Origin of the sequence: Pseudofrankia coriaricola (assembly GCF_001854805.1) — a bacterium.
Lineage (GTDB): Bacteria > Actinomycetota > Actinomycetes > Frankiales > Frankiaceae > Pseudofrankia.
Map to the genome: position 1 here is coordinate 56,280 of NZ_MBLO01000266.1, position 57,174 is coordinate 113,453.

At 67.0% G+C, this 57,174-nt stretch carries 52 protein-coding genes and 4 pseudogenes (1 of these 56 cut by a window edge); 29 read left to right on the forward strand and 27 right to left on the reverse strand.

Going from position 1 to position 57,174, the window contains the following annotated elements; all coding sequences use genetic code 11:
• The first annotated feature begins 334 nt into the window (after positions 1-334).
• Positions 335-1,165 (forward strand): TauD/TfdA dioxygenase family protein, encoded by an 831-nt coding sequence (locus BCD48_RS41345; RefSeq protein ID WP_071053862.1) that lies wholly within the window; start codon positions 335-337, stop codon positions 1,163-1,165.
• A gap of 220 nt (positions 1,166-1,385) precedes the next feature.
• On the opposite strand, the gene BCD48_RS41350 is transcribed toward BCD48_RS41345, so the two are convergent.
• From BCD48_RS41350 to BCD48_RS41375, 6 genes are all read right to left on the reverse strand, one after another.
• On the reverse strand, positions 1,386-2,402 hold the full coding sequence (locus BCD48_RS41350) for a ferredoxin family protein (protein WP_071053863.1): 1,017 nt from the start codon (positions 2,400-2,402) through the stop codon (positions 1,386-1,388).
• Positions 2,403-2,586: 184 nt separating this feature from the next.
• The gene (locus BCD48_RS41355; RefSeq protein ID WP_071053864.1) at positions 2,587-3,813 is read right to left on the reverse strand and encodes an acyl-CoA dehydrogenase family protein; all 1,227 of its coding nucleotides are present in this window, start codon (positions 3,811-3,813) and stop codon (positions 2,587-2,589) included.
• Complete coding sequence (locus tag BCD48_RS52750; RefSeq protein WP_071053865.1) at positions 3,813-4,103, reverse strand: hypothetical protein; 291 nt, start codon at positions 4,101-4,103, stop codon at positions 3,813-3,815. Before BCD48_RS52750 ends, BCD48_RS41355 begins: the two co-directional genes overlap by 1 nt.
• A 2-nt stretch (positions 4,104-4,105) precedes the next feature.
• Positions 4,106-5,689 (reverse strand): class I adenylate-forming enzyme family protein, encoded by a 1,584-nt coding sequence (locus BCD48_RS41365; RefSeq protein ID WP_071053866.1) that lies wholly within the window; start codon positions 5,687-5,689, stop codon positions 4,106-4,108.
• 136 nt (positions 5,690-5,825) lie between these two features.
• The gene (locus BCD48_RS41370) at positions 5,826-6,167 is read right to left on the reverse strand and encodes a 2Fe-2S iron-sulfur cluster-binding protein (protein ID WP_083420007.1); all 342 of its coding nucleotides are present in this window, start codon (positions 6,165-6,167) and stop codon (positions 5,826-5,828) included.
• Between the two features lie 271 nt (positions 6,168-6,438).
• On the reverse strand, positions 6,439-7,821 hold the full coding sequence (locus BCD48_RS41375) for an aromatic ring-hydroxylating oxygenase subunit alpha (RefSeq protein WP_312624859.1): 1,383 nt from the start codon (positions 7,819-7,821) through the stop codon (positions 6,439-6,441).
• Between the two features lie 104 nt (positions 7,822-7,925).
• Between BCD48_RS41375 and BCD48_RS41380 the strand changes: the two genes are divergently transcribed.
• Positions 7,926-8,966, forward strand: coding sequence for a hypothetical protein (locus BCD48_RS41380; protein ID WP_131804222.1), 1,041 nt, complete (start codon positions 7,926-7,928; stop codon positions 8,964-8,966).
• A 294-nt stretch (positions 8,967-9,260) separates the two neighbouring features.
• Here BCD48_RS41380 and BCD48_RS41385 read toward each other — a convergent pair whose 3' ends face one another.
• Entirely contained in the window at positions 9,261-9,623 is a 363-nt protein-coding gene (locus BCD48_RS41385) for a cytochrome P450 (protein WP_071053869.1), read from the reverse strand.
• A 1,187-nt stretch (positions 9,624-10,810) separates the two neighbouring features.
• On the opposite strand from BCD48_RS41385, the pseudogene BCD48_RS41390 reads away from it, so the two are divergent.
• From BCD48_RS41390 to BCD48_RS41425, 8 genes and pseudogenes are all read left to right on the forward strand, one after another.
• Positions 10,811-11,573, forward strand: a pseudogene (locus tag BCD48_RS41390) (SDR family oxidoreductase).
• 220 nt (positions 11,574-11,793) lie between these two features.
• The gene (locus BCD48_RS41395; protein ID WP_071053870.1) at positions 11,794-12,933 is read left to right on the forward strand and encodes an acyl-CoA dehydrogenase family protein; all 1,140 of its coding nucleotides are present in this window, start codon (positions 11,794-11,796) and stop codon (positions 12,931-12,933) included.
• A 514-nt stretch (positions 12,934-13,447) separates the two neighbouring features.
• A complete protein-coding gene (locus BCD48_RS41400) occupies positions 13,448-14,698 on the forward strand; it encodes an amidohydrolase family protein (protein WP_071053871.1) in 1,251 nt (416 codons plus the stop codon).
• A gap of 59 nt (positions 14,699-14,757) precedes the next feature.
• Positions 14,758-15,948, forward strand: a complete 1,191-nt coding sequence (locus tag BCD48_RS41405; RefSeq protein WP_071053872.1) for an amidohydrolase family protein — start codon at positions 14,758-14,760, stop codon at positions 15,946-15,948.
• Positions 15,949-16,169: 221 nt separating this feature from the next.
• On the forward strand, positions 16,170-16,964 hold the full coding sequence (locus BCD48_RS41410; RefSeq protein ID WP_071053916.1) for an enoyl-CoA hydratase/isomerase family protein: 795 nt from the start codon (positions 16,170-16,172) through the stop codon (positions 16,962-16,964).
• A gap of 193 nt (positions 16,965-17,157) precedes the next feature.
• Positions 17,158-18,297 (forward strand): acyl-CoA dehydrogenase family protein, encoded by a 1,140-nt coding sequence (locus BCD48_RS41415; RefSeq protein ID WP_071053873.1) that lies wholly within the window; start codon positions 17,158-17,160, stop codon positions 18,295-18,297.
• Entirely contained in the window at positions 18,294-19,343 is a 1,050-nt protein-coding gene (locus BCD48_RS41420; RefSeq protein ID WP_083419997.1) for an acyl-CoA dehydrogenase family protein, read from the forward strand. Before BCD48_RS41415 ends, BCD48_RS41420 begins: the two co-directional genes overlap by 4 nt.
• The gene (locus BCD48_RS41425; RefSeq protein ID WP_071053874.1) at positions 19,340-21,406 is read left to right on the forward strand and encodes an acetate--CoA ligase family protein; all 2,067 of its coding nucleotides are present in this window, start codon (positions 19,340-19,342) and stop codon (positions 21,404-21,406) included. Before BCD48_RS41420 ends, BCD48_RS41425 begins: the two co-directional genes overlap by 4 nt.
• 36 nt (positions 21,407-21,442) lie before the next feature.
• Here the strand turns inward: BCD48_RS41425 and BCD48_RS41430 are convergent, their stop codons facing one another.
• Positions 21,443-22,357 carry an enoyl-CoA hydratase gene (locus BCD48_RS41430; RefSeq protein ID WP_071053875.1) on the reverse strand — a complete coding sequence of 305 codons (915 nt, stop codon included), beginning with the start codon at positions 22,355-22,357 and terminating at the stop codon, positions 21,443-21,445.
• A 685-nt stretch (positions 22,358-23,042) separates the two neighbouring features.
• Here BCD48_RS41430 and BCD48_RS41435 point away from each other — a divergent pair.
• The 3 genes from BCD48_RS41435 (at position 23,043) to BCD48_RS41440 (ending at position 26,048) form a co-directional block, all read left to right on the forward strand.
• Positions 23,043-24,032: an SDR family oxidoreductase gene (locus BCD48_RS41435; RefSeq protein ID WP_198543603.1), complete on the forward strand. Its 990-nt coding sequence runs from the start codon at positions 23,043-23,045 to the stop codon at positions 24,030-24,032.
• Positions 24,033-24,181: 149 nt separating this feature from the next.
• The gene (locus BCD48_RS51780) at positions 24,182-24,349 is read left to right on the forward strand and encodes a hypothetical protein (RefSeq protein WP_157910629.1); all 168 of its coding nucleotides are present in this window, start codon (positions 24,182-24,184) and stop codon (positions 24,347-24,349) included.
• A 361-nt stretch (positions 24,350-24,710) separates the two neighbouring features.
• Positions 24,711-26,048, forward strand: coding sequence for an amidohydrolase family protein (locus BCD48_RS41440; protein WP_071053877.1), 1,338 nt, complete (start codon positions 24,711-24,713; stop codon positions 26,046-26,048).
• Here BCD48_RS41440 and BCD48_RS54575 read toward each other — a convergent pair.
• Positions 26,000-26,383 (reverse strand): hypothetical protein, encoded by a 384-nt coding sequence (locus BCD48_RS54575; protein ID WP_071053878.1) that lies wholly within the window; start codon positions 26,381-26,383, stop codon positions 26,000-26,002. The genes BCD48_RS41440 and BCD48_RS54575 overlap by 49 nt on opposite strands.
• A gap of 139 nt (positions 26,384-26,522) precedes the next feature.
• Complete coding sequence (locus BCD48_RS41450; RefSeq protein WP_071053879.1) at positions 26,523-27,713, reverse strand: amidohydrolase family protein; 1,191 nt, start codon at positions 27,711-27,713, stop codon at positions 26,523-26,525.
• Between the two features lie 274 nt (positions 27,714-27,987).
• Here BCD48_RS41450 and BCD48_RS41455 point away from each other — a divergent pair, with 274 nt between their 5' ends.
• The 8 genes from BCD48_RS41455 (at position 27,988) to BCD48_RS41490 (ending at position 36,598) form a co-directional block, all read left to right on the forward strand.
• Positions 27,988-29,190 carry a cytochrome P450 gene (locus BCD48_RS41455; RefSeq protein ID WP_071053880.1) on the forward strand — a complete coding sequence of 401 codons (1,203 nt, stop codon included), beginning with the start codon at positions 27,988-27,990 and terminating at the stop codon, positions 29,188-29,190.
• A gap of 160 nt (positions 29,191-29,350) precedes the next feature.
• Positions 29,351-30,487 carry an acyl-CoA dehydrogenase family protein gene (locus tag BCD48_RS41460; protein ID WP_071053881.1) on the forward strand — a complete coding sequence of 379 codons (1,137 nt, stop codon included), beginning with the start codon at positions 29,351-29,353 and terminating at the stop codon, positions 30,485-30,487.
• Positions 30,484-31,758, forward strand: a complete 1,275-nt coding sequence (locus BCD48_RS41465; protein ID WP_071053882.1) for an acyl-CoA dehydrogenase family protein — start codon at positions 30,484-30,486, stop codon at positions 31,756-31,758. Before BCD48_RS41460 ends, BCD48_RS41465 begins: the two co-directional genes overlap by 4 nt.
• Positions 31,759-31,966: 208 nt before the next feature.
• Complete coding sequence (locus tag BCD48_RS41470) at positions 31,967-32,152, forward strand: hypothetical protein (protein ID WP_071053883.1); 186 nt, start codon at positions 31,967-31,969, stop codon at positions 32,150-32,152.
• Positions 32,153-32,162: 10 nt separating this feature from the next.
• A complete protein-coding gene (locus BCD48_RS41475; RefSeq protein WP_071053884.1) occupies positions 32,163-33,185 on the forward strand; it encodes a dihydrodipicolinate synthase family protein in 1,023 nt (340 codons plus the stop codon).
• Between the two features lie 484 nt (positions 33,186-33,669).
• Positions 33,670-34,563: an HpcH/HpaI aldolase/citrate lyase family protein gene (locus tag BCD48_RS41480; protein WP_071053885.1), complete on the forward strand. Its 894-nt coding sequence runs from the start codon at positions 33,670-33,672 to the stop codon at positions 34,561-34,563.
• Positions 34,560-35,831, forward strand: coding sequence for an acetyl-CoA hydrolase/transferase family protein (locus BCD48_RS41485; RefSeq protein WP_071053886.1), 1,272 nt, complete (start codon positions 34,560-34,562; stop codon positions 35,829-35,831). Before BCD48_RS41480 ends, BCD48_RS41485 begins: the two co-directional genes overlap by 4 nt.
• A complete protein-coding gene (locus tag BCD48_RS41490; protein WP_071053887.1) occupies positions 35,831-36,598 on the forward strand; it encodes an enoyl-CoA hydratase/isomerase family protein in 768 nt (255 codons plus the stop codon). Before BCD48_RS41485 ends, BCD48_RS41490 begins: the two co-directional genes overlap by 1 nt.
• Positions 36,599-36,893: 295 nt before the next feature.
• Here the strand turns inward: BCD48_RS41490 and BCD48_RS41495 are convergent, their stop codons facing one another.
• On the reverse strand, positions 36,894-37,517 hold the full coding sequence (locus BCD48_RS41495; protein WP_083419999.1) for a TetR/AcrR family transcriptional regulator: 624 nt from the start codon (positions 37,515-37,517) through the stop codon (positions 36,894-36,896).
• Between the two features lie 490 nt (positions 37,518-38,007).
• Here BCD48_RS41495 and BCD48_RS41500 point away from each other — a divergent pair, with 490 nt between their 5' ends.
• On the forward strand, positions 38,008-38,688 hold the full coding sequence (locus tag BCD48_RS41500) for an enoyl-CoA hydratase-related protein (RefSeq protein ID WP_071053918.1): 681 nt from the start codon (positions 38,008-38,010) through the stop codon (positions 38,686-38,688).
• 603 nt (positions 38,689-39,291) lie between these two features.
• Here the strand turns inward: BCD48_RS41500 and BCD48_RS41505 are convergent.
• The 4 genes from BCD48_RS41505 to BCD48_RS41520 form a co-directional block, all read right to left on the reverse strand.
• Positions 39,292-39,942: a hypothetical protein gene (locus tag BCD48_RS41505; RefSeq protein WP_071053889.1), complete on the reverse strand. Its 651-nt coding sequence runs from the start codon at positions 39,940-39,942 to the stop codon at positions 39,292-39,294.
• A 166-nt stretch (positions 39,943-40,108) separates the two neighbouring features.
• Positions 40,109-40,816, reverse strand: a complete 708-nt coding sequence (locus tag BCD48_RS41510; RefSeq protein WP_071053890.1) for a maleylpyruvate isomerase family mycothiol-dependent enzyme — start codon at positions 40,814-40,816, stop codon at positions 40,109-40,111.
• Positions 40,816-41,664: a fumarylacetoacetate hydrolase family protein gene (locus BCD48_RS41515; RefSeq protein WP_071053891.1), complete on the reverse strand. Its 849-nt coding sequence runs from the start codon at positions 41,662-41,664 to the stop codon at positions 40,816-40,818. Before BCD48_RS41515 ends, BCD48_RS41510 begins: the two co-directional genes overlap by 1 nt.
• Complete coding sequence (locus BCD48_RS41520) at positions 41,661-42,812, reverse strand: cupin domain-containing protein (RefSeq protein ID WP_071053919.1); 1,152 nt, start codon at positions 42,810-42,812, stop codon at positions 41,661-41,663. Before BCD48_RS41520 ends, BCD48_RS41515 begins: the two co-directional genes overlap by 4 nt.
• A gap of 69 nt (positions 42,813-42,881) precedes the next feature.
• Between BCD48_RS41520 and BCD48_RS41525 the strand changes: the two genes are divergently transcribed.
• Positions 42,882-43,661, forward strand: a complete 780-nt coding sequence (locus BCD48_RS41525) for an IclR family transcriptional regulator (RefSeq protein ID WP_198543605.1) — start codon at positions 42,882-42,884, stop codon at positions 43,659-43,661.
• 65 nt (positions 43,662-43,726) lie between these two features.
• Here the strand turns inward: BCD48_RS41525 and BCD48_RS41530 are convergent, their stop codons facing one another.
• Positions 43,727-44,308 carry a GPR1/FUN34/YaaH family transporter gene (locus BCD48_RS41530; RefSeq protein ID WP_071053892.1) on the reverse strand — a complete coding sequence of 194 codons (582 nt, stop codon included), beginning with the start codon at positions 44,306-44,308 and terminating at the stop codon, positions 43,727-43,729.
• A gap of 222 nt (positions 44,309-44,530) precedes the next feature.
• Here BCD48_RS41530 and BCD48_RS50245 point away from each other — a divergent pair, with 222 nt between their 5' ends.
• Together BCD48_RS50245 and BCD48_RS56165 are read left to right on the forward strand one after the other, a co-directional pair.
• The gene (locus tag BCD48_RS50245; protein ID WP_157910630.1) at positions 44,531-45,019 is read left to right on the forward strand and encodes an IclR family transcriptional regulator; all 489 of its coding nucleotides are present in this window, start codon (positions 44,531-44,533) and stop codon (positions 45,017-45,019) included.
• Between the two features lie 58 nt (positions 45,020-45,077).
• Positions 45,078-45,260 (forward strand): annotated as a pseudogene (locus tag BCD48_RS56165) (hypothetical protein); the annotation flags it as partial.
• A 19-nt stretch (positions 45,261-45,279) separates the two neighbouring features.
• Here the strand turns inward: BCD48_RS56165 and BCD48_RS48075 are convergent.
• A pseudogene (locus BCD48_RS48075) lies at positions 45,280-46,286 on the reverse strand (IS5 family transposase).
• 308 nt (positions 46,287-46,594) lie between these two features.
• Between BCD48_RS48075 and BCD48_RS56170 the strand changes: the two are divergent.
• The 4 genes and pseudogenes from BCD48_RS56170 to BCD48_RS55225 all read left to right on the forward strand — a co-directional run.
• Complete coding sequence (locus BCD48_RS56170) at positions 46,595-46,771, forward strand: flavin reductase family protein (protein ID WP_491677204.1); 177 nt, start codon at positions 46,595-46,597, stop codon at positions 46,769-46,771.
• Positions 46,761-47,420 carry an acyl-CoA dehydrogenase family protein gene (locus tag BCD48_RS52760; protein ID WP_198543607.1) on the forward strand — a complete coding sequence of 220 codons (660 nt, stop codon included), beginning with the start codon at positions 46,761-46,763 and terminating at the stop codon, positions 47,418-47,420. Before BCD48_RS56170 ends, BCD48_RS52760 begins: the two co-directional genes overlap by 11 nt.
• A gap of 10 nt (positions 47,421-47,430) precedes the next feature.
• Entirely contained in the window at positions 47,431-47,676 is a 246-nt protein-coding gene (locus BCD48_RS41555; protein WP_241842383.1) for an antibiotic biosynthesis monooxygenase family protein, read from the forward strand.
• A 357-nt stretch (positions 47,677-48,033) separates the two neighbouring features.
• Positions 48,034-48,138, forward strand: a pseudogene (locus tag BCD48_RS55225) (S1 domain-containing protein); the annotation flags it as partial.
• A 54-nt stretch (positions 48,139-48,192) separates the two neighbouring features.
• Here BCD48_RS55225 and BCD48_RS41560 read toward each other — a convergent pair.
• From BCD48_RS41560 to BCD48_RS41605, 10 genes are all read right to left on the reverse strand, one after another.
• Positions 48,193-48,819: an NADPH-dependent FMN reductase gene (locus BCD48_RS41560; protein WP_071053896.1), complete on the reverse strand. Its 627-nt coding sequence runs from the start codon at positions 48,817-48,819 to the stop codon at positions 48,193-48,195.
• Between the two features lie 293 nt (positions 48,820-49,112).
• Positions 49,113-49,883 carry a dienelactone hydrolase family protein gene (locus BCD48_RS41565; RefSeq protein ID WP_071053897.1) on the reverse strand — a complete coding sequence of 257 codons (771 nt, stop codon included), beginning with the start codon at positions 49,881-49,883 and terminating at the stop codon, positions 49,113-49,115.
• A 388-nt stretch (positions 49,884-50,271) separates the two neighbouring features.
• Entirely contained in the window at positions 50,272-50,694 is a 423-nt protein-coding gene (locus BCD48_RS54585) for a formyltransferase family protein (protein ID WP_349308083.1), read from the reverse strand.
• Between the two features lie 192 nt (positions 50,695-50,886).
• Positions 50,887-51,654, reverse strand: a complete 768-nt coding sequence (locus BCD48_RS41575; protein WP_071053899.1) for an SDR family NAD(P)-dependent oxidoreductase — start codon at positions 51,652-51,654, stop codon at positions 50,887-50,889.
• Positions 51,651-52,937, reverse strand: coding sequence for a histidinol dehydrogenase (hisD, locus tag BCD48_RS41580; RefSeq protein ID WP_071053900.1), 1,287 nt, complete (start codon positions 52,935-52,937; stop codon positions 51,651-51,653). Before hisD ends, BCD48_RS41575 begins: the two co-directional genes overlap by 4 nt.
• Positions 52,938-53,068: 131 nt before the next feature.
• A complete protein-coding gene (locus tag BCD48_RS41585) occupies positions 53,069-53,992 on the reverse strand; it encodes a fumarylacetoacetate hydrolase family protein (protein WP_083420003.1) in 924 nt (307 codons plus the stop codon).
• A gap of 55 nt (positions 53,993-54,047) precedes the next feature.
• On the reverse strand, positions 54,048-54,749 hold the full coding sequence (locus tag BCD48_RS41590; RefSeq protein WP_071053901.1) for a class II aldolase/adducin family protein: 702 nt from the start codon (positions 54,747-54,749) through the stop codon (positions 54,048-54,050).
• A gap of 3 nt (positions 54,750-54,752) precedes the next feature.
• Positions 54,753-55,964 (reverse strand): FAD-dependent monooxygenase, encoded by a 1,212-nt coding sequence (locus BCD48_RS41595; protein ID WP_071053902.1) that lies wholly within the window; start codon positions 55,962-55,964, stop codon positions 54,753-54,755.
• Positions 55,961-56,293, reverse strand: a complete 333-nt coding sequence (locus tag BCD48_RS41600) for a ferredoxin family protein (protein WP_071053903.1) — start codon at positions 56,291-56,293, stop codon at positions 55,961-55,963. Before BCD48_RS41600 ends, BCD48_RS41595 begins: the two co-directional genes overlap by 4 nt.
• Before the next feature lie 7 nt (positions 56,294-56,300).
• Positions 56,301-57,174, reverse strand: partial view of a TAXI family TRAP transporter solute-binding subunit gene (locus BCD48_RS41605; RefSeq protein WP_071053904.1) — the 3' portion only. 77 nt of this gene lie beyond the right edge of the window; the window shows 874 of its 951 coding nt (coding positions 78-951); its start codon lies beyond the right edge, outside the window; it ends in the stop codon at positions 56,301-56,303.

Sequence of the window (57,174 nt, forward strand, 5' to 3'; positions counted from 1 at the left end):
GTCGTTGTTCGAGGAGCTCGAAACGCAGGCCGTTCAGGACGTGGCAGCTGAACGTCTTCGGCATCTCCCCGGTCGGCACCGACCCCGACGATCTCAGTCGGGCATCGCCCCGCCAGCCGCCAGCAGTTTGTGGGCGTGCTCCAGATTCGGCACGACGATGCCGACATGGTCGAGGTCCGGATCGATCACCAGGGATTCGTCCGCCGGACCTGAGCCGAGATGACCATGTCCACCACGAAACCGTTCCCCCTTCCGAACCGGACGGCCTATGCTCCTGCGGGTGAGTGTATACACCCGTGGGGCCTGGCTGCAGCCGGGTCGCGGAGGAGGCGAGATGGCGACAACGACGATCGATGTGGAGCCGGTCACACCCGCGGTGGGCGCCCTGATCGGCGGTGTCGATCTGCGCGAGCCGCTCGCACCCGACGCGGTCCAGGCGATTCGCCAAGCGTTGCTCGACCACGGCGTCGTGTTCTTCCGCGGGCAGGACCTGACCCGCGAACAGATGCGCGCGTTCGTCGTGAACTTCGGCACGCCCATCCCCGAGCCGCTCGGTGGCGACAGGACGATGGACCCGATCGGCGAAGGGAACATGCAGGCCACCAAGCGCGGCACGGCGGTGTGGCACAGCGACACCACCTACGTCGAGCATCCGCCCGGGCTCACGGCGCTTCGGGCAATCAGCGTGCCGCCCACGGGCGGGGACACCTGCTGGGGAAGCATGCACGCCGCCTACGACGCTCTGTCGGCACCGCTGCGCGAGTTGCTCGACGGCCTCACTGCCGTGCACTCCGTCGAGCCGGTCATTGCGCGCATGGGTCTCGCCGCGATGGTGCGGGCCGAACGGTCGCCCGACAACGCCTTCGAGTTCACCCATCCCGTCGTCAGGGTGCATCCTGACACCGGGCGCACGGCCCTCTTCGTGAACGAGGGGTGGACTACCCGGATCGTCGAGCTCAGCCTGGCCGAGAGCGCAGCGATCCTGGCGCTGCTGTTCGAGCACGTGAAGTCGCCGGACTTCACGATGCGCTGGCACTGGACGGACAACGCCTTGGCGCTCTGGGATAACCGTTCCGTGCAGCACTACGCCGTGCCCGACTACGACGCGGCAAGGGTCATGCAGCGCGTGGTGCTCGCCGGCGAACGCCCCGTCGGTCCTCGCTGACAGCGCTCCCGCACCGAGCCCGCGGGCATCACGGTATGGCGCCGCCGTTGACGCCGTAGGTCTGGCCGATGATGAACGAGGCCTCTTCGGAGACGAGCTACCTGTAGGGCAGCGGCGATGTCGTCACCGGTGCCCTGCAGGCCGACGGGGACGCGGCTGGCGCCGGCGTCGCCGGTCGGTTCACCCCAGCGCGCGATGCCCTGGCAACAGATCGCCGGGCTTAGCTGGGTGCAGCTGTACCTCCGACGCTGAACGCCCCCAGTGCCAGTTCTGTTGCCGTCTTCGTGGCCAGCTCGGGAGGCTCGCCGCAGACCAGGACGGGGACGTCGCGTACGACGTCGATCCTTGCGGTCGCCGTCCCGGTACCGGTCGGCCCGTGCCAGGCCAGCTCCACGGTCGCCGATCGCCCGCCGGCCGCGATCTCGGTGCGTGCTGAAGTCAGGGCGTGGTCCAGCCAGGCCCAGCCGAACCGTTCGAACAGCTCCCGTTCGGCAACCTGCCCCCAGGAGTCCAGTGCGGTGTTGCCGCGATAGTGGCCACCCAGCGGTGGCCTCCCGTACCGGCGCACGATCGCATCGAGGGCTTCGGCGTCGAGGAAGCCCCAGGCCCGGCCGTCCGGCAGCGTGAACCCGGTCGGGGCGAAGCGGTGGCCGCCGGTGTGGCTGCACCGGCGAACGCGCACGCCAGTCCAGACCGCGGCCACGTCCAGCGCCAGCCGGGTCCCCAGGCGGGCGCAGCAGCGGTCCCGCGCACCGTGCCCGCACAGCAGCACCTCGGCGGGGGCGACCCGCCGCCCGGTATCCGCCCACGGCGCCTCGATCAGGCGGGCGACCGAGTCGGCGAGGTTCCCGGAGGCCACGACGTGGTCGGTGCCCACCAAGCGGCTGGAGTCCACCCGGCGCCAGATCGTCACGCGTACGCCGTGTCCGGCGCCTGGTCCCGGCTGATCACTGGCAATCGCGGCGTCCGCGGGGAAAGTGGGGACGGCCACCTCGCCGACCGGGCCGCCGGGGTCCAGGTCCGGTCTGACCGCGAGCAGCCTGGTGCGGCGAAGGCCACGTCGCTGGAGGTCGGCGAAGGCCGGTATCTCAATGACGTCCTTGGGCCAGGGCGGTGGTACCTCGATGAGGACGAGCGTGTCACAGGTAAGTGCGGACCCGACCGGGTCGACGTTCTGCGCGCGTGTCCACGGTGCGCAGCGGTAGGACAGCGCCGGGAACGTGGAACTGACATTCATAGCGGCACCTTCCGTTGTCCTCGATCTCTTCTCGAGGCGCTCCAGACCAGGCGATCCAGCGACGCCAGGTGTCGCATCGACGAGCACGTCGCTCATGGCCTGGCCGACGCCCGTGTCGGATCGCTCGGTAGCCGATCCCTGCTTCGTCGCGCAGGTGGAGGTAGCGGGTGCCTCGCGACGTGGGTCAGCGGGGGCGGATAGCCTGCCGGAACGGCCGGTTCTTGTCAGTCGAAGGTTCTCGGGGGAGACCGAGGATGCGCTCGCCGATGCCGTTCTTCATCACCTCGGTCGTGCCGCCCGCCACCGAGGCGGTGCGTCCCCTGAGGTAGTCGAAGACAGCGCGGCTGGCCGTCTCGTCACCGGTGCGCCAGGCCATGACCCCCTCGCCGCGTAAGATCAGTTCGATCTCCCGGCGGCGTTGCACGGTCTCGGCGCCGAACATCTTGGCCATCGTGCCGGCGGCGGGGTGGGCGTTCGGATCCTCGGCCACCCGCGTGGCGAGCAGACCGGACACAACATTCCCGACGACGGCTTCCGCGACGAGCTGGCGGACGGCAGGATCGCCGCCTCGGCCGGTGGCGTTGACGAGGTTGATGAGGTCGCGCGCCGGATCAGCCTCACCGCCTCGTTCTGCCTGAAAGACGGGCCCAGTACGCCCGGCGCCGGAGGTCATCGCGCGCGAGTGGTCGAACATCGACGTGGCGACTTTCCAGCCACCCCTGTCCTCACCGAGCAGCGCGTCGGCCGGAACGGTCACGTTGTCGAGGAAGACCTGGCAGAACTCGTCGTCGCCGGTGAGCTGCTTCAGTGGCAGCACCGTGATGCCCGGTGCGTTCAGTGGCACGATGAACGTGGCCAGGCCGGAGTGCTTCGCGACGTCCCAGTCGCTGCGCGCGAGGACTACGGCGTAGTCGGACCATTGGGCGTACGAGCTCCAGACCTTTTCGCCGTTGAGTATCCAGGTGCCGCCGTCGCGTTCGGCGCGGGTGCGAAGTGCGGCGAGGTCGGACCCGGCGCCTGGTTCGGAGAGGAGCTGTACCCAGAGTGCCTGGCCGCGCAACATCTCTGAGAGATAGTGCTGCTTCTGCTGTTCCGTGCCGTAGTCGAGCAGCGTCATCCCGAGGATGGCGAGAGTGATCTGGAAGCCGACCGAGGGCAGCTCGTAGGGGCCGGCTTCTTCGTTGAACACGGTCTGGTGGGCCGGCGTGAGGCCCTGGCCGCCGTACCGTTCGGGCCAGGTGATGCCCGCGAATCCGGCGGCATGCTGAAGTATCTGGAAACGTCGCGTCTCGGCCCAGTACTCGGGCTGGTCCTCGGTGCGGGTGAAGTGGTGTGGTGCGTGTTCGGCGAGCCAGGCGCGGGCACGGGCGCGGAAGTGGTCGAGGTCGGTGTCGTTCGGGTCGACGGGCATCAGGCTGCCACCCCCACGACGTCGCCGAGCCGGTCGCTGTGCCACTCGGGCGTGCCGTAAGGCATCCGGTTGGACTGGACGCGGCGTAGAAACAGGTGTGAGTCGTCTTCCCATACCCACCGTTTGACCGCGGAGACCAGGTAGCCGTCCTTGTGCGGTGTCGCGGTTGTGCGGACAGCGCTCTCGTCCCAGCAGCCGGGTCCATCGGCGATCGCCAAGGTAGCGACGGTGGACCCGCTGGTCAGCTGGGGGAGCAGGGCCTGTCGCTCGGGGGTGATGGCGTTGTCCATGGTCAGGCGTGACCTCTCCGTTCGCCACGGCGCTGGTCGAGCATCTGTGTGATCGCGCGCCGGTTGGGTTTACCGCTAGACAGGTAGGGGATCTCGTTCTGACCGAGCAGCTCGATCATGGTGGGTACCTTGTACGAGGACAGCGCCCGACGGCATGCGGTGAGCAACTCGACGAAATCGATGGTGTGCCCGTTCTCCGGGACGACGCCGGCGACGACCTCCTCGCCGTACTTCTCGTGGGGTACGCCGGCCACGAACGAGATACGGACGCCCGGCTGGCCGTTGAGGACGACCTCGACCTCGGCCGGTGCCACGTTGGCCCCCCTGGTTTTGATCATATCTTTAATTCGGGCGGAGAAGAAGTACCGATCGTGTTCCATGTAACCGAGGTCCCCGGTGGCATAGAACCCGTCGGGGGTGAACACCTCCTCACGTTCGCGTTTGTACAGGCCCTGCATGAGACCGTAGCCCCGGACGTGGAACTCGCCAATTTGACCGTCCGCCACCTGGGCACCGGTCTCGGGATTGACGATCCGGCACTCCATGCCGGTGACATTGCTCCACGGGCCGAACGTCTCGGTCATGCCGATTCCGGTCGCCATATGGCCCCGGCTGCTAGGGCCGCCCTGCCACGGGCGCATGGGCAACTCACGGATGGTCGGGATCACGCTGGCGACGTCGGCGTCCCCGAACAGTGACCGCATCGCCTGCGGGCTGCCCAGGATGCTCGATGCCCGTTCACGCTCGCCGAGTTCGAGTGCGGCCGCGGCGTTCAGCCGCTCGAGCGTCAGGATCGCCGCGCCGCTGTGCAGGGCGGAAAGCACCTCCTGCACGCCACCGATCCAGAAGAACGGCATCAGGCTGAGGACCCGCCCAGGGAATATCGCGTTCAACGCGGCGTTGGCCCGCGGAGAGGTTTTACGGACCACCGCGCCCTGGGAATGCACGACCGCCTTCGGATCGGCCGCGGTACCCGACGTGAAAACCACCACGGCGGGATCCGCCGGCGCCACCTCGTCCTCGACCGTGCCGAGCAGCGCGTCATCGATCCCGTCTACCACCTCGCCGGCGCCATCGGCCGACACGTCGAATCGTCCCGCCCACACCCGGGAACTACCACCCAGCAACCAGACAGCCCGCAGATACGGCGCCACTGGAATCCGCAGGCGACCAGCATCCGCTGAATCAAGCCCAGGCAGCGTTTCCTCCAGGAAATCCTCATGGTCCTTTCCGAGGATCGTCGGCGCGGAGAGCAGGAGCGAAACATCACCAATACGCATCGCCGTACGCAGCTCCACCGGCCGGTAGATCGTGCTGAACGGCATGGCCATTGCCCCGACCCGGGTGACAGCGGCGAACGCCACCACCCACTCTGGGCCCGACGGGAGATGAATCCCTACCCGACTACCCTTACCCACACCCGCGGCCAGAAGATGCTTCGCCAGTCGGCGTGACGCCCCTTCGAGCTGACGGAAAGACAATCGCCGGTCAGGTAACACCACATAGTCACCGTCACCGAACAACGACGCCGCGCGCCGGACGATCAGCGGGATCGTCGGCCGACAGGGCTGCTCGGGTGAGGTCATTACCGCCGGCCCTTCAGGTCCGCTCTCTGCCATTCATCCAAGTCCTTTGTGATCTGGGCGCGCCGCCGCTGGTGCCGTCGAGCGCGTGAAGCCGGGCCCATCGATGACGTCAGGCTCACGGAGAGGCGGGGCCAGCCTAGCTCCGCCGCACGCCCCGCTTCTCGACCACAGCGCCGCCGGTGACCTCGAGCCGACACGCCAACCGGATCTCCCCGAGGCGACCCGCTCGTGCTCCCAGAAGAGTGCGGATCGCGTCCCCTTCTTCGCTCTCCGGTGGAGCAAGATTCTCTACGCCATCCAGTACTCTGACATGGCACACGGCGCACTGTGCCTGCCCGTAGCACACCGTGGGCCAGTCGAAACCCTCGCGCCAGGCCGCTTCGATGAGGGTCTCGCCCGGGCTGACCTCGATGGTCACTCCGAGCGGCTCAACTCGCACGACTGGAACCGCACCGCCGACGCCACGCTGAGGATCCATCTCGGAGCCCCAGGTCAATCTTTGCCGGTGGTCCGCACCGTGCCGCGTGCCGTCAGAGGCGGCAGAACGCGCCTATTCGCCAACCTGGACCTCCACGAACTGGTCATCCGCTCCGACTGGCGGCGGATCGGACGAGCGGACACGGGTGATGACGAGCCTCGACCGCCATGTGTGACGTTTCTACAAAGGATCTACACGCGTCAGGCCATCGCGGTGGAACGGTCAACGTATTAAGGAGCCTGTCCCCTGGGTGCCGCGCTGGGGCTACTGCTCAGCGCGCAAGGTACCTGTCGAGCTGTATGTGGCTGTTGGCGATGCCGTCCTCCCACTTCCGCGCCAGACGGGTGGACTTGAGTCCAGGCATGTGCAGTCCGCGCTGCTGACGCTCGATATTGCCAAAGTCCTGCCGCGCGATTAGCGGCCATGCCTCGTCGTCGAACTCGAACACGCCGTCGAACTTCGGTTTGCCCGGATCGTGGCCCTCCGGCTGCAGCGTCAGGGACCACATCTCGAAGTAGCAGTACTCGGGATCGTCCCGGTCTGGCCGTGACCGATAGGTGATCGCGTTGCCAAAGAGAGGATGGATCTTGAAGCTCGGGAAGATAAACCACTGGCTACTCCAAAGGCCGAGCACAGCCGGGTCCGGATCGGGAAGCTTGATTCCAGCTCCGGCATTCCAGGCGTACATCGACTTCACGAAATTCTTCGAGAACTGCTCCGGCGGGCAGGTACGAAGAGACTCTGCGACGTGGAGATCCTTCGCCAGAACGCTGGTCTGCAGCTGCTCGTGGACCATGCGAAGGTAGGAGATAGTCTGCTCGGGGTCGGCCGTGCCGCCGAGGCCGAGACTGCTCTTTACCGTTCCCTGCGCCGCGCTGTTCGGATCCTTCTCCAGGCTGGCGTGCCCGTTCTCATAGGAGTGCTGAAGATCGTGCGGGTTGCGGAAGTCGTCGCCAGCACCCAGTGTCAGCTGCGTGTGAGTGCCCCTGACGTGCCAGCCCTCCATGAACGCTTCCAGCGCCAGTTTCCAGTTGGCTTTCAGGCGCACTGCCTTCCACCAGTCGACGCGCATGTCGGCGATCAGGAGCGGGTCCAAGAAGTCCGGCACCGGATGAAGAGCCTCCAGCAGTGGTGGCGCGTTGAGGTCCATGTTGATGAACACGCACCCCGCCCAGGTCCCGACCCGGCACTCGACCAGTCGCAGGTCGTCGGGCCTCATAACCCGATCCTCAAAACCCTCCGAGCCGTACATCGGCAGCGACGGGGAGCCATCCAGGTTCCAGCGCCAGGCATGGAACGGGCAAACGATCTGAGCGCCCCGGAAGCTCCCGCAGCCCTGGGCCAACTGGGTACCCCGATGCCGGCAGGCGTTCTGGTAGGCCTTGATCTCTGTCGGGCTCGATCGGACTACAATCACGGAGTAGCTCGCGACCCAGTACTCGACGTAGTCGCCGACGTTGGGAATCTCCTCCAGTCGGCAGGCCATCTGCCAGACGTGAGGCCACAGCTTCTCGTTCTCCAGCTCGAAGAACGTTCGGTTGAAATACCGCTGAGGTGGGATGTACGACCGGTCGGTGATCGCGAAGGGGGCCGCCGAGGTATTGGCCTCCGCCGAGCTGTCGCCGTACGTCACCGGGGGGATCACTTCTGTCACTGTGACCTCCGTGGTTCGATCTGGTCGACCTCGACCAGATCTTCTCGGGCCGACCCGGCAAAGTCCCTCTTTACAGGATCAAATCGTGTATCTACGATGCCGGCATGTCAAGATGCGATATCGAACAACTTCGTATCACTACGAGCGTTGAAGCCGACACCGCGCAGTTACTCCCAGATTCGCGCGTTATCAAGGCGGAGTCTGTCGCGTGTGACGATAACCGGATAATCGGCTCTGGACGCACATTCAGTACAACACTGCGACCCGAGACGGTCGTTCGGGAACTACTCGAAGCGGACTTAAACAGCTCCCAGGGCGTCGTTAATCTTCTTGCCACCGTGGGCCTGGATCTGGCCCAGCCGCTTGACCTGGCCGGCCTGGGGTTCATTGATGAGATCGGCGTTCCCGAGGGGCCATTCCCAGCCGCCCCATTTATGTTCGAGGGCTGTTACATGAATCCAAGGATGCTCATCGCCGTCGCAAGTCACGGCCCAGGCACGCGGAAGCTCGAAGGAACGATTCGTAGTGTCGATGACGCCTACGAGTTCGACGGCACGGTCTCCTGTGGACACTGGCGAATGGTCGCCCAGCGTCTCCGGTTGGTCAGAGCGGCGGTCAAGCATTATGTGGCGTTCCGGGAGGGCGCCGACCTGATCGCCTCCTGGCGGTCGGAGGGTTTCGACATACAGGTCGAACATGACTTCCTGGACGTGGCCACAGCTCAGCAGCCACCCGATCTCACCAAGCTCGTCGCAAGCGCCGAGGCGGATGCGTGGCGCGTCTTCGTCGCGGTCCACGCCCAGCTGCTTCGCGACCACCTTCCAAACCTCACGGTCTGGCTGGCGCACCGAGGCGCGTCGGTCAGGATCGCTGCCCTCCCAAGCAGCCTCGGCGCCGCGCTCATGGTGCAGCTGCACAACCTGGTCGTGGACGGTCTAGAGATCCGTCGGTGCGTCAACGAGACCTGCGGCCGCCCATTCACCCGGCAACGGGGACGCGCCCTGAAAGGTCAGTATCGAACGTCTGGCGTGACCTACTGTGATGCCGCGTGCGCCAAGGCCCAAATGCAACGTGAATATCGGCGGCGTAACCGGCAGCGGTCAGCCGCCCAAGCGTCGACCGGAAACCCCCCTCCCGGGGCGTAGCTGGTTGAGGAAACCAAAAGTACGCTGTCCGCCCGGCCTGAACAGTGGTCTGATCGAGTATGCACGGCGACAACCAGCGCCGACCGTCCCGCCGGGGCGCTCGCTCCGCCCGCCTTGACCGAGCGGCCACGTCCGGGCAAGGGTGCGGGCTCGAGGGGCGGGTTCCCGGCGCGGACCGCCCAGACACGCGCGATCGGCGAGCGTCCTCGCTCCCTGCCTGACCGATCTCGAAACGTTGACCACGACCTGCTGTCGTGGGTGCGGGCAGACCCGAGCCTGGTAAGGCCGCCCCTGTCAGGCGCTGACGGCGGTGAACTCGAGGTGAAGTGCCATCAGCCCTTGGAAGAGGCTGCTTGGACCGTACTCATAGCGGCGGGCGTCTGCCGGACCGTGGGTCTCAGAGATCGTGTTGGCGCTCGTGCGGTCAAGGATGCGCCCGAGCGCGACCCAGGCCTCGGCCCTGGCCAGCGGCTGACCCAGGCAGCTGTGTATGCCCCTCGCGAACGCGATCTGCTCGTGGGCGTTCGTTCTGCCGAGGCGAACCTCGTCCGGCTGCTCGAAGCGGTGCGGACAACGGTTGACGGCGCCAATCATGATCATTACGGTTGTTCTGGCCGGAATGGTCACGCCGCCGAGGATCGTTGTCCATCGGGTCATCTGGAAGTGATCCTTCTGCCGGCATCGCCACCACCGTGGTCACTGGAACAGGCAACCAGGGTCAGCAAGGTCGCAAGAAATCCCGCCAGAAGAACGTGGCGTCCACGGTGTCTCAAAGGTTTGGCACATAGACTTTCCGCCATGCTGTCCGCCTGTGCGGGTGACGCCTCTGTTGTTGAGGAAGCCCTAGGGTTAGTGATGATGACAGGTGAAGTTCCATGAGGTCAAGAGTCGGACACCAACAGCTTCGTACCACTGTTGGTCTGAGCGGACCGGCCTTGAACCGAAAGCCCGCCGCCGCGGGTATATATGGGTAACCGAACCACAAGAAGGCCTGCGCCGCCGGGTATCGGTGAGTAGACGGATCGACCGCAGGGTATCCGTACTCGCATCGAGGCGCGGTGGCATATCCGTCCGGGCGGTGACTCGGCGGCGGAGGCCGCGCGGCCGGGACCAGAGTCGTCGGCCGGTTCGTTGTCGGTCGCCAGCAGTCGGCGTGGCGATGGCTCCCGTGGTGTTGTCGGTCCGCGGAGCCGACCGGTGGGGCGTGGTACGTCAGCCACCCCAACGACACGGACAACTCCTGTTCGGCGCTAACCCCGTGATACGAAGCTGTTCGGTATCGAATGTTGACACGCGATTCAGCTCGGATGCACGATCGACCCAAACCACAGCGCATCCGGAAGATCGACGGCCGCCGGCAGCGCTCTTAGCTGAGAGGCTTTCAAGCCGTGGTCGTCGCCTCAATGCTCGGGCTGGCTGTAGCTACCTCCGCTCAATCCACTGGTGTCGCGACAGGAAATGGTTGCTGCTTTGACGCTCTGGCATAATTGCTGATCCTCGGCTTGGTCCGGGCCGCGTGCCGCTTCGACACGGTGCCGGACCGCAATTTCTGCTGGCTCACTGACCTGGGGCGCGGCCATTCTCGACAGCGATCCCGGCGGCCTGTCAGCGGCGGAGAATCCGGGGGCCGTCGACGGCATTCGTACCCAGGCGAAACGGCTCGGGTCCGCGTGGCGGCGAACCCGGTGCGCGGTTCCCGATAGCCACCGTCGAGAGGACGGACGCCGCCTCAGGCGCGCGGCGACGACGGCGGTGACGCGGGCGGGTGCCGGCCTCGCCGGCGGGCAGGTGTCCCCAATGTCATGTCATCTGTTTTGTTGCCCGCTGTGTGAGGAGTCGATCCCGTGTCCAAGTCACCTGCCAGAGTTGCGATCGTCACAGGTGCTGCCCGCGGCATCGGCGCGGCCACCGCGAAGCGCCTTGCCGCGGACGGTCTCGAGGTAGCCGTGCTTGACCTGGAGACGGCGGCGACCAAGAGCACCGTGGCGGCGGTCGAAGCGGCCGGTGGGCGGGCGCTGTCCGTCGGTGCGGACGTGACCAACGCCGAACTGGCCCAGGCCGCGGTTGAGCGGGTCGCGGCCGAGCTCGGCCCGCCGACAGTGCTCGTCAACAATGCCGGGATCACCCGCGACAACCTGCTGTTCAAGATGACCGAGAGCGACTGGGACGCCGTGCTGGGAGTCCACCTGCGGGGGGCGTTCCTGATGGCGCGCGCGACCCAGCAGTACATGGTCGAGGCAGGCTGGGGGGAGGATCGTCAACCTTTCGAGCACCTCGGCGCAGGGTAATCGCGGTCAGGCGAACTACTCCGCCGCGAAGGCAGGGCTGCAGGGATTCACCAAGACCCTGGCGGTCGAGCTCGGCAAGTTCGGCATCACGTCCAACTGCGTAGCACCCGGCTTCATTGCCACCGGCATGACGAAAGCGACCGCCGCCCGGCTCGGTCAGGACTGGGAAACGTACATCGTCGCCCGTGCCGCCGGGATTCCAGTGGGCCGGGTCGGCCAGGTCGAGGACATCGCGAACGCCGTGTCCTTCTTTGTGGGCGAGGCAGCCGGCTTCGTGTCCGGCCAGGTGATCTACGTAGCCGGCGGTCCCAAAGACTGATCGGGCAGGTCAGCCGACCACGCGCCGCGCCGCGCTCTGGATGGCGTCCAGCGCCCCCGCGGTCCGGTCGCGGTCGCGCCGGTGGTCGTCAGTGGCCACAGTCCGTCGATTCACGTTCGCGCGAGCCTCGCCTTGTCAGCGCCCCCGCGAGACTGGCCGACCAGCCCCATGCAAACGGCAGGATCGATAGGCCGGACACCCCGGCCGGAGGGGTGACCTAATGCGACGAATTGTGTACGGAGCTGAGCATGAGGCGTTCCGGATGGCAGTCCGCGCCTTTCTTGAGAAGGAGGTCGGCGCGCACTACTCCGAGTGGGAGGAAGCCGGCCGGCCGCCGCGCGACTTCTATTACCGGGCCGGCGAGATCGGCATTCTCGGGCTCGGCATACCGGAGTGCTACGGCGGCGGCGGCGCGGAATTCCTGTTCAACGCGGTTGTCACCGAGGAGGCGGCGAGGGCCGGTTATGCACTCGGCCCGCTGCGAATACACGCGGACATCTGTGTGCCGTATTTCGTACACCATGCTGCCGAGGAGCAGAAGGCACGGTGGCTGCCCAAGCTCGCCAGCGGCGAGTTGGTCGCGGCGCTGGCGCTGACCGAACCCGGCGCTGGTTCGGACCTGGCCGGCGTCGTCACCACCGCCCGTCGCGACGGCGACCGCTACGTCGTGAACGGCTCGAAGACGTTCATCACCGGCGGCCTGAACGCCGACCTGTTCGTCACCGCGGTCAAGACCGATCCAACCAAGCGGCATGCCGGACTGTCGCTGCTGGTCATTCCAGCGGAATCGGCCGGCGTCACCCGGGGCGCGCCGCTGCGAAAGCTTGGGTTGCACGGCCAGGATACTGCCGAGATCTTCTTCAACGACGTGATCGTGCCGGCGTCCGACCTGCTCGGCGGGGAGGGAGACGGCTTCACCTACCTGACCTCGAACCTCCCGCAGGAGCGGCTGTCGATCGCCATCAACTCGCAGAGCGCCGCGGCGTCGGTACTCGATCAGACGGTTGCGTATGTCAGCGGCCGGACCGCCTTCGGGAAGACTCTCAGCGCCTTCCAGAACACAAGGTTCGTGCTGGCCGGGTGCGCCACCGAAGTCGAGGCCGGACAGGTGCTGCTGGACCGGGCGCTGGCCGCGCACGCGGCCGGCGAGCTGACGCCGGTCGACGCGGCAAAGGTCAAGCTCTTCTGCACCGAGATGCAGGGCCGAGTGGTCGACGCCTGCCAGCAGCTGTTCGGCGGGTATGGCTACATGAGCGAGTACCCGGTCGCGCGAGCCTGGGCAGACGCCCGGGTCGGCCGGATCTACGGCGGCTCCAGCGAGATCATGAAAACGATCATTGCGAAGTCCCTCGGCCTGTGAGGTGGGTGCCTGCACGCGGTGCCCGCGGCGTGGCCGGGACGTCGCTGGTGCGGGCGAGGTCGTACGGGCGTCCGTCTCCGTTGCGAGACTGCCGGGCACCCTCGTCAAGGCTCGTCACCTGCCGTTTCATAGCGGTTGTTGACAGTGATCCGGAAGTCGGGCGAGCACGCCTTTGGGTTCGCCGTGATACGAAACTGTTGGACTTCGGATCTTGACGGGGCGGCGGGATCGATGGAGCATCGAGCCTGCCAGCAGGTGCCCGGAACGGTCGCGTGCTGATTCTTCCGCTGGGATCCCTTCGTGAACGTGTCCCAGGCCGAGGCAAAGGCCGACGCCCTGCGCGCGAAGGCCCAGGATGTCGACGTGACGATCTGGTCCCGTGCGGAGCGCGCAACGCTCAACACCAAGCGCCTGGCGGACCTTGAGGCAGCCAGGACCCACTGGAGGTGCTCGTTGCGACCGCGGCGACGGAGTATCTGACACAGCCACGAACGTGGTGAGCAGGAGGGGCGACGTGGCCGACGTCATCTTTACGAGGGCAAACCTGCTGGATGGTGTCAACCCCCTCCGGCCTGATACATCCGTCGTCGTGCGAGGCAACGAGATCGTGGTCGTCGCGGCTCGCGCCGTCGAACCCGGGCCAGAGGATCGAGTGATCGATCTCGACGGTCGTGTCCTGATGCCGGGCATGTTCCTCGGCCACACGCACGTCGACGGTGGTTACCAGCAGCCGCACCACTACATGGACATCTATGCCAGGGCGGAGCGGCCCGAGGGTGTCCTGATGGCTCGCGCCATGCACAACCTCAAGCCGATGCTCGCATCGGGCGTGACAAGTTACCTCGGCGCGAGCTGTGCCAACAACCTCGATGTCCAGTTACGCATGGTCATCGAGGACGGCCTGATCGATGGTCCACGTATCACTCCCTGCAGCAGGCATCTCAACACCACCGGCCATGACAACGACATGGCGAAGTGGTGGTACGACATGCGCTATCACCCCGTCGACGTCTTCGTCGACGGTCCCGACGAGTTCCTCAAGGCCACTCGAACCGAGATCCTCCGTGGGGCCGAGATCGTCAAGATCTTTCCGACGAGCGGTCACGGTGGCGGCGGCCGGGGACGGGGGATGACACACGGAGAGATTGCCGCAGTCGTCGAGGCCGCGCACCATCGCGGCAAGAAGGTCCGAGCCCACTGTGTCTGGCATGACGAGATCATCGAGTGTGTCCAGCTCGGCGTCGACATCATCGACCATGGTGACGAGATGGACGAGCGCTGCATCGAGCTGATGGTCCAGCGTGGGACGACCTGGGTGCCGAGCCTGAAGTTCCTCGCGTTCCTGCGCTCGCTGCCGCCAGGCACGCCTGGCGTTCCCAAGGGGGAAGCCGAGCGAGACTGGGACAACATATGCCGGATGCTTCCGCTTGCCAACGACACCGGGTTGCGTATCCTGCCCGGCGACGACTACGGCTCGCCGATGTTCCCGCACCGGCCCGGAATCTACGGTGAGGAACTCTCTCTCTATGTGAATGAGGTCGGCATCAAGCCGCTTGACGTGCTCCGCTGGGCGACCCGCAACGGCGCGGAGATCTCCGGCGACGCCGTCGGGCAGGTCGCCGAAGGAATGCTCGCCGACCTGGTGGTCGTCGAAGGTGATCCCAGCTCGGACATCGACGTGCTCGAGAACGCTGACAACATGAAGGCTGTGATGATAGGTGGGCGGTTCGTCAAGGACGAACTGGCTTCAGTCGCAGGCCGGTGACCGACACTGTACCCGGAAGATCCGCGGGACGGTCAAGTGGAGGATTTAGGGTGGAAGCGATGACCGCGGTCGCGGAAAGTCGGGTGTCGGAACTCGGCTACCGTCTGTTTGATGCGGACAACCATTACTACGAGCCGCCGGACGCCTTTCTGCGTCATATGAGCCCGCGTATCGCGCACAAAGCGCCACGGTGGGTCGAGGTGCCTGAGACGGGTGCCCGCCGGCTGGTGTTCGGTGACCGGATGAACCGATTCCTGGGGGCTGACCACACGTTCAGCGCGGTGGGGAGGCCAGGCGGCCTGCAGCAGGGGCAGGCCGGGGTCGCCACCCAGGAGAAGTCGAACCTGGAGCCGGCGCGTCCGGAGTATCGCAACCGTGATGCCCGGCTGGCGGTGATGGACCGTCAGGGTCTGGCGGCGACGCTGCTGTTCCCGACGCTGGCGGTGAGCGTCGAGTCCCTGATCGCCGACGACGTCGAGGCCACGTACGCGAACCTCCATGCCTTCAACCAGTGGCTGGACGACGACTGGGGGTTCAACTACCTGGACCGCATATACGGTGTCCCACTGCTGTCGTTGCTGGACCCGTTCCTCGCTGTCGAGGAGCTGGAGTTCGTTGTCTCCCGGGGCGCGACGGTGGTCCATCTTCGCCCGGGTCCAGTGGCCGGGAGGTCGCCGGCCGATCGTATCTACGACCGCTTCTGGGCCGCGGTCGCCGCGGCCGACGTCACAGTGGTGTTCCATGCCAGCGATGACTCGTACCGGTACGAGATGGCCAAGGTGTGGGGTTGGGGCAACATCAACGTGCCGGCCCGCAAGATCCCGCCGATCCAGCGGGTCATCGCCGGACTCGACCGGTCGATCCACGACACGATCGTGTCGCTGGTCTACAGCAAGCTCTTCGAGCGTTTTCCGACGCTACGTCTGGCCGTCATCGAGCTGGGTTGTGCGTGGGTGCCCGACCTGGTCGGTAACTTCGAGCGCTTCGGCCAGGGCGACCTCGCCGAGCACCCGGTCGAGACCTTCAAGAAGCACTTCTGGGTGACGCCGTTCGAGGATGAGGACATCACAGGGCTCGCCGCCCTCATCGGTGTCGACCGAATCATGTTCGGCTCGGACTTCCCGCACACCGACGGACTGGCCGAGCCCGTGAGCTATGCCGAAGCACTCACCGGCTTCGAGCAGGACGAGGTCCGCAAGATCATGCATGACAACGCCCGCGGGCTGTTCGGTCCTCGCGCCACCCGCTGAGCGCCGTGCGCCGGTGGATGGCCGGACCTGGATCGTCATGTGCCGTATCCGGGACTCCCAAAGGATCCACCCACCTGGACGGGGCAGGTCGTTCGTCGCGGTGCGGGCGTATCGACGTAGGTATCCGTCTACGCCTAGGCCCAGGCCCACCCTGGGTCTGGGCCGTCCTTCGCCAGGGAACGACCGGTCCAGCACATGCCATGCACGCGAAGAAGGGTTCGATGGACTACTCGCGGTACCAGTACCTGGAGATCACCCGGAATGGTCGGATCGTGACGGTCACGATCGACCGTCCAGAGACGAAGAACGCCATTCACAACGGGCTGCACGAGGAGTTCGGGACGATCTTCACCGATCTCGACCTCGACGACTCGTGCGACGTCATCGTCCTCACCGGCGCCGCCGGCGCCTTCTCCGGCGGGGGTGACCTGGCCTGGATCCGGTCGATGTGCGGCGACTTCGCCACGAACAACGCGGCGGTACGTACCGGCCGGCGCATCCAGCACAGCATGCTCGATCTCGAGAAGCCGATCATCGCGAAGGTGCGCGGCCCGGCCATCGGACTCGGCTGCTCCCTCTCGTTGTTCTGCGACTTCGTCTATGCGACGCCGGGCGCCGTGTTCGCGGACCCGCACGTCGCCGTCGGCCTGGTCGCAGGCGACGGCGGGGCAGTGATCTGGCCGCAGTTGGTCGGCTACGCTCGCGCCCGTCGCTACCTGCTGACCGGCGATCCGATCCGCGGCACGGAGGCAGCCGAGATGGGCCTCATCACCGAGGCCGTCCCGGACGACAGGCTCGACGAGGTCGTCGATGCGATGGCACAGCGCCTCACCTCCGGCGCTTCGCATGCGATCAGGTTCACGAAGGCCGCCATTAACGCCGGTCTCAAGGTGACCGCTGCCGCGATCATCGACCGGGCCTCGGCCTTCGAGAACCTCACTCAGTTCACCAACGACAATCGGATCGCTGCCGACGCATTGCTCGCCAAGGAGAAGCCGATCTTCACCGGGTCGTGAGCGTGAACACGCGAGGCAGGGGGAACGGACTACTCGTCTCAGGATGTCCAGGTGATCCGGCGAGCGAGTAGTCCACTCCTGCTGACCGCTCGCATTCGTATGAATCGAGCAGCCGAGCCCGTGATCGACCGCACCCAATGACATCTCGAGGATCTGGAACTGCTGATGACACGCCAAAGCGCCACGGTCGTCGATGGCTGATCTGCTGGAATTCCCCCTCGTCACGCTCGGGCCCCGGGAGGAGCGCCTCCGGTCGGAGGTGCGGCACTTCCTCAGCGAGTGGCTGCCGGCGGGCTTCCGCCCCGGCCTGGGTCTCGGCGGCGACTGGGACGCCGGGTTCAGCCGTGCACTGGCGGACCACGGATGGGTCGGCATGGCCATTCCGGAGGAGTACGGCGGTCACGGGCGGGGAGCGGTCGAGCGCTTCGTCGTCACCGAGGAGCTCCTCGCGGTTGGCGCGCCGATCGGTGCCCACTGGGTCGCGGACCGCCAGACCGGGCCAATGATCCTGCACCACGGCACGGAAGGTCAGCGGCTGCGGTTCTTACCCTCGATTTGCGCCGGGACCTGCTTCTTCTCGATCGGGATGTCGGAGTCTGAGGCCGGTTCAGATCTCGCAGCGGTCCGAACCACGGCGACGAAGGTCGACGGTGGTTGGCGGGTCACCGGCACGAAGATCTGGACAAGCTACGCCCATCGCAGCCACTACCTCGTCGCGCTGTGCCGGACCTCACCGGCTGGCACCGACCGGCACCGCGGCCTGAGCCAGCTGATCGTTGACCTGTCCTCGCCGGGAGTTACGGTCAGCCCGATCCGCTTCCTCGACGGATCGCACGACTTCAATGAGGTCGCGTTCGAGGACGTCTTCGTCGCCGACGACATGGTGCTGGGCGAACCCGGCGCCGGGTGGGCCCAGGTGACCTCGGAACTGGTGCTGGAGCGAGGCGGCCCCGACCGGTTCCTCAGCGCGTTCGTGCTCCTGCGTCACTACCTGTCCCGGCGGCGGAGCGGGAGCGACGATCTCGTCGCGCTGGGCCGCGCCACGGCCGAGCTCTGGACGATCCGGCAGTTGGGGCTTTCCGTGGCGTACATGCTTGACCGCGGCGGCGTGTCACCGGTCGCGGCATCAATGGTGAAGGACCTCGGCACGCAGTACGAGCAGCGAGTGGTGGACGTCATCGCGGAACTGGCCGCGATGGACGCCGATCCGTCGTCGACCGACGTGTTCGAGAGCCTGCTGGCCGAAGCGGTCGTGGTGGCTCCTTCGTTCACCATCAGGGGAGGGACGACCGAGGTGCTGCGGGTCGTCGCGGCGAGGGGCCTGAAGGCATGACGCGCTCGGAGGTAGCCGCACTGACCGCTCGTATCGTCGCCGACTGCTGGACGAACGGCGACGAGCGGCTCAAGGGTGCATGGCCCGAACGGACCTGGCTGGCGCTCGCCGACGCTGGCTTGCCATGGGTGGGCGTCGACGCCGAAGGCGGCGGTTCGGGTGGGACCGTCGCCGACGCGTGCGACGTGCTGTGGGAGCTGGGTGCGGGTGCCGTGCCTCTCCCAGTCGCCGAGACCGGACTGCTCGCCAGCTGGGTCCTGGCCGCCGTCGGTCTCGCGATTCCCCAAGGGCCGACGACCATCGCTGTCGCGTCGGGCAACCACCTGCTGCGGGCCGACGGCCGGCGTTGGCGGCTGGACGCGCCACTGACGCGGGTGCCCTTCGCCGAGCGCGCCTCGCTCATCGTCGCCGTGTGCGGGACCGACGACGGCGATCGGGTCGTCACCCTGCGACCGCGTGACGTGACGATCACGGCCGGCCGCAACCTGGCCGGCGAGGCACGCGACCGGGTCGCCGTCGACGTGCCGATCGATGACGACCAGGTCGTCCCGCTGCCGCCCGGCGTCGACCGGGAAGCGATCCGCCTGCGGGGTGCACTCGGCCGGGCCGCGCTCATGGCCGGAGCGCTGGAGCGCGTGGCTGAGCTCACGGTCGAGCACACCAACGACCGGGTCCAGTTCGGTAAGAAGATCATCACATTCCAGGCGGTGGCCGGCCTGGTCGTCCAGCTCGTCGAGCACACCGTGGCGGCCACGACGGCCACCCGGGCCGCGATCGTGGCGGGGGAGCGCGCGGCATTCGAGGTGGCGGTGGCCAAGCAGCAGACGAGCGCGGCCGCCGGCACCGTGGCCAGGCTCGCCCACCAGGCGCACGGTGCCATGGGCCTGACCGCCGAGTACGAGCTGGGCACCCTGACCCAAAGACTCTGGTGCTGGCGCAACGAATACGGCACGGAACGGGAGTGGGCGACGTGGCTGGGGGAGCAGGTGCTCGCGGGAGGCGCGGATCAGCTGTGGCCGCGGATAACCCGGCGGGACGAGGAGTGAGCGAGTCGCTGTGGCGAATGTTCTGGCCGTCGACGATCGCCGTCGTCGGCGCCTCGACCAATCTCGCGACCTACGGCGGGCAGACCGTCGACATGCTGGTCAGCCAGGGATTTACCGGCCGGATCGTGCCCGTCAATCCCAAGCACGAGTCAATCGCCGGCCTGCCGACCGCGCCGTCGGTGTTGGCGATCGGCGACGCGATAGACCTGGCGTTGATCATGGTGCCGGCACCGGCCGTGCTCGACGTGGTTCGCGAGTGCGCCGATGCCGGCGTGGCCTGCGTGGCCATCTTCAGCGCGGGCTTCGCCGAGCAGGACGCGGTGGGAGCCGTCCGCCAGGAAGAGGTGCTGGCGGTGGCCCGCGCCGCGGGCATGCGTGTGCTCGGTCCGAACTGCCAGGGGTTCTTCAACGTGCACGGGTCGGTCGCCGCTACGTTCAGCCCGGCGGCCGATCCTCGCCGCGGAGCGGAGCGGCCGACGCCGGGGAACGTCGCCGTCGTGTCGCAGAGCGGTGCGCTGGGGTTCGCGCTGTTCCATGCCGGAGTCGCGCTGGGGCTCGGTTTCAGCCATGTGGTCAGCTGTGGCAACAGCGCTGACGTCGACGTCCTCGACGTGATCGAGCTTCTCGTCGACGACGAGCACACCGATGTCGTGCTGGTGGTGCTGGAGGGCCTGCACGACGGGCCGCGGTTCCGCGAGCTCGCGGCCCGGGCCGCCCGTCGCGGTACGAGGCTTGTCGTCAGCAAACTCGGCCGGTCGGCGGCCGGCTCCCGTGCCGCCGCGTCGCACACCGCGCACCTCGCCGGCTCGAGCGCCGCCTACGACGCGGTCTTCCAACGGCACGGCGTGCTGAGCGCCACCGATCTGGAGGAACTCGTCGACGTGGGGATGGCCCTCGCCCGGTGCGCCGCCGCCGCCGGCCCCCGCGTCGGGATCGTCAGCACGTCCGGGGGCGCCGGGGTCTGGCTGGCAGACTCCTGCGACGACCTCGGTCTCGAGGTCCCGGCCCTGGCCGGGACGGCCAACCCCCTCGACCTGACCGGCCGGGTGATCAGCAACGCGAACGTCGCCGCGACGGTCCGAGGCTTCGTCGAGGATCCCGCCCTCGATGCGGTCGTCCTGTCGACCTCGCTGTCGGACCCCCTCGTCCTCGCCCGGGAGGCCGGTGAGTTCACCGCGCTCGTCAGCTCGACGGCGAAGCCGATCCTCGTGCTGACCTACACCCGCCCGTCCCCAGCGAGCGTTTCCCTGCTGGCTGAGCTCGGTCTCCCGTGGGCGACCAGCCCCGCCCGGGTGGCGCGCATGATCCACCATCTCGTCGCCGCCGGGCGCGTCATGCCCGAGGTGAGGGAACGGTCCCTCATCGCGGGGCCGCCGGCGTTGTCCTTTGCCGGCGGCGGCGAGAAGGTCCTCGACGAACCGACCACGAAGCGGTTGCTGCGCGCGTGGGGAGTGGCGGTGCCCGAGGGCGGGTATGCGACGAGCGCGGGTGGGGCCGCGCGGCTCGCGGCGTCGCTCGGCGGGCGGGTCGTCGTGAAGGTCGTCGCCGCCGACGTCGTGCACAAGAGCGAGATCGGCGGCGTCGCCCTCGATGTCGAATCGTCCGGGGTCGAGCGGGTCTTCGGTGATCTCGCCCGGCGGGCCGAGGCAGCCGCCGGCATCGCGATGGACGGCGTGCTCGTGGAACGCATGGCGAACGCCGGCCACGAGATCATCGTGGGCGGGTTGTACGACGAGACGTTCGGTCCCCTCGTCATGGTCGGATCGGGCGGGATCTACGCGGAGGTACTCCGCGACACGTGCTTCCTTCCCCTCCCGCTCGACCACGCCGAGGCGACACGCGCCGTCGAGCGGCTGCGGTGTGCCCCGGTGCTCGCCGGCGCCCGCGGCCGCCCCGCCGCCGACGTGCCGGCCCTGGCTGACCTGCTGGTCCGAGTCGGGGCGATCGTCGAACGCGGTGACGTCTCCGAGCTCGACCTGAATCCCGTCGTGGTGCACGACGCCGGAAAAGGTATCACTGTCCTCGACGCCTGGCTCGCGCTGCGCGGCCCGCGGGTCGGGTAGCGCGTGGGCCGCGCAGCGCGAGCCAGAGGCCGCCGGTCAGGCCGGGCCGTCGGCCCGAACCTTGTCCTTCACCGCTGGGACGATCGGGGGAGCCTGGCTCCAGTTCGGAATGCCGGCGTCCTCCTTGGCGATCGGCATCTTGTCCTCGTTCACCCCGGCCCAGTGCGCGTGGTTCAGCTGGTGGAGGGTGAAGCACGCGTTCAACGCGTTGTGGAATCCCATGTTGTCGACGGTCTGGTTCACCGCCTCCTTGACGAGCAGCGCCGTCATCGTGGGCAGCGCCGCGATGCGGCGGGCGAACTCGAGGGTCCGCTCGCCGAGTTCGTCGGTACCGAACACCTTGCTGACCATCCCGAGCGCGTGGGCCTCGTCCGCGTTGATGCAGTCGCCGGTGAGCATGAGCTCCTTGGTCTTGCGGGGCCCGAACTCCCAGGGATGCGCGAAGTATTCGACCCCGCACATCCCGAGACGGGTACCGACGACGTCTGCGAAGCGGGCGTTCTCGGCGGCCACGATCAGGTCGCACGCCCATATGAGCATCAGCCCGGCCGCATACACGTCACCCTGCACCTGGGCGATGGTGATCTTCCGCAGGTCCCGCCACCGCCGCGTGTTGTTGAAGAAGTAGTGCCATTCCTGCAGCAGCTGCCGTTCCGCGCCGAGGCGGGTACCGCCGTCGATCAGCCAGGTGGGGTGGAGATCCGGCCCGGGCGTCCGCTCAGCCAGCGAGACCTTCGAACCCATGTCATGGCCGGTCGAGAACATCGAGCCGGCGCCCCCCAGGATCACGACCCGCACCTGGTCGTCCGCCTCCGCCGCCCGGAGCGCCTCGTCGAGCTCGACGAGCAGCCCCCGGTTCTGTGCGTTCCTGGTCTCCGGCCGGTTGAGCATGATGCGGACGATCTGGCCGTCGTCGAACGACTCGACGGTGATGAACCTCGGATCAGGCATAGGCAGATTATACTTACTCTCGGCGAGCTTGGTAGTACCCAACATCGTATCTACCGAGGAGGTTGGACAGCGCACCGCTCGCGAGCTCGTCGTTGTGCGATGCGTTTGCCACCGGCTTCCCTCGGAAGGGCTTGGCGATCCGGTCCAGGCCAGGGGGTTGAACGCCCATTTGATGAGCAAGATGGTGCGAATGCCTCGGTTCAATCGACTCGTGGCTCAACCTCGTGACGTGACCTCTTTCGGGTAGGAACTTCGCGCTCTGCCGGGGTGCACTCCGTCCAGCGGTGACGTGACGAGGACCGGAGCCGTCAAGATCGATGGTTATACGAAGGTGTTCAACTTCGGACCTTGACCAGGTTGGCATCGTCGATGCAGGATTGGCCGCCACGACCATTTCACCAACATTTTACCCGGCGACAGCGCCTTGTAGGTCTCCGGAGAGTCCCTGCGATGCGCCAGGGAGGCGGGGCAACATTCGCGGATCATGAGTCGTCACGCTGCATCGGGTCTTCAAGGGGGTTATGGGTCTTAGCCGGCTCGAATGGAAGAAGGACCCAGAAAACTGCATGGAAATGTGCCCGGCGCTGCACGAGGTCGGCGAGCGCGTGAAGGACATGAACGCCGATGGTGTTCTCTCGTCGTTGGCTTTCCCTGCTCTTCCGGATTCTCACGGAACTCGGGCTCGATGTTCGCAAAGGTGGACGGCATCAACGGGACAGCCAATGCGATGACGAATATCACCGTACCGCCGGGGCGTGGAGGTGGTGAACGTCGAGAGGGGAGCGAGCCGATGTCGAATCCCGATCAGGTCAAGGTTCAACGCGATATCGTGGTCATCATCGGTGCCGGAGGGCTGGGCCTCGCCGCCGCCCGCAGGCTCGGAGTTGGCCGCCACCTCATGGTGGCCGACCTGCCCGGCGATCGCCTCGACCTCGCCGCGGAAGTACTGAGGTCGGCCGGGCACGAATTCACCGCCTGGCCAACCGACGCGTCTGATCCCATCGCGGTGTCCTCCCTGGCATCCGAGGCTGCCCGCCACGGCCCGATCCGTACGATCGTCCACACCGCGGGCATCTCACCGACTCAAGCGCGCGGTGGGGCCGCCGACGTATTCAGGGTCAACCTCTACGGCACCGCCCTCGTGCTTGACGCATTCCTCCCTACCGCACAGCATGGCACCGTCATCGCCTGCATCGCAAGTCAGGGTGGCTATCGTAACGCGGTATCCGCCGAGACCGAGCGGCTCCTCGCGCACACGCCTACCGAGCATCTTCTCGAACTCAAGGCCCTCGACCCCTCCAATTTCACGGCGGCTGAAGCGTATGCGGTCAGCAAGCGCGCTACCCATGTACGGGTTGCGGCGCAATCCATCCAATGGGCGGCTCGCGGCGCCCGAGCTGTGACTGTGAGCCCCGGATTCACCGTCACCCCCCAGTCAATGCTTGAACTCGATGGGCCAAATGGTGACCTCATCAGGAATACGCTGCTGGCGAGGCCGGGAGCCCGTCTGGGCACGCCCGACGACATCGCAGCAGTCATCGAGTTCGTCACTGGCCCGGCCGCATCCTTCATCAACGGGACCGACATCCTGGCCGACGGCGGAGCCATCGCCTACCAGCGATGGAGCGACCCGACGGGCGAAAGCTCCTACTTCTCCACGCGTAGACCTGTGTGACTGCCGAACTCGGACCGAGTGGCCTCCACAACTCGGTGACGTCGAAGTGCGGCCCGCGTAGGCCGGATCTTGTCCTCGACTGGAAAGGCTGGGGGACGACTCATCACGATTCATCGCGATCTCCTTGGGCTATGGGCCAACAAACCCCTGTGCCAAAGATCCTGACGCACAACACGTCTCTCCTGACCAACCTGGTCAAACACAGCATCGACGGGCCCGGCGCGCTCACCGCCAGCCGCCTCATGCGGATGCGGTACCGCTCACGGCTGCTCGCCGGGTGCATCGTCAGGACCGGCCTGGATCTCGTACCACCCTAACCTAAGCCTTTACAGGTCTCGAGCGGCCAGAGCATTTGTCGACGACGACCCTGCGCCCCCGAGCCCGCGCAGAGATGAGCATGTTCTGAAACAACTCTCCGATTCCAGGGCAGGAGGAGACGGCTTGTGCGGACCAGTCTCGGCGTTATACCAAACTGTTACGTCGCCGGATGTTGACCTGGCCACACTCGCGTGCCTAGATTGGGCAGGTCGGTATGGGTCCAGCGGGGTGATTCGGCAGCACGCGGCGGAGAGCTAGAAGAATTTATCATCGAGAATGACGGGCTCCTCTCCGTAGCCTCCAGCTATCTAGCAGACGTAATCGAGCCACGTCGCCGGCTAAAATCCCGGAGGAGTTTTCATGTCGAACACAACCTCGCCAGCCTCGTCAACCGATCGCGTCCTGATGATCTCGTCTGACGGTCATGCGACCGCCCGCATGCATGAGTATCGTCCGTATCTGTCGGCCGCACTTCGCGAGGAGTTCGACCGCTTCCTCGAGATCTATAAGGAGAAGGGCGCTCGCATCAACGAGGAAGCATCGATGTCGAAGAACTTCGACGCGGAGTTCGTTGAGCTGTGGAAGCGGAACGTGATCGAGCCGGGTCGCCTCGAGGGCACTTGGGACATCAAGGCACGCTTTACTGAGATGGAACGCGCCGGGCTAGCCGCCGAGGTGATCTTTCCCGACTTCGGCATTCCGTTCGAGCTCTACAACCCGCTCGTGCGGGCGCTCGTCGGGTACCGGTTGACTTACGAGCAGGTCGTCGGTTCCTATCAGGCATTCAACCGTTGGCTTTCGGAGTGGGTTTCTGAGGCACCCCACCGCTTCGCAGGCATGGCGCTTGTGTCGTTCGCCGATGTCGACGCCGCGATGGCCGAGATCCGTTGGGCCAAGGAGCACGGTCTCAAGGGCATTCTCCTCGGCAAGTTCAGCGCGGAGGTCCCGGTGTTCCACCCGAAGTACGAACCGATCTGGTCATTGCTGGAAGAACTGAATATGCCGGTCAATGTCCACACAGCTGTGTCCGGTACGTTCGACTCCGCCATGCTCCCGAGTAGCGACAGCGAACTGTTCCCGAAGCCGACGCCGCTCCCGCACCCCACGACGGCCGCCGCCCTCATGTCTAAGACGGTGTTCTACGCGGCGCACCAGTTGCTCATGCAGTTCATCTGGGGAGGCGTGCTGGAGAACCACCCCAAGCTCCAGATCGTCCTGACCGAGACCGGCTCGGCTTGGCTCGCCGGACTCCTTAAGAACATGGATTACACCTGGGACGGCGCCTTCACACCCCGCGCGGTGAAGGATTTCCTCCCGATTCCGCCATCTGAGTATGTGCGCCGCCAGGTCCACCTCGGTTCGTCGGTCTTCTCCCGTGCGGAGATGGAGAACCGCCACCAGATCGGCATCGAGCACATGACGCTCGGGATGGACTTTCCCCATCCGGAGGGCACTTGGGGCATGGGTCCGGGCCACATCGAGTACCTCAACGCCACCATTGGCGCTGCAGGCGTCACGCCTGACGAGGCCCGCGTGATTGTTGGAGCCAACGCGGTGGACCTCTGGGGCTTCGACGTCGCGAAGTTGCAGCCGTTCGTCGACGCTCATGGCCCGACCATGGAGCAGATCCTGAGGGTGCCCGAGGTTGATCACTTCCCGCGCGGCGACGTGCACAAGCCGTTCGGCGATCCGCGGTAGCGACCTCGATCGTCACCGGCCGGCTGTGCCTGCGGGCGCGGCCGGATCTCTGACCGAGGGGTGGCCTCGGCGGCGCGCAGGCGCCGTCGAGACCGCCGAGTCCAATCGCTTTCCAGGGCCTGAATTGCGCTGGACAGCTCCGCCTGGGAGACGTGAAGCCTGACTTCCGCCAAATTAGTCGTCCAGCGCCCGGGCTGGAAGTCGAGGAAGACCCGCCGGTCCTTGGCCGCCACCCTGTCCGACCTGATCTTGAAGACAACGAAGCCGCCGAGGTCCTCTTCCGTCACCTTGGCATCGGCGTACGCGCCGCTCATGTGGCCGGTCATGGCGATCACGGCCGCCTCACGCGCCGCGACCAGCTTCTTCCATCCTTTCCAGGGTGATGATCCCGATGGCGTCGTCGACCTCGAACTGGACATGTTCGAACTGCATGCGTTCCTCCGCTGAATTGAGGAGCTCGGCCGCGGTGCAACGTCAGGCGGCAGGGTCGAGACGCATGATCCGGGCGATGTTGCCACCCATGATCTTTTCAACGTCCGATTGCGGCAGCCCAGGCGGCAGGCGGTCGAGGTAGCTGAGGGGCTCGGCGAGGCCCTCGGCATGCGGGTAGTCCGATCCGAACATGACGTGGTCGATCCCGAGGACGTGAATAAGCTGCTCGACGTTGTCCTCGTGGAAGGGATTGACGTAGATGTTGCGCGTGAAGGCCTTGACGGGGTCCTCATCGAAGTCTCGCGGCATCTTCCGGTGGACGTCCTCGAGGTGTTCGAGGAAGGGTGTCACCCACTCGCCGCCGTTTTCGATGGAGGCGATGCGGAGCGTGGGGAAGCGGGTCAGGGCGCCGTGGCAGGTCAGTGCCGCCATGGTGTCCTCGATCGCCCGCTTCCCGGACGTGAGCCACCGGAACGGGTCGGGCTTGAAGGGCTGGAATTCCCGCAGGCCCGTCCAGTCTGCCTGGTACCTGGAGTAGCCACTGTCCGAGGCATGCATGCATACGAGGAGGTCGGCATCCACGACGGCACGCCAGAACGGGTCGAACTCCTCGAACCCGAACGACCGCGAGCCCCGGTACCCGGGCACGGGGGCCGGGCGGATCAGGACGGTCTTCGCGCCGCGCTCCAGCACCCACTCGAGCTCCTCGATCGCCTTGTCCACGATCGGCAGGGTGATCACTGGTGCCGGGAAGATTCGGTTTTCGTAGTTGAACGACCACTCCTCGTGCATCCACTCGTTAAGCGAGTGGATCACGGCATGGATGAGTTCGGGATCATCCCTCAGTCGATCTTCGAGGAGGCTCGCGAGCGTCGGGAAGATCAAGGCTCGGTCCACTCCCTGCTCGTCCATGAGCTTGAGGCGAGGTGCCGGCTCGTGGAAGGCCGGGATGCTCCGCATCGGCTTGCCCAGGATTTCCCGGTACGGCTTCCCCTCCGGGTTCCCGATGCGGAAGAAGTCCTCCTGTGCGCCGGGGCGGGCGACGACCTCGAAGGTGGGGTTCGGGATGAACTCGCTGATCAGGCCTCGGATCGCGATCTTGGTCCGGCCGCGCACGTCGACGTAGTCGACCGCGCTCCGATAGCGGTCGGGCAGGTGGCGGGTAAGGGCGTCCCGCGTCTCGTACATGTGGTTGTCGGCGTCGAAGACGGGGAACCTGCTCCTGCGTTCCATGCCCTTGACGCTAGCGTCATTCAACCCGATGGTAAACGGTACGGTACCGTACTATACGCTGGCCGGACGGAGGATCGATCATGGTCGCGGCCCACGGTGCGGCGAGGACCAACCTCGGCGTCGGGGCCACGGCTGGCCTTGGCGCGGCTGTCGGAGGTGGTGTGCTCCGGCCAGTGGGGCCGCGGTTCGCGCTCGGTGCGGCCGGGTCGTGCGGTATCTGATGCCTCCGGTCTTGCGCCTGGTCGCAGCGTCGATCATCGAGGAGCTGTGAAACGTGACCATCACCACCAGCGGCAGGGGCGTTTACTACGACCCGTACGACTTCGAGATCGACGCCGACCCGTACCCGGTGTGGAAGCGCATGCGGGACACCGCACCGCTCTACCGGAACGAGACGCACGACTTCTCCGCGCTCAGCCGCTTCGCTGACGTCGATCGGGCGCTGAGCGACTGGGAGACCTACCGCTCAGGGCGCGGCTCGATTCTCGAGCTCATCCAGGCCAACGTCGAGCTCCCAGCAGGCATCGTCTTGTTCGAGGACCCGCCGATCCATGACGTGCACCGCGGCCTGCTGGCGCGGGTGTTCACGCCGAGAAAGATGATGGCGCTCGAGCCCAAGATCCGCGAGTTCTGCGCCGCCACCCTCGACCCGCTCGTCGGTTCGGGCCGCTTCGACTTCATCGCCGACCTCGGCGGTGTGATGCCGATGCGGGTCATCGGCCTGCTGCTCGGCATCCCCGAACAGGACCAGGCCGCTATCAAGGAGCGGATCGACGGGCACCTTCGCCTGGAGGAGGGCAAGGAGAGCACCGTCGCCGACGATCCGGCTTCCTTTGCTGAGCTGTTCGGCGACTACATCGACTGGCGAGTGAAGAACCCGTCGGACGACCTGATGACGGTGCTGTTGACCATCGAGTTCGAGGACGAGACCGGTGCGACACGGACGCTCACCCGCGAGGAGGTCCTCACCTACGTCTCGATGCTCGCCGGCGCGGGCAATGAGACGACCGCCCGGCTTATCGGCTGGACCGGCAAGGTCCTGGCCGAGCACCCTGCCGCCCGGCGGGAGATCGCCTCGGACCGCTCGTTGGTGCCGAAAGCAATCGAGGAAATCCTCCGCTTCGAGCCGCCCTCGCCGGTCCAGGCGAGGTACGTCGCCCGCGAGGTCGAGCACTACGGCCAGAAGGTCCCAGAGGGCAGCGTCATGCTGCTGCTCAACGGCTCGGCCAACCGCGACGACCGCCGGTTCCCTGACGGTGACAGCTTCGACATTCACCGCCCGAACGGCCGTCACCTGAGTTTCGGCTACGGTCTCCACTTCTGTCTGGGCGCCGCGCTGGCCCGACTCGAAGGCCAGGTGGCCCTGGACGAGGTACTCAAGCGCTGGCCCGACTGGGAGATCGACTACGAGCACGCCGTCCAGGCGCGTACCTCGACGGTGCGCGGCTGGGAACAGCTGCCCGTCTTCACGTCGTGAGAGGGCCATCCATGCAGGCGGAATGGCGTAAGCGCAACGGGGCGACCGGCATCGGCACTGTTTGGTGCAGCACCACGACGTGTGCATTTCCTTGTCGCGGGCCGTACGGGCCCGACGTGGGTGCGTCGTCCCTGTCAGCGACGTCGGGAGTAGGTGAGCGGTGCGTCTGGTGTTGAGCTCCGATCAGGCGTTCTTCCGGGACACGACGGCGAAGTTCCTGACCGAGCAGGCGCCGGTCGGTGAGCTGCGGCGGCTTCGTCACGATCCGGCCGGGTTCGACGGTGAGTACTGGCGCCAGGGCGCGCAGCTGGGCTGGACGTCGCTGCTGGTCGGTGAGGAGCACGGTGGCGGCTCGATAAGCGGAGACGGCCTGGTTGACCTGACGTTGGTGGCCGACACGTTCGGGCGGCACGCCGCGCCGGGGCCGCTGGCCGCTGCCAACGTCGTCGCCGCGGCGCTGAGCCGGGCCGGCGACGCGCACGCGGACGTCGTGGCCGACCTGGTATCGGGGACGGCCCTGGCCTCATGGTGTGTCGCGGAACCCCGTCCCCACAACCGGCTCGGTTCGGTGAGACTGCGGGTGCGTGTAGAGGGCGGCGACGTCGTGGTGAACGGCGCCAAGCGGCCGGTCGAGTCCGCAGCGCAGGCATCGCACCTGCTGGTGACGGGACGCACCGGGGAGGGACTGACCCAGGTCCTGGTACCCGCGGTGGCCCCGGGGGTGTCGATCGTGCCCCTGCACACGGTGGATCTGACCCGCCGCTTCTTCGCGGTCACCTTCGACGACGTACGCGTCCCCGTTGAACGGGTCGTCGGTGAGATCGGCGGCGCGGACGCCGAGGTGGAGCACCAGCGTCAGCTCGCGGCGGTAGTGGGAACCGCCGAGGCGGTCGGGGCCATGCAGGCCGCCTTCGAACTGACCGTCCAGTGGGCCTTCGACCGCTACTCGTTCGGCCGCCCCCTCGCCTCCTACCAGGCCCTCAAGCACCGCTTCGCCGATATGAAGGCCTGGCTGGAGGCCAGCAACGCCGTCAGCGACGCCGCCGCCGCGGCCGTCGGCGCCGGATCCCCCGAGGCCGGCGCACTCGTGAGCGTCGCCAAGGCGTACATCGGTGACTACGGCAGCCGACTTCTCCAGGACTGCGTGCAGCTCCACGGCGGGATCGGCCTCACCTTCGAGCATGACCTGCACCTGTTCCTGCGCCGCCACACCGTCAACCGGGCGCTCGACGGCACCCCCGCCGACCACCGCCAACGCCTCGCCGACCTCGTCGAACAGCGAGAGGACGCCGCATGACTACCCAGGACACCGGCGAGGTAGAGGACCTCGACGGCTTCCGGCAGCGGGCCCGCGCCTTCGTCCGCGTCAACCTCCGCCCGGCGGACCCGGCCGTGGTGTCGGCCCGGCTCATGCTGCCCGAGGAGGAGACGCTCGCCGCCGTCGCCCGCGAACGCGAGCTGCAGCGCATGCTGTTCGACGCCGGCCTGGCTGGGATCTGCGTCCCTCGCGAGTACGGCGGCCAGGGCCTCACTCCCGACCACCAGCAGGTCCTCAACTCTGAGCTCGCCGGCTACGAGTACCCGATGCGCCTGCAGATCCCGACGTTCGTGCCCTGTGCCGCGGTGCTGTTCGACCGCGGCACCGAGGAGCAGAAGCAACGCCATCTCCCCGCCATCCTCAAGGGTGACGAGCTGTGGGTGCAGTTCCTGTCCGAGCCGAGCGGTGGCTCCGACATGGCCGGCGCGCTCACCAACGCCGTCCGCGACGGCGATGAATGGGTCCTGAACGGCTCCAAGCTGTGGACCACCAACGCCTCGTGGTCCGACTGGGCGCTGTGCCTGGCGCGCACGAACTGGGACGTCCCCAAACACCGTGGTCTGACCGTGTTCATGCTCCCCATCCGCCAGCCCGGCATTGAGATCCGCCCCATCGAGATGCTCAACGGCAGCAAGGAGTTCTGCCAGGAGTTCCTCACCGACGTCCGCGTCCCCGACAGCCACCGCGTCGGCGACGTCGACGACGGCTGGAGCGTCTGCATCCGCTGGATGTTCCACGAGCGGATGCTCTTCAACTCGCCCCTGCTCACCATCCCCGCCGGCGCTGCCCCCGGGAGTGTCGTCAGCCCGACGTCGATGCGCGACATCGCCCGCGACGCCGCCCGCCTCCAGGATCCGGCCGCCCGCGACCTGGTCGGCGAGGCCTACATGCTCACGGTCGCGAAGGGAGAGCTCGAACGGCGACTGCGTGAGGGCATCGCCGCCGGAGTACTGTCCGACCAGGCTGCCGCTATCGGCCGCGTGTTCGGAGCACTCGTCTCGACCCGCACCACCGACATCGCCTTCGAGCTCGCCGGTGACACCGGCGTGGCGTGGGCCAACGACGACGGCACGCTGGCGAACCGCGGCACCGACTTCCTCATGCGCCAGGCGGGCTGCATCGGCGGCGGCACCGCCGAGATGGCCCGCAACGTCATCAGCGAACGCGTCCTCGGCATGCCCCGGGAACCCGCCGCCGACCGCGGTATCGCTTTCCGCGACGCGCCCCGCAGCCACTCGGCCCGCACATGAGACATCCCGCGCCCCGATCGGCGTCCCTTCAGCCTCCACATTGCTACGATCCGGTTTCGCAACCGTGAGGGATGTCCGTGACGCCTTCCGAGGACCATTTCGAGCGCGCCTTGGAAGACCCCATCTTCCGTACCACCGTCGACGTCAACCACCTCAACCGTTCCGACATGGCCCCGCTTACCTGTCGTTCGCCACGTTCGATACCACGATGGGCGACCCGCTCGAAGCTGGATCCGGCCTCACGCATCCCGAGGACCTCGAGGTCCGGCCCTTCGTCGACCTGGTGACGTCGCTGCCCATCTGTCGGCGCGTCGTCGACCACCCGCCGGAGCGCGTGGATGTCGAGCCCGTCGTCGATGCCGTTTTCGCCGCATTCAACCGGGTCCCAACCTAAGGAGGAGACGTTGCCTTCTGCACGTGATGCGCGAGAGTGGGCCGCCCAGGGCGGGCTGCACGGGATCGGGAACTCGCTGTACACGCCGTTCAGCGGGCCCGACGGGGACGACATCGATTATGACGCGTATCGGGCGCTGGTGCGGTACTGCGTCGGAGACCTGGGCCACGCGATGCTCTGGCTGACCAGCGGCATTGCCGAGTGGTGGTCGTTAACATTGGACGAGCGTAAGAAACTCGTTGAGATCGCGATCGATGAGGCGCGGTCGGTGGCACCCGGCGCCGTTATCCAGGCGTGCACGACCGCGACCTCGGCGAAGGACAGTCTGGAGCTCACGCGGCATGCGCAGGAGCACGGCGCTGACATTTGCTACCTGCAGACACCTCCGATGGAGGTGCACGCGGGCGAAGGCGTCCTGCGGTTCTTCAAGTACATCGCGGATCGCACGGACATCGCGCTCGGGATGTTCAACTCGGGGTCGTCCGGCTGCGTGCTCTCCCCGGTCGAGATAGCACGAATCTACGACGAGGTTCCTGCCGTGTGTGCGATCAAGGAGGGGATGCTGCAGTACTGGCGAAGCAAGGCGATCCATGCGCTCGCTCCGAGTCTGGTCGTCTGGGAGTGCGACACGATCGTCTACCGGGCCGGTTGGCTGCAGGCGGGTATCGTCACTCCCGCCCAGCTCGGCACCGCCGGTTACCTGGTGGAAACCCCGGAATGGCCGCGCCTGACCGAGTACTGGACCCGTATCTGGGACGGGCGGATCGCCGAGGCCATCAGCTACGCCAAGGAAAGCGGGCTGGAGGAGCTCCAGTCGGCGGTCGGCAACTGGTACACGTGCTACCCCGGACGGCCCGAATACTTCACGCACTGGGCTGAGGCGTTCCGTTATGCGGCATCGATGATCGGTCTGCCCATGGGAGACTACCCCCACTCCCGACCCCCGCAGGCAATCCTGCCCCAGGCCGCCAAGACCCAGATCCGTACAGCGTACGAGAAGTTCGGACCCGTCAGGTCACCCGTCAGCGCATAGCTGCTGGCGCGGCCAGGTGACCGGCCGACCCCAGGTCTTGTCGCCGACGTGAATCCGGGAGGGGAGAAGCGCGTCGGCGACAGACCCGGCCGCCTTGGCCGGATCCTCGGCGACGCCCCGCGACACCCGACGATCGCGCTGGCCGAGCGACTGGCCGTCGGTCCGCCCCAATTTGAAGTCACCAACCCGCTGGCTATGAAAGCGGCGACGATGTCTGGCGAGGGCCTCAACTGTGGCGTTGAGACGAGTGTCGAAAAATAACCGGCCGGTGAGGCTGGATTTGAAATGTGTGCCGCAAAGTCGATTTGGGCGGTATAGGTTTCGCGCAGGAGTACCACGTCGGACGCTGCTTGCGGGGGTCCTCGTCCCACTCGCCCGCCGGTGCGCCCGCTTGTGATCCTGAACCCCCTGGCCGAAGCGGTGCTCGGTGTGCCCAAGTCCAAGTGACGTCAGAAAGACTCTGAACAGAAGAAATAGAGGAGAAATGGTCAGCGCTGGACAACTCTTCAGTGCACGGTCCTGGCTTTTTGCCCCAGGCGACAGCGAAAGGAAGATGGAAAAGGCCGCCGCCGGCGCGGCGGACATTGTTATCTTCGATCTTGAAGACGCGGTACATGAGGACGAAAAACCCAGGTCGCGAGCGATGATCTCAGCCTTTCTGGCGGCTAGGCCGAAGGAGGACAGAAGTCGACTATGGGTCAGAGTCAATCCGCTGGACGGCCCACATGCGTTGGCTGATCTGGCGGCGGTGATCCCGGCGCGGCCCGGAGGAATTATGCTTCCCAAGTCACGCGGCCGCGCGGACGTGGACCTCCTGGACCATTACCTCTCGGCGTTGGAGGTCTCCGCCGGTATCGAGCAGGGTTCGACAAAGGTCATCGTGCTGGTAACCGAAACGGCCGAAGGCATGTTCACGACCGACACATACCAGGGTGCATCGAGGCTTGTTGCCATGACCTGGGGCGCGGAAGATCTTGCTGATGCCGTCGGCGCCAGTGAGAATCGCAACCCTGATGGAAGCTATGGTTTCACCTATGAGCTGGCCAGAAGTCTGTGCCTATTGGGCGCGGCAGCCGCCAGGGTAGCGCCTATCGAAACTATCCATGGCGACTTCCGCGATGTGGAAGGCCTGCGCCGGCGGGCTGAGAGGGTACGCCGTGACGGCTATCGAGGTATGCTGGCCATTCACCCAGCCCAGGTCGATGTGATCAACCTCGCCTTTACGCCTACGGAGGCGGACCTGGCCGCGGCTCAGGAAGTCGTCGATCTGTTCGCCGCCAATCCCGGCGTCGGTGCCATCGGTCACAAGGGTGCCATGCTCGACCGTCCTCACCTGGCCCGTGCGCAGGCGCTGTTGGTATCGGGCAAACGCGCATGAAGGTCATCTCAGATGTCAGGGACGTGGACCTCAGCCAGTTCCTGCGCCCCGGTGACCGCATCGTCATCGGCCAGGCCTGCGGCGAGCCGACCACGCTGATCGAGGCGTTGATCGACCAAAGTGGCGGCATCGGTGGCCTCTCGGCCTTTATCGCGACAAGCTTCTCTGGTCTTTTCACCCCGGAGGCGACGGACGGCTTCTCCCTGTCGAGCATGGGGGCCATCGGCGCGTTACGCTCACTGACCAAGGCGCACAGACTCAGCGTGATCCCCTGTCACGTCAGCCAGGTCGGCCCGTTGATCGAGGCCGGGATCATCGGGTGCGATGTCGCTTTCGTCCAGGTCAGCACAGCCGACGCGAACGGAGACCATAGCTTTGGTCTCATCAGCGATTACGTACAGGCCGCCGTCGCGAAGGCGCGTGTCGTCGTAGCGGAGGTAAACGATCAGGTACCTTTCACTCACGGCGGACTGCTACCAGCGGCTAAGATCGACTACGCCGTGCAGGTCTCGCGGCGGCCCGTGGAGGTACCGCCGGCGAGAATCGGCCCAACCGATATTTCTATAGCGGAGTACGCCGCCACCTATATCGAGGACGGCTCGGTCGTCCAGACCGGGGTCGGCGCGGTGCCGGATGCCATACTCCGCCTGCTACATGACCGCAAAGACCTTGGCGTGCATTCTGGCATGTTGGGTGATGGTCTGGTTGAACTGGTCGAGGCAGGTGTCGTCACCAATGCACGCAAACGTATCGACGTCGGGGTCTCGATCAACGGCGCCCTGGTCGGTACGAAGCGTCTCTATGAATTTGCTCACCGTAACCCGCGGATTCGCATGTGCCCCACGTCCTACACCCATAACGCGGCCGTGCTCGCGCAGCTGGACAGGCTGGTGACCATCAACTCGGCGATGGAGGTCGACCTGACCGGCCAGGTGAACGCCGAACAGAGCGGCTCGGCGTACCTCGGGGGTACCGGTGGCCAGGTGGACTTCGTGCGTGCCGGCGCGCGCTCGCCGGGCGGTCACGCCATCATCGCCCTGCCCGCCACCGCCAAGGGTGGCACGATCAGCAGGATCACGGTCAACCTGTCCGGACCGGTCACCACCGCGCGCAGTGATGTGGATGTGATCGTCACCGAATTCGGCGCGGCCGAGCTCAAAGGCCGGACCCTTGCCGAGCGTGCCCGGCGTCTGATCGCCATCGCTCATCCTGATTTCCAGGAAGAGCTGGCGCGGGGGGCTCACACCATTCAACGGAGGGGGTTCTAGTGAGCGACGCGGTATTATTCGATGGCCGTGATGACGGCATCGCCGTCATCACGTTGAATCGACCCGAGAGCCGTAACTGCCTGACGCGAGACGTTCGCGACGGCCTGTACGCCGCCTGGGATCTTTTTGAGCGCGACCCTGTATTGCGCGTCGCCATTCTGACGGGCGCCGGCGAGAAGGCATTCTGCGCCGGCGGTGATCTCAAGGAGATGGTCGAGACCGGTATGCGGGTGCCGCCTCGCGATATGTTTCCCCTCCCGTACGACACCGTCGAGCTGTCGAAACCGACCATCGCGGCCGTCAACGGAGTCGCGTTCGGCGGCGGCTGGATGATCGCCCAGGCCTGTGACCTGTGTGTCGCCAGTACCAGCGCGAAGTTCGCGGTCACCGAGGTCAAGGTCGGCCGAAGCTCTCCGTGGGCCTCACCACTGATCCATATGATCCCGCAGCGGATCATGATGGAGATCCTGCTGACCGGCCGACCGATGAGCGCTCAGCGGGCATATGAGATCGGCCTGGTCAATCGCCTTGCCGATCCCGGAGCGCTGATGGACGTCGCGCTGGAACTGGCCGGCGAAATCCTTGGCGGTGCCCCCCTCTCGGTGAAGGCGGCGCGAGAAACGGTAATGCTCTCTACTGAGATGGGTCGTTCGGCGGCCCTCAAGGCCGCCCGGCACGCGTCTGAGTGCTGTTACAACAGCGAAGATGCCCAGGAAGGACCCAGGGCGTTCGCCGAAAAACGTCCGCCTCAGTGGAGGGGACACTAGTTTTCATGAATATGTTCGCTTCTCGTGCGACGGGCCTGAACACGCTGCAAGTCCTGCGGTCGTACCTGCCGAAAAGCATGTCTGGGCAGGTCAGGCGGCGTGTTCGTACTCGTGCAGGATGCCGGTGAAGCGGTCGTGTCGGTGGATGTTGAGGTGGGTGAGCCGGTCCGGGGCGGTGATCGTTTCGGGTAGCGGGTGGAGGGGGCCGGAGTTGGCGATGCCCTGGTGTGGTCGGTGTATGTTGTAGAACGCCTCGTAGTGGCGGGGGCGTACAGGAGGTGGCGCTGGTTGTAGATCAGGGTTCGGTTGAGGAGTTCCTGGCGGCAGGATCGTATTTTCCGTTCCATCTTTCTTTGGTCGGTGGACGGTTGAAACCGGAGAGCGCGACGTCGACTAGCGTCGCGATGTCCTCCGATCGGACCTTGGACTGCTCGATGACGCGCTGGTAGATGAACGGCGCCATCACGAAGTCGACAAAGAGTCGGACGTCAAGATCGTCGACTAGCTCGCCACGCTCGATGCCACGGAGGATGACTCGCTCGAAGGTCGACCGGGCCTCTCGCTCAGTCTTCCGGCGCAGCGCGTCCAGCTCCGGGTCGCGATTCGCGGCCTCCACGAAGGATGGAAAGGCGCGGCTGATGTCCTGTCTGTTGAGGTAGCTGACCAGCTGCCAGAGCAGCTGGATCAGGTCGTCGCGCAGGGATCCGGTGTCGGGCTCCACCGACGGACGCTGCACACACGAGAAAGCGGCGTGGATTAGCCCGGCGCGCGAGCCCCAATGACGGTAGATCGTTAGCTTGCTGACTCCCGCGCTCGCAGCCACCGCATCGACGGACAGACTGGCGACGCCGTTCTCGGCGATGAGGTCGATCGTGGCCCGAAGGATGACGTCCCGCGGCACCCCTGGGCGTGGCGACATCAGGCTCCACCTTCCGTCGTCGCGCGGCCACCGGCGACAGCAGGTTCCTGGACGCGCACTTCGATGCTGGTCCGTGGCAGCGTCTCCATCGGGGCAGCCAACGGCGAGTCCACGCGTACGAGCCGCGGATGCCGGGTAAACACGAAGAATGTCCCCTCGTCGTAAGAAACCGCTCAGTATCATTCTAGGCTCCGGAGCGAACGCTGGCCGGGACCGCCGTGAAGCGGGCGCGGCTCCGCGCGGCGAGGCGAGACGGAATCGAGCCGGTGTCCACCCTCGTGGCCTGCCGCCACCACACGAGACACGCCTTAAGCTGTGAGCGCCGATGACGATCGAGCTCACACCGGAGGAACGGTTCTGGCGCCCCGGCCAACGCGACTGCCGTCGGCCTCGCGCCGACCCGTTCGGCGACGCCGGCTTCGGCTGGTTGGGGCGACCCTCGGCCTCGCACGATCCATCGGCGAGGCCCGGTTCAGATCAGGAGCGACTTGTGCCCAAGCTGGAGCGCGACGGCGAGATCTTTATCCTGCGCCTCGATCCCGACGACGAGAACCGGTTCCATCCCGACTGGTTGGCCGCGGTCGAGGAGGCGCTCGACGAGGTGGAAGCGGCCGGCGCCCCTGCGGCGCTGGTGACGGCGGGCAGCGGCAGGTTCTGGTCGAACGGGCTCGATGTGGACTGGCTGCGCGCGCACGGTGACCAGTTCGCGGCCTATCTCGACCGGGTCGAGGCCCTGCTGGCCCGTACCCTGGCGTCGCCGGTGGTGAGCGTCGCCTCGATTAACGGCCACGCTTTTGCAGCCGGCGGGATGTGGGCGCTGGCCCACGACCTGCGGGTGATGCGCGTGGACCGGGGCTTCTTCTGCCTGCCGGAGGTTGACATCGACATGACGTTCTCGCCAGGCATGGCGGCGTTCGTCCGGGCCCGGCTGACCCCCCAGGTCGCACACGTGGCGATGACCACCGGTCGGCGCTACGGCGGACAGGACGCGCTCGCGGCCGGCATCGTCGACGGGGTCGCGGGTGTGGACGACGTGCTCGCGGCCGCCGTGGACCTCGCCCGCCCGCTGGCAGGGAAGTCTCGCTCGAACCGTGGGTCGATCAAAGAGCGGATGTACCAGGAGGCGCTCGCCGCGCTGCGCGCGCCGACCGACCCTGCTCGGCTGTTCTGACGGTTCCGAGCCGTGGCTTTTCGGGCTACGGCCCGGGTCGATCGGGAGAGCCGGCCGGCGAGACCGACAACGACGACGAGGCCGAACCCGATGTGCTCGGGACCCTGCCGGTGGTCCGTGGCGCGCCCGGGCGAGGCACGCGGGGCTGGGACCGGCGACGTTCCTGCTCCACGACGTGACGACCCTCTACTTCGAGACCGACGAGGGACCTGCGCACCGATTGGCGGAAGTCAGGGCGGGGACCATGCCGTACCGGCGCCTGGATGACCCACACGGCCGTGTCCGGGGGGCAGGAACCGCCCTCGCCCGCCCTTGTCCAGACCGCGGCCAGGCCCGGGCACTCGGACGGCACCGCCCGAGATGAGACAGGTCCGAGCGGACCGGGGCGGGAAGGAACCGGGCGTCTTGGGGCCGGGAGTCACCCGGCGGCACCCGGCCCGGAACAGATAATTGACGGAATCGGCTCGCAGAAATGATGGCCTCCGGTTTGGAGAGCAGCTGCTCAACAGCTCCACTCCACAACCGGAGGCCTTCACTGTCGCGTACGTTCTACCGGGTCGGCTCGCCACCCTCGAAAACCTGGCGGAACAGCATCACGGACGGTTAGTTGACCGGCAGGAACGCCTTGTCCGCGTCGAGCGGTATGCCCGGCTTAATCATCCCTTCGGGCAGGAAATCGGCCATGAGCTTCTCCACGGGTTGGCCGTCAATTTCCCGCGCCGCCAACAGGCGGTTGACGAAGAGCGTGTGGGGCGACAACTCCAGAGTGGGCTCTTCTCCCCCCCCACCGAGCCGCCACGCGAGTGTTTTGAGATCTGTGTCGAGGATGGGCGGTATCAAGATCGACCAGAGATAGTCGGCCAACACGGAGGTGAGCGGACCCCACTGCATCGACCCGCGGAGGGAGGTGCGGACGAGGGAGCGATCCGGACCGAGCGACTCGATCCACCAGGCTTCGCTGTGCGGGAAGGGGTCGCCCTCGCCTTCCACCTCAGCGACGTGACGTTCACCCCACCCGATCTTGTGGTCACCGTAGGCCTGGATAGTCGCCATCCGAACGTGCTTGTACCCGAAGAAGTCGTGGTGCAGGGGTACGGCGAGGCCACGCTTCGGCGACTCTCCTCCGGCGTCGTAGTCGATTGCCACGTGGAACTGGTTCAGGGTCATGATGTTGTCCAGGTTGGAGACCCAGTCCCAGATTTCCTCCGCCGGCTTCTCAATGGTGATCTCGCGTACACAGGTTAACGTCGCCATCGGTCGCTCCAAACTCTCTGTGCAGTGTTGTGCAGATGGGCCGTGAGAAACGTGCCCGTCGATGCTTCCTAGCCTCGCCGAGCAGCCCGTGTTCGTGGCGGGCTGACCGGGTCACTGTGCCAACCACCTCCTTCTTTGGTTCGCATCCGGTGGCTGGTGTGCCGGCTCAAAGCCAGGGCGGCAGGACTGGGGCTTGTTTGCCCTGTAACCTGGCGAGGTAGTTGGTCCGTCCGGTCAAGTACGCGGCGACCTCACTCAGCGCGCCGATCAGCGTGACGGCGTCACCGTCACCAGGCAACTCCCATCGGTCGCCAGTGTCGCTGGCCGCCAGGACCAGGGACGGGCCTGGACCGGTGCCGCGCTTGCCCACCACGTCGTCGCAGAGCGCGGCGAGGAAGCCGGCGGGCAGGTCAGTGAAGGACAGCCCCGTCGCGAGGTCGACGGCATGGACGCAGACCTCCCGCGCTCGCAGCCAGGGCACCTCGGAGGCAGGCACCGTTCGTCCCTGGGCGGTTACCACGGGTGTCTGCCATTGCTGGTCGCCCAGCCGGGTCATTGCCTCTTCGAGTGCGCTGGCCGAGCGGTCCAGCCAGGCCGTCAGGTCGCGGACGGACAGGCGGCTCCCGCGCTCGATCCCGGCGGCCCGTTCGGTTGGCGAGGCGTACATCGGGGTGGGTTCCCCAGTAGCGGCCCAGTGGACGAGGTTGCCCAGCGCATCGGCGTTCGCCGCGACGTGGGCAAGCAGGTGCCGGCGGCTCCACCCGGGTAGCGCGCTCGGGGCGGCGGCGGCATCGCCGTCGAGGTCCGCCTCCTTGGCGAGTAGCAACGTGCCCTGCCGCATCCACCGTCGCGCATCGGCGAAGGACCGGCGCATCAGTTCGAGGGCTCCTTGACGACCACGTTCTCGAGGCGGCCCAGCCCCTCGATCTCCGTGACCACTGTCTCGCCGCCGACCAGAAAGCGCTTCGGGTCGCGTGCGTTGCCGACGCCACCGGGGGTGCCGGTGGCGATGATGTCGCCGGGACGCAGGCGCACGACCGTCGAGGCGTACTCCACCAGCGCGACCGGGTCGAAGAGCAGATCGGCGGTCGAAGCGGACTGCATCACCTCCCCGTCCACCAGCAACCGCAGGCAGAGGTCGGGCCGGACGCCGCCGGGAACCTCGTCCGGGGTCACGAGGTACGGGCCGACCGGTGTGCTGGAGTCCCAGGTCTTGCCCTGCAGCCACTCCCGAGTCCGGAACTGCCAGTCCCGGCAGGTGATGTCGTTCACGACCGTGAATCCGGCGATCGCTCGCTCGGCCGCCGCCCCCCGCACGCGACGTGCCGGTGAGCCGACCACGAGGCCGAGTTCGCCCTCCCAGTCGAGCTGGTCGCTTTCCTGCGGCCGGACGATGTCGTCGCCGGCACCGATGAGCGCGTCGGCGAACTTGGCAAACAGCGTCGGGTACTCCGGCAGATCCCGGCCCATTTCCAGGATGTGGGAGCGGTAGTTGAGCCCGACGCACATCGTTTTGGACGGTCGCGGGATCAGGGGCGCGAAGTCAGCGCCGGCCGAGGCGTAGGTCGCCGCGCCCGAAGCGCCGACGCCGCGTGCCCGCTCGGCCCAGTCAGCGTGGCCCAGCAGCTCGCCGACATCGGAGTATCCGAGGTCGACCAGCGTGTCACCGTCGGCTTTGACCGCCCTCGTCGTGCCGTCGAGCCGGATGGTCGCAAGTCTCACGGGGTGCTCCTTTGCACGTGCGAGCGGTTGAGCTGGAGAGCCTCGAAGACAGGGGAGTCGCTGAAGCGGAACAGATCGAGGGCGCCGGAGTCGGAGTCGTCGCCGCCGGCCTCGGAACGGGCCGAGAACGGCTGCCAGGACGGGACGACGAAAAGGTCGCCCCGGGTCACCGACCAGGTCGTGTCCCCGACGGTGACGCTGCCCGAGCCGTCGAAGACCAGGTAGACAGATGACCCTGTCTCCCGCACAGGCGCTGTCTGCGTCCCGGCTGTGATGCGGTGCATCTCCGCCCGGATGGTGGGTAGCACATCGCCGCCCGTGGCGGGGTTGGCGAACCGCACCGCGGCGTGACCGGGCTCGACGGTACCGGCGAACCCTTCGGCCTCGAGTGAAAGCTGATCGGCCAGTGCCCGGTCGGTGTACTCCCACCGGTAGGCCAGCAGCGGCGAGCCAGGCGCCAGGGTACCGGTTGCCACCGGCAGCAATCCCGGGTGCCCCCAGAGGCGCTCCGCGCGCGACCGGTCGGGCGTGATCCGCTCGGCGTCGTCGAGGTGGTCCCGACCCGGCTCGAAGAACTGGGCTTCGGTGATGTATTGGAACGGGACGTCGAGGCCGTCGAGCCAGGCTGTCGGCTCCGTCGCCGCGTTGTAGTGGCCGTGCCAGTTCCATCCCGCCTGCGGGAGGAAGTCACCCCGTCGCATTGCCACCGGGTCGCCGCCCACGACGGTCCACACGCCCCCGCCCTCGACGACGAACCGGAAGGCGTGCTGAGTGTGTCGGTGTTCCGGGGCATCTTCGCCGGGCATCAGGTACTGGATCGCGGCCCACAGCGATTGCGTGGCGAACGGCCGTCCGCCGAGCCCGGGGTTGGCGAGCGCGATCGCGCGGCGCTCCCCGCCGCGGCCCACCGGGACGAGCTCGCCGGCCCGGGCCGCCAGCTTCCGCAGAGGCTCCCACTGCCACCGGTGGGGAACCGCCTTAGGACGCGGATGCGGGGGCATGATGTCGCCGATCTCAGTCCACAGCGGCACCAGCCGCTCCTGCTCAAAGCCCCGGTACAGCTCCTCGAGAGCTGGGGTGACAGCTGGCTGATCCGCTGCCGCGGTGGCGTGTAGCCGGACGAGGGAGCTGGCATCCAGGGAGGACATGGTCATGCACCATAGGGTTGTCCAGGTCTGCACTGAAGACCGCAAGATTCTGGATAGCAGAATCGGAGCTTGAAGTTGGACAATCCGCCCAAGACGCCGCCGCCCTACGCCATCGCCAGCGTCGACCACGCACTGCGAACCGCGGCCATGTTGCAGTTGGAGGGGGGCCTGACGGTCTCGGAGGTCGCTGACCGCCTCGGGGTCGCCAGGTCGACCGCGCACCGACTGCTGGCTATGCTGGTCTACCGCGACTTCGCGGTGCGGGACGACGATCGGGTCTACCGGGCCGGCCCGGTGCTGGAACTCGCCGCGCACTCCCAGTCGACAGTGTCCTCGTTGCGAGCAGCCGCGCTTCCCCATCTGCGCAGGCTGGTCGGCCTGTTCGACGAGACCGCGAGTGTAGCCATCCGCACCGGCGACACCGTGCGGTTCATCGCCTGCGCCGAGGGCCGGCAGGCGCTTCGGGTCGGCTCCCGGGAGGGGATGGTGTTTCCCGCCCATCGCACAACCGCTGGGCTCCTGCTCCTGGCTGAACTCCCGGAGTCCGAACTGGATGGCATCTATGCGGCGGAGCGCTACCAGGAACGCCCGGCGGAGCGCCCGGACCTCGCGTCGCTGCGCGTGGAGCTCGCGCGCGTCCGAAGCAAAGGGTTCGCCCTGAACCGAGAACGCTCGGAGCGCGGCCTGGTCGCCGTCGGGGTGGCCGTGCGCGGTCCTGACGGCATGGCGCAGGCCGGCCTGTCGGTGTCGTTGCCGATAGTGCGTTACAACCCACATCACCTTCGGCAGCTGGTCACGGCCCTGCATGCCGAGGCCTGCCGGCTGGAGGCCGATTTGGTGGCGAGGTGATCCGGGAGGTGCAAGCGCGACCTCATACTCGTCAGGCATGGGCGAACCCTTTGCTTTCGGTCACGTCAGGCGGTGGCCTTCTCGACCGGCAGTGAAGCGGCTGGGACACGGGGCGAGGGAGCGGCCTGGGTGAGGACGCCGGTGTTGACCAGCACGCTGTAAGCAGCGACGGACCAGACCAGAGCGGACGCGAACAGGGCGAACCACCCGGACGTCTTCACAAGGTCCTGATCCGTGTTGATCTGGCCCATGCCCATACACGCCAGCACTCCGAACAGCGAGGCGAAGAGCGCCACGAATGGGTACATCCGGTACTTGATCGCGGGTATCGCGAGGTAGGCCACGGGGACAAGCATGCCGAGGCAGTACCAGCCGACAGCCTCAGGAGCGAAGGCCCGGTTCTGGATCCCGGAGGTCAGCAGAAAATACAGCCCGATGGCCCAGAAACCGAAGGTGGTCATAACGTAGCCGGAGTAGGCGAGGCCACCGACGACAGATATGATCCCGGCGAGGACCAAGGCCAGCCCGCCAATCAGCAGTGCGTAGTCCAAGCCCACTACCGACTTCTCGACCCAGATGAAGTTCACCGCGTAGAGCAGTAACCCGAAACCGAATAGTGAGAGCCCGATGGGCGCTGGGTCCGACACTCGCGCTCCGGCAGCCGAGTCGGGCGTCACGTGGGACTGTGGCATGGCAAAACCCCTTTGCTGGGAAGGCTCCGGCATGGTGCACGACGCGGAACGGTGTCCCGGAGTGTGCTACACCGGATCGTGATCCGCAAGGCCGGGCCGGCGTGGTCTACTGGGGTGGAGCCGGTCTTAGACGATGTCGAGGTTCCGTCTGGGCGCCCCGGTGGGTTGATCGGGGCGGTGGACAACGTGCTGCGACCGCTGCGGCTGTTTGAGGATCATGAGATGGCCCGCGTGAACCAGGTGGCCCGGGAGATGGGGTTGTCTCGGTCGACGGTGCATCGCATGTTGGCGACGCTGAGTCACCACCAGTTCGTGGAGCAGGACGAGTACTCGCCGGCGTACAAGCCTGGGCCGGCGTTGGTCGACATCGGTCTGGCGGGGGTGTCCAAGATCGACATCAGGGCAGTGTCGCACATGGCGTTGGTGACCCTACGTGATCTGACGCAGGAGACAGTGCATTTGGGGATCATGCGGGGGGCTACCAGCGTCGTGTTTCTGGACAGTCTGGAGAGCGATCGGGTGGTGCGTACTGGCGGCCGGGTGGGGTGGATCCTGCCGGCACATTCGACGACGGTGGGTAAGGAATTGCTAGCGGAACGGAGTGGCGAGGAGATCGTCAAGTTGTATCCGTCGGGGTGTTGGAGGTGTCTACGCACCGGGCGTTGACGACGCGGGAGGCGTTGATCGAGGAGCTGGCTAAGGTTCGCCGGCGGGGTACGCGGTCAACCGCGGGGAGAGCGAGGACGATGTGGCCGCGGTCGCGGCGGCGGTGCGTGACAAGCGGGGCCATGTTCGATGTGCTCTGGTCACCACAGCGCCGATGTCGCGCGCCGATGATGAGTGGATTGCCGCTACGGCCGCGGTGACAACGCGGGTCGCGCGCGGGCTCGGCGACCGCCTCGGCTAGGGCGCGTATCTGGTTGCGATCAAGGTGATGGTGCAAGCTCCTTGATCCAGATCATGGTGGCGCGGAGGTGGAGGCCGCCGAGGTAGCTGCCTGGGGTCTTGTCGTAGCGGGTGGCGTTACCTCGCCATGCCTTCAGCTTGTTGATCAGCCGTTCGACGGTGTTCCGTTCCTTGTAGAGTTCGGTGTCATGCTGGACGGGCTGGCCGCCCGCGCGTCCTTTCTTCTTGCGGTTCGCGGCCTGGTCGGTCTTTTCCGGGATGACGGCGGTGATCCCGCGGCTGCGCAGGTGGGCGCGGTTGCCGCGGGACGAGTACGCCTGGTCCCCGGCGACCGCGCCGGGCCGGGTCCGGAGGCGCCCGACCGGCCCGGGGACGGGGACGCGGACCTTCGCCAGCACGGGGATGAACTGCGGGCAGTCGGCGGCCTGTCCCGCGGTCAGCACGAACGCCAACGGCCGACACCGCCGGTCGGCGGCGAGGTGGACCTTGCTGGTCTGCCCACCCCGCGACCGCCCCAGCAGCGCGGCGCTCAGCCGGCCCCGACGCCGTCGTCGCACCCGTCTCCGCTGCTCACGCTCCGGGTCGTCCTGGGTGTCCTGCCCGTCTTGTCCCTGCGTGTCGCCCCTTTTTGCCGGATCCCCTCTTCCTCCTCCGCGGCTTTTTCCAGCGCGGTGATCACGTCCTCGGCCAGATGCATCCCGGCGGCGTCGTGATGGGCCCGGGTTGTGGTCGAGTCCACGCTGACCAGAGACAGGTCCACGGCACCCCGACGCCCAGCCTCGGCGATCATTCCCTCCAGCAGCACCGTGAAGACCCCGGCGTCCCGCCACTGCCGAAACCGGTTGTGCACCGTCGACCAGGCCCCGAACTCGGCCGGCATCTCCCGCCACTGACTGCCCGTGCGAAACCGCCACAGCACCCCGGCGAACTGCTCCCGCAACCGCGCCGGATACGGGCCGAACTCCCCGATCGGCAGGTAGGGCTCGATGAACGCCCACTCCTGGTCCGTCAACTGCACCCGCGTCATGCACCACGATCTACCGGATCATGCACAGCCGCGGACACAGATCACGGCGAGAGATCACAACGCGATACGCGCCCTAGAGTCGCCTGTCCACCCCGCCGCGGCCAGGTCCACCCTCAGCCAGGCGTCCACGCCCGCCGGAGAGGCCTCTTGCCAGCGCCGGGGTTTTGGTCTCACAATGAGGAGCAATGTTCCGCATGTCGCTACATAGCGACGACACCCGGCAGCGGCCTCTCCTCTGTCGGCAGCACGCAGAGCGCTCTCGATGATTGGGGCAAAGAATGCTCGCCGAGCAGGCCTTCTGGGATCTGATGGCCGGCGTCTGCGCTCCGGTCACGGTCGTCACGGCCGCCGAAGGCGGGCCGTTCGGGACGACGGTCAGCGCCTTCGCCTCGTTGTCGCTCCGATCGCCGATGATCACCGTGGCGCTGAACCGCGGCTCTCGCCTCGCTGTTCCCCGCACAGGCGCAGGACGAAGTGTTCACTGACCCGGAGCCGCACGTCACCGGGATGCTGACACCGTCAGCCACCACTCGGAAGGTGGACGGCGGCTGGCAGGTTTCGGGTCGGTGGTACTTCAACTCCGGCTCCTGGTGGTCGACCTGGGCCGTGCTCGGCGTGCCGCTGACCGATGATGGGGGCGAGGTCGCCGACCAGGGGCTGATTCTGGCCCCGGCGGCCGACCTGACCATCGAGGACGTCCGGTTTGTCGCCGGTATGAAAGGGACCGCGAGCAACTGCCTGGTGGCCACCGATATCTTCGTGCCGTCGCATCGCGTGATGTCGGTGCCGGCCGCCATCGAGGGCCGTTACCCGACGCCGTTCACCGACGAAACGCTGTACCGGTCGGCTTTCGTGTCACTGCTGACCACGGTGCTGGTTGGTCCGCAGCTCGGCCTTGGCCGGGCGGCGCTGAATCTTGTCATCGAAAAGGACGACGGCGGTGCGGCTAGGGCGGTCGGTCGGTCTCGGCCGTCCTCGTCGAAAATGCTTGTACGGTCAAGAAGAATGGGAAGTCCCGATCATGGCGAAGCTCGTCGAGATGGACCAGAACACTACATTCTTCCAGCAGCTCGCGTCGCAGGACGACGGCCCGATCGTGCTGGTGAACCGGTTGTGCGTCGAGCCGGGGTATGAGGAGGAGTTCTTGCGACTGTGGCAGGATGATGCCGCCTACATGCTGAGCAACGGCTGCCTCTCGGCTCAGATGCACAAAGGAACCGAAGGTAGCTGCTGTTTTCTGAACATTGCGGTCTGGGAGAACGCGCAAGCCCTCGCCACCGCATTCAAGTCCCCGGAGTTCCAGGAACTTCTCTCCCGTTACCCGGACTCCTGCACCGTCTCGCCGCATGTGTTCAAGAAGATCGCCGTCCCCAGCGTCTGTGTCGCCTGACCGCGCAATCATTCAGCAGGTGTGCTGAGAGTTCCGGTCCGTGGCATGGCGTGATGGCCGGCGGCATGGGCGCCGCCGGCGCGGGGGTGTGGTCGCACGGCGGGGACGATGGGCCAGTCCGGGATCCAGAGCTGGCCGACGAATACCTGGCGCAGGGTGGTCATCAGGTCGCGGCCGTGCTCGGCGGCCGTGCGCAGGAAGCCGCCCAGGCTCAGCTGCCTGCCCCTCCCACACGCCGCCGACCCACGGCGCCCAACCCCGCACGCCCACAACCAGCCAAAACAGAACCCAGCGCCGCCTTGACCGGCCCCCCTGCAGGGATGACCTGCAGCGACACGCGGTTTCGACGCTTGGGTTCATTTCAGCGCGATCGAAATGGACGGATTCCGTGCCCTGGAAGCCGGGGACCGCGTCGAGTTGGACTACGAGCAGGCCCGACAGGACAGCTTCCATTGCCGCGCGACCCGCGTTCGCAAGGTCCAGGGGGTCTGCACCCCCTGGATGTTGGCCGTTCGGTCAGCGGGCCTGGTCTCCGTCGGACGCCGCGGTAACCACCCGGGTAGGCGCGGCGGCGGCAAGTGCCGGCTTGCGCAGCGGGCGCAGGGCGGCCTCGACGCGGACGAGCTCGTCGAGCATCGCGTCCGCCGCCTGCTCCATGACCTCGTTGGCCTGCACCCGCCCGTCTTTGATGAAATTGGTGTGGAACGGTATATTCACCGACTCCACGACTGGCATCATCTTCAGCACTGCCACGACCTGCTTGAGCTGTTGCACCGCGCGAGTTCCGGCCGAGATGCCGCCGTAGGAGACGAACCCCGCCGGCTTGCCCATCCACTCGTTGTGCAGATAGTCAATCGCATTCTTCAACGGTGCCGAGTAGCCATAGTTGTATTCCGACGTCACGAACACCACGGCGTCCGCGTGGTCGACAAATGCGCTCCAGTCTTTCGTGTGCTGGTGAACGTACTCCTGCCGCCGTGGGTGGTTCGGCTCGTCGAGCAAGGGAAGATTGAGTTCGGCGAGGTCGGCGACCTCGACCTCGAACCCGCCGTGGCGGCGTGCGCGCTCGATGAACCACACGGCGATGGGCAGACCGGCTCGGCCCGGTCGGGTCGAGCCGATGATGACGGCCAGCGTCGGCATTAACTGTCCTTTGGATCGGATTCCGCCACGTTGTTCGTCGTTTTGCTGTTGGCACAAAGTACCGAAGCTTCGCTGCCTGGTGCCCACGCGTGGCGCGCCGGAGTGACCCTGATCAACCGCGACCGCCGGTGGGTGATGTACGACCGGAGAGCCTCTGGACAACTAGACCACCGGCCGGCGTCATCCTGCTCGGCGACGCCGCGCACCCCGGAGTGCCGCAGCAGCTCGGCATTGCAGTTCGTGCACCGCGCGATCATCGCCTCGGCCTGGCAGTGTCACCGCGGTGCATCTTGTCATGACTGGGTGTTTGCGAGAGTGCGGCTGAGGAGATCCAGCAGCGCCGCCCAGTGACGTTCGGAGGCTTCCGGGTTGTGAACCTCGGTGTCGGCCTGGGTGTAGCCGTGGCGTGCGCCGGTGTAGACCTCGGTGCGGAAGCGGACACCTGCGGCGGCGAGCGCCTTGTCGAGGCTTTCGATCTGCTCGGGCGGTAGTAGCGGGTCTTCGTCGGCATGGCCGAAGTACAGTTCTGCCGCGACATGGTCCGCGACCAGGTGCGGGCTGTCCGGGCCGTCGGTGGCCAAATTCGCGCCGTGGAAGCCGGCCGCGGCCGCGACCCGTCCGGGGTAGGTGCCGGCGGTGCGCAAGGCCAGGGCGGCGCCCATGCAGTAGCCGGTGATGCCGACCGGCCCGTCGGTGGCGTGGGGGCAGGCGGCGAGCCAGGACAGATAGCTGTCGGCGTCGCGCATGGCCAGCTGGGGGGTCAACTCCCGCATGATCGGAAAGAGTTGCTCGTTCAGTGCCGGGCGGTGGGCCGCTTGGATGAGGTCGGGTACTTCCACTACAGGTGCCCTCCCACGGCGGTAGAAGACGTTGGGTACCAGCGCGGTGTAGCCGGCGGCGGCGAGCCGGTCGGCCATCCGCTTCAGTTGGGGGCGCAGCCCAAAGAGATCCATGTAGAGCAGCACCGCGGGGCGGGCAGCGTTGTCGTCGAAGTGGGCGAGGTAGGCGTCGGCGGTGCCGTCCCGAGTGGGGATGTCTACGGTTGTGCCACGTACAGTAGTCATCGGTGTCTTCGTCCTCTATCTTTCGTTGACCCTTGTGCCTGGCCCAGACAGTTAACGGTCGAGAACGGGCTGCCTGTCTTGTCAACACTCCCCGTGCCGGGATCGTCGAGCAGCTGGCCTTGCTGCGGGCGCACTGAGCCGCACCCCGCCGAGGACCCCCTGTGCTCGCTACCGCGCCGCACCAGTGATGCTTTCGTCCGCCCGGCTGCCTAGTGCAGCACGGCCAGCAAGTCGCCGCGGTGCATGACGGTGTACGCGAAGCCACAGCGCCGCTCGAAGGGCTCGCCGAAGTCCACACCTCATCGGGTGACAGTCCCGGGGCCGCTCAGGAGCAGTGCCATTGACCTCCCTCGTCGCGGCGTGTCGCGATACGGAACGCTGTTTCATATTATGCTGCTGTGGCGCCGGAATCTGCAAGAGCCGGAGATGCACGCCTACATAGCGTGGTGATAACGCGGTCGCCGACTTGCCAGTACACCGCACGGGCAGGTATCGAGCGCCCGACATACCGGCCAGCGCCGCGCAGGTCGGTGACGGTGTGGCGATGGTCGACCCGGCACCCGTCCTGCTCGATGATCGGCCCGGCGTCCAGCTCCTCCGAGAGGTAGTGCGCCGTCGCCCCTCGGATGATTCGAGATCGCGACGCTGATCTCGGCGCGTAGGTCCCCCGCCTGCCGGCGCCACAGCAGCTCCTGCAGGGCATGGTCGGCTTTGGAAACCATGATCCCGAGGTGGTGGGTCTCCGCGGCGCGGCGCAGCCGCCATTCCATCCCGAACGACGCGGCCAAGTCGGTAAGCCCGCACTCGACATCCACCAGCTTGCGCTCCAGGTCGGGCGGCGTGAACTCCACCCGCAGGAAGAACCAGCCGATTTCGGTGTAGTCGATCGTGGCCGTGGTAGTGATTTCCCCGGCGAGGACCACGAGCCCGGTGGTCACCAACGTCTCGCAGGCGACCCTGCCCAGCGGGTCGAGGTCGTCCCGGTCGCCCGCACCGCCGCCATTCAGCCGAGTTGCCGGCCGCCGTCCACGGCGATGATTGTTCCGGTGGTGGTGGGGAGGTCGCGGACCACCGCTACGACGGCAGCGGCAACCTCGGCGGGAGTCACGAGGCGGCCAAGCGGGGTACGGGCCGCCTGTTCGTCTCGCCATGCCTCATCCAGGGAGGCGACGAATTCGGTGTCGACGAGACCGGGGGACACCGACAGGACCCGGATTTGTGGGGCGAGCGCCCGCGCCAACGACTTGGTCATGGTGTCGAGGGCGGCTTTCGACGCGCAATAGATGACGTTGCTGCCGGTGCCGGTGACCGCCGCGATGGACGAGATGTTGACGACGACACCGCCGCCGGCCAGCGTGGCGCGGTCCAGAAGCGGACGTAGCGCTCGGACCGCGGCGAAGGCGCCGTGCACGTTGGTCGCGAGGATTTCCTCGATGAGCGCGTCATCAAGTGCGTCGAGGTCGTCGTGGGGCACGAAGCGGGTGACGCCGGCGGCGTTGACCAGCACGTCGCAGCGGCCGTGCTCAGCGGTCACGAACGCGGCCGCGGCAAGGAGGGCGGGTGGATCGGTCACCGGCATCGGCAACGCCGCATGCCCCGCTCCTGGAAGGGAGCGGACTACGGCGTCGGCCCGGTCGGTACCGCTCCGGTAGCCGACGAGTACCCGGAACCCGGCTGTGGCGAGGGCCTTGCAGATCGCCCGCCCGATACTGCCGGATCCGCCTGTCACCGCCGCGACAGGCAGTCCGGCGAGTTGATCTGCCGCGGTCATCGGGCGGCGGTGCCGTACCGGCGGACCCGCAGGTCGGCTTGCTCCTGGTGGCCGGCGAACCCTTCGAGCGCGCACAGCCGTGAGCAGTACTCGCCGATGAGCGCCGAGGCTTCGTCGGTCAGTACCCGCTGGTAGGTGCAGGTCTTGAGGAACTTGCCGACCCACAGGCCACCCGTGTACCGGGCGGCCCCCATGGTCGGGAGCGTGTGGTTGGTCCCGATGACCTTGTCGCCGAAGGCGACGTTCGTGCGTGGGCCGAGAAAAAGCGCGCCGAAGTTCGTCAGGCGTTCGAGGAAGTAGTCAGGGTCGCGGGTGAGGACCTGGACGTGCTCGGAGGCGATGCGGTCGCTTTCGGCGACCATTTCCTCGCGTGTGTCACACAGGATGATCTCGCCGTAGTTCTGCCAGGCCGTGCGGGCGACGTCCACGGTCGGCAGCCAGGACAGGACCTTCTCGATCGCGTCGGGAAGGCCCTCGACCAGCGCCGGGGATGTCGTCAGCAGCACGGCGGGGCTGGTCGGGCCGTGTTCGGCCTGCCCGAGCAGGTCCACCGCAGCCATCTCCGGGTCGCAACTGTCGTCGGCGATCAGCAGCGTTTCCGTGGGTCCGGCGAGCAGGTCGATGCCGACCCGTCCGAACAACTGGCGTTTCGCCTCGGCGACGTAGGCGTTGCCCGGTCCGACGATCATGTCGACCGGCTCGATGCTGTCGGTGCCGAGCGCCATCGCGGCGACCGCCTGAACTCCGCCGAGCACGTAGATCTCGTCGGCACCCCCGAGGTGCATCGCCGCGACGATCGCCGGGTGCGGGCGGCCGTCGAAGGGAGGTGCGCAGGCGACCACGCGCCTCACCCCGGCGACCTTCGCGGTTACCACACTCATGTGCGCCGAGGCCACCAACGGGTAGCGGCCCCCGGGCACATAGCAGCCGACCGCGGTCACCGGGATGGTGCGGTGCCCCAGCACGACGCCAGGCAGCGTGGTCACCTCGACGTCGCGCAGCGCCTCGCGCTGGGCCTGGGCGAAGCAGCGGATCTGTGCCTGAGCGAAGGCGAGGTCGTCGAGCGTCCGCGCGGGAACGGCCTCTACCGCCTTCGCGATCTCATCCGCGCTGAGGCGGAACGAGGGCGGGGACCAGCCGTCGAAGCGCCGCGAATACTCCCGGACGGCGTCGTCGCCGCGGTCTTCCACGGCGGCCACGATCTCCTCGACAGTCGCGCGCACCTCGGCGCTGGCCGTGCGAGGTGCGCTACCGGCCCGCCCAGTCTTGAACCGTCGGATCACTGCTCTCCTCCTACCGATGGCCTGACCCCGCTGGCTGATCGCTCCTGAGGACGCAGCGACCTGCCGCGTCGAGCGTCTCGATGCCCACCGGGGTCGGCGAGTTCACAGTGCATCTGTCGGTTGCGGCGGGGTCAGGCGCGTACACGCTCGGACGGGGGTGTGACGTGAGCCGGCGGGACGGGACCGCGGTCCTTGCCGAGAGTCGGGCAGGTGAACGCGCCCTGGCTGCTCACCGTGACCTGCAGCCGTCCGACGCGAGTTATCTCCACGGCGATGTCCTGGCCGTCGCAAACCTCGCCGACGCCGGCCGGGGTTCCGGTGGCGATCAGGTCACCGGGCTGCAACTGCATGACCGAGCTGATGTAGGCGATGAGGCGGGGAACGCTCCAGATCAGGTCGGCGAGGTCGGCACGTTGCCGCAGCTGCCCGCCCACCCAGGTGCGCAGTTCCAGCTCCGCAGGGTCGCCGACCTCGTCCGCGGTCACAAGGTAGGGGCCCGCGGGAGTGAACGTGTCGAACGACTTGCGTACCGAGCGGTCCTCCCCGCCGCGCATCGTCATGTCCAACAGGCACGTGTAACCGGCGATGACGTTCAGCGCGCCCGCTTCGCTGACGTGCGAGGCCGGCTGGCCGATGATGACGGCGAGTTCGCCTTCCTGGTCGAACCGCCGGTCATGATAGGGCAGCCGCACCGTCCCGGAGTCGCCGATCAGCGACGACGGCGCCTTGAGGAACACGCCCAGCGCGTCGACGGCGATGTCCTCGTTCATCTCGCTCTGGTGATCACGGTAGTTGACCGGCGCGGCAACGACCTTGCTGGGATCCGGTACCGGGGCCAGCGGTGTCACGATGTCGGCGACCGGGGCAGACTCGGCTGCGATGGCCAGCCGCGCCCAGTCACCATCGCTGGACAGGAAGTGCCGCATGGGGCTCAAGCCCGTCTGGGGGCCGGCATCGTCGAGGGCGGCGGCGGTGACATCCCGCCAGGCGCCGGCCGGGTCCGCGACCGCGAGGCGCAGGCTGCCCCGGCTGTCCAGGAAGCTGGTGGCTTTCATCAGGCGAGGTGTCCCTTTCCGGAACAGATCAGCGGGAGCCGCGAACAGCCGTTGGTTATCGGAGGGCCCTTTCCGCCGGACGGAGCAGGTACCGCCAGCCTGCCTGCAGCCCTCCGGGGTTCCATATCTGCTCGCGTTTGAGCGCGGCTTCGGCGGGGTCCGACCAGATTTTCGGACCGCCGGCGGCCAGCGCCATGAGCTGGGTCCGACAGGCGCGTTCTAGCAGGACCGCGTACATGACGGCGGTCGTCGCATCGGGCCCGACTGTGACCGCGCCGTGGTTGGGCATCAGGCATGCGCGTGCGTCACCGAGTGTCTCGGCCAGGGCGGCGCCGAGCTCGGCGGTGGCGATGAGCGCACCGGTCTGGGTGAACCGCGGGATCGGTGGGTCGCAGAACAAGACGCCGTCGTGCGAGATCGGCAGCAGCGGCGTGTCAAGACACGCAAATGCGCTGAGCGCGGGCGCGTGGGTGTGTACCGAGCAGCTGACGTCGGGGCGCCGGCGCATGATCTCGGTGTGGATCGGGTACTCGATGTGCCGTTTCCCGGCCCCGGACAACACCTCGCCGTCAGGGGACACGAGAAGCACCCGGTCGGCGTCGATCTCCTCGAATCCCCAGCCCGCCGCCTTCATCCAGACGCCCCCCCGCCCGTCGGGTTCGCGGATCGCGGCGTGGCCCCACACCAGGTCGTTCAGCCCGGCGGCGGCCAGCGCCTGGCTGGCCTGCACGGCTTCCTCGACGGGGTTGGTCGTCATGGCTCAACTCGCCTTCGGCTGATGCTGGTAGAGCCAGTCCAGGTCGGTGTAGTCGTCCGGGTCACGCCGGCTGAAGACCCGGTCGCGCAGGATCGGGATGACTGGGCCGTCGTCGTGCCAGATTCGGCCCCAGATCCGGGCGGCCCGCTGGACCAGCGCGGTGCGCGGGATGCGTTCGGCCTGATATGTGGCGAAGGCCTTGTCGATATCGCCGTCCTGCTCGGTGAGGTGGCGTGCCAGGCATCCGGCGTCCTCGATGGCCTGGCAGGCGCCCTGCGCGAGGTACTGCACCATGGGGTGTGCGGCGTCGCCGAGCAGGGTGATCCGGCCGGAGGTCCAGTTGTCCAGGGGTTCGCGGTCGTACATCACCCACCGGCGGTCGCGGCTGACCAGGGCCACCCCGCCGCGTACCTGCTCGCACGAGGTGGCGAAGCTCTCGTCCAGCTCGGTCGTGGTGCCCCAGCCGTCGGTGAGTTCGGCCTCGCGCGAGTAGCGTCGGCTGCGGAAGACGGCGACCTGGTTGTACAGCTCGCCGCGGCGGATCGGGTACTGCACGAGGTGCTTGTCCGGCCCGATCCAGATGATCTCGTCATCCGGCCCGACGGGGATGCTGGTCTCGTCCGCTGGCCGCGCAACGTCGCTGACCGGCAGCGCACCGCGGTAGGCGACGAAGGTGTCGGTGATCGGGCGGTCGTCGGAGACCAGCTTGCGGGCCATCGACCACAGGCCGTCGGCACCGACAACCGCCTCGCACTCGTAGCTGTCGCCGTCGGCGAAGCGGACCTGTGCCGTGTCCCCGTGATCGGTGACCTCGGTGACCTCGCGGTTGCTTTCCAGGGTGATGCGGTCGTCCGCCTTGCACGCCTCGTGAAGCACGTTGAGCAGGTCACCGCGGTGCATGACGGTGTACGCATAGCCGTAGCGCCGCTCGAACGGTTCGCCGAAGGCGATGGTGGTCAGATGCTGGCCGGTGTCGGCGTGCATGAACACTACGTGGCGTGGATGGACGGCCAGCGCGGCCAGCTCCGGGAGTACGCCGAGATCGTCCAGGATGCGCAGCGCGTTCGGCGCGAGTTGGATGCCGGCGCCGATCTCGGCGAACTCCGGTGACTGCTCCACGATGTGCGCCGCGAAGCCGGCCCGGGCCAGGGCGAGCGCGGTGGTCATGCCCCCGATCCCGCCACCGATGATCAGTAGGGGTACCTGTGAGGTCATTTCGTGGTCCAGCCTGTGACGAGCGGCGTGTCCACACTGGTCGCGCCGGCAGGGTAAGCGCCACCGGGCGAACCCAGGGCGGTCGTTCGGCCGGGCAGCGTCTCGGCGAAAAACGCGGCATTGTCGGTCACCCAGACGGGGTCGGGGGAGTCGCCCGGGCCGAGGATCGCGTCGACCGGGCACTCGGGCAGGCAGGCTCCGCAGTCGATGCACTCGTCCGGGTGGATGTAGCGCTTCCTCAGGCCCTCGTAGATGCAGTCGACGGGGCAGCAGTCGACGCATGAGCCGTCCAGCTCGTCAATGCAACGTTCATTGATGACGTACGCCACCGGGTGCTCACCTCCAGATGATCGCGCCATCGAGGGTGTCGTCGCCGGCGTCGGCGTAGGCGCGGGCCGCCGCTGGATGGAGCGGGATCGGTGTCCGCGCCATGTCGGCGGGGACGAGCGGGTAGGTGATGGGGGAGCGCTCGGGCGGTATGTGGGCGTATTGCGACTCCAGCGCGCGGCGGGTCTTCACCATGCACCAGACGGCGAGGTAGGCGATGTCGTCGGCGAGGGTACGGGGGCAGATCACGACGAAGTCGGAGAAGTCGAGGGTGAGGAGATCCTCGGTGAGGCCGGGGAGGTAGCCGGCCTCCACGGTGGCAGAGGGCCAGCCCTCCGCGGCGAAGGCGGCGAGGACGTCGTCGCCCCAGGGCAGATAGCGCACCGGCCGTTTGCTGGCGATGCTCTGCCAGTGCGGCGTCATGATCGCTTCGTGGATGAGCACGTCGGCTTCACCGGCGGTGAACGCCTCGATGGGGGGGAACGGCCGCTCGTCGTAGACGAAGGAGAGGCGTTCGGGGTCGACTCCGGCAATGCGCAGGCCCTTGTGGGCCGCGAAGCCGATGAGGTTGACGCCGTCGTCGGGGGAGGTCGCGACCGTCACCTTGCCCGAGAGGGTCGCCAGGTCGGCGACGGTGCTGACGGGGAGTGCGGCGTCGACCGCGACGACGAGACGGTCACGCTGGGGCATCACGCCGAGCGCGCACATCTCGTCGTCGATCTTGAAGCCCGGCAGCGCCGGCGACGGGACGACCAGGGAAATGTCGGCCTCACCCGCGCGTATCGCGTTGATCTGGTCCATGCCGCCGCGGCCAGACCAGATCGCGAACTTGGAGCCTTCCGGTGACCGGTCGCCTATCTCCTGGGCGAGCCAGCCGCAGATC

Bases quoted from the DNA above. Each gene is read 5' to 3' on its own strand.
- BCD48_RS41345 (WP_071053862.1), top strand. From the start codon at position 335: ATGGCGACAACGACGATCGATGTGGAGCCGGTCACACCCGCGGTGGGC.
- BCD48_RS41350 (WP_071053863.1), bottom strand. From the start codon at position 2,402: ATGAATGTCAGTTCCACGTTCCCGGCGCTGTCCTACCGCTGCGCACCG.
- BCD48_RS41355 (WP_071053864.1), bottom strand. From the start codon at position 3,813: ATGCCCGTCGACCCGAACGACACCGACCTCGACCACTTCCGCGCCCGT.
- BCD48_RS52750 (WP_071053865.1), bottom strand. From the start codon at position 4,103: ATGGACAACGCCATCACCCCCGAGCGACAGGCCCTGCTCCCCCAGCTG.
- BCD48_RS41365 (WP_071053866.1), bottom strand. From the start codon at position 5,689: ATGACCTCACCCGAGCAGCCCTGTCGGCCGACGATCCCGCTGATCGTC.
- BCD48_RS41370 (WP_083420007.1), bottom strand. From the start codon at position 6,167: ATGGATCCTCAGCGTGGCGTCGGCGGTGCGGTTCCAGTCGTGCGAGTT.
- BCD48_RS41380 (WP_131804222.1), top strand. From the start codon at position 7,926: ATGTCAAGATGCGATATCGAACAACTTCGTATCACTACGAGCGTTGAA.
- BCD48_RS41385 (WP_071053869.1), bottom strand. From the start codon at position 9,623: ATGACCCGATGGACAACGATCCTCGGCGGCGTGACCATTCCGGCCAGA.
- BCD48_RS41395 (WP_071053870.1), top strand. From the start codon at position 11,794: ATGCGACGAATTGTGTACGGAGCTGAGCATGAGGCGTTCCGGATGGCA.
- BCD48_RS41405 (WP_071053872.1), top strand. From the start codon at position 14,758: ATGACCGCGGTCGCGGAAAGTCGGGTGTCGGAACTCGGCTACCGTCTG.
- BCD48_RS41410 (WP_071053916.1), top strand. From the start codon at position 16,170: ATGGACTACTCGCGGTACCAGTACCTGGAGATCACCCGGAATGGTCGG.
- BCD48_RS41415 (WP_071053873.1), top strand. From the start codon at position 17,158: ATGGCTGATCTGCTGGAATTCCCCCTCGTCACGCTCGGGCCCCGGGAG.
- BCD48_RS41420 (WP_083419997.1), top strand. From the start codon at position 18,294: ATGACGCGCTCGGAGGTAGCCGCACTGACCGCTCGTATCGTCGCCGAC.
- BCD48_RS41430 (WP_071053875.1), bottom strand. From the start codon at position 22,357: ATGCCTGATCCGAGGTTCATCACCGTCGAGTCGTTCGACGACGGCCAG.
- BCD48_RS41435 (WP_198543603.1), top strand. From the start codon at position 23,043: ATGTTCGCAAAGGTGGACGGCATCAACGGGACAGCCAATGCGATGACG.
- BCD48_RS41440 (WP_071053877.1), top strand. From the start codon at position 24,711: ATGTCGAACACAACCTCGCCAGCCTCGTCAACCGATCGCGTCCTGATG.
- BCD48_RS41450 (WP_071053879.1), bottom strand. From the start codon at position 27,713: ATGGAACGCAGGAGCAGGTTCCCCGTCTTCGACGCCGACAACCACATG.
- BCD48_RS41465 (WP_071053882.1), top strand. From the start codon at position 30,484: ATGACTACCCAGGACACCGGCGAGGTAGAGGACCTCGACGGCTTCCGG.
- BCD48_RS41470 (WP_071053883.1), top strand. From the start codon at position 31,967: ATGGGCGACCCGCTCGAAGCTGGATCCGGCCTCACGCATCCCGAGGAC.
- BCD48_RS41480 (WP_071053885.1), top strand. From the start codon at position 33,670: ATGGTCAGCGCTGGACAACTCTTCAGTGCACGGTCCTGGCTTTTTGCC.
- BCD48_RS41485 (WP_071053886.1), top strand. From the start codon at position 34,560: ATGAAGGTCATCTCAGATGTCAGGGACGTGGACCTCAGCCAGTTCCTG.
- BCD48_RS41495 (WP_083419999.1), bottom strand. From the start codon at position 37,517: ATGTCGCCACGCCCAGGGGTGCCGCGGGACGTCATCCTTCGGGCCACG.
- BCD48_RS41505 (WP_071053889.1), bottom strand. From the start codon at position 39,942: ATGGCGACGTTAACCTGTGTACGCGAGATCACCATTGAGAAGCCGGCG.
- BCD48_RS41510 (WP_071053890.1), bottom strand. From the start codon at position 40,816: ATGCGCCGGTCCTTCGCCGATGCGCGACGGTGGATGCGGCAGGGCACG.
- BCD48_RS41520 (WP_071053919.1), bottom strand. From the start codon at position 42,812: ATGTCCTCCCTGGATGCCAGCTCCCTCGTCCGGCTACACGCCACCGCG.
- BCD48_RS56170 (WP_491677204.1), top strand. From the start codon at position 46,595: ATGGCCGGCGTCTGCGCTCCGGTCACGGTCGTCACGGCCGCCGAAGGC.
- BCD48_RS41560 (WP_071053896.1), bottom strand. From the start codon at position 48,819: ATGCCGACGCTGGCCGTCATCATCGGCTCGACCCGACCGGGCCGAGCC.
- BCD48_RS41565 (WP_071053897.1), bottom strand. From the start codon at position 49,883: ATGACTACTGTACGTGGCACAACCGTAGACATCCCCACTCGGGACGGC.
- BCD48_RS54585 (WP_349308083.1), bottom strand. From the start codon at position 50,694: ATGTCGAGTGCGGGCTTACCGACTTGGCCGCGTCGTTCGGGATGGAAT.
- BCD48_RS41575 (WP_071053899.1), bottom strand. From the start codon at position 51,654: ATGACCGCGGCAGATCAACTCGCCGGACTGCCTGTCGCGGCGGTGACA.
- BCD48_RS41585 (WP_083420003.1), bottom strand. From the start codon at position 53,992: ATGAAAGCCACCAGCTTCCTGGACAGCCGGGGCAGCCTGCGCCTCGCG.
- BCD48_RS41590 (WP_071053901.1), bottom strand. From the start codon at position 54,749: ATGACGACCAACCCCGTCGAGGAAGCCGTGCAGGCCAGCCAGGCGCTG.
- BCD48_RS41595 (WP_071053902.1), bottom strand. From the start codon at position 55,964: ATGACCTCACAGGTACCCCTACTGATCATCGGTGGCGGGATCGGGGGC.